This window comes from Streptomyces sp. HB132 (assembly GCF_016909575.1).
Taxonomy (GTDB): domain Bacteria; phylum Actinomycetota; class Actinomycetes; order Streptomycetales; family Streptomycetaceae; genus Streptomyces.
On record NZ_JAFBGA010000007.1, the window covers coordinates 1 to 57,671 of the forward strand.

10 protein-coding genes (1 of these 10 running past the window's edge) are annotated in these 57,671 nt (G+C 73.3%); all 10 read left to right on the forward strand.

Annotated elements, in window-relative coordinates:
* The first annotated feature begins 58 nt into the window (after window positions 1–58).
* Entirely contained in the window at window positions 59–7,432 is a 7,374-nt protein-coding gene (locus JOC24_RS17250) for an SDR family NAD(P)-dependent oxidoreductase (RefSeq protein WP_239580617.1), read from the forward strand.
* Between the two features lie 15 nt (window positions 7,433–7,447).
* Complete coding sequence (locus JOC24_RS17255) at window positions 7,448–16,462, forward strand: non-ribosomal peptide synthetase (protein WP_205021212.1); 9,015 nt, start codon at window positions 7,448–7,450, stop codon at window positions 16,460–16,462.
* A complete protein-coding gene (locus JOC24_RS17260; RefSeq protein ID WP_205021213.1) occupies window positions 16,462–18,132 on the forward strand; it encodes a cytochrome P450 in 1,671 nt (556 codons plus the stop codon). The genes JOC24_RS17255 and JOC24_RS17260 overlap by 1 nt, the downstream gene beginning before the upstream one ends.
* A 255-nt stretch (window positions 18,133–18,387) precedes the next feature.
* Window positions 18,388–19,134 carry an SDR family NAD(P)-dependent oxidoreductase gene (locus JOC24_RS17265; RefSeq protein ID WP_239580597.1) on the forward strand — a complete coding sequence of 249 codons (747 nt, stop codon included), beginning with the start codon at window positions 18,388–18,390 and terminating at the stop codon, window positions 19,132–19,134.
* A 56-nt stretch (window positions 19,135–19,190) separates the two neighbouring features.
* Window positions 19,191–20,294, forward strand: coding sequence for an SIS domain-containing protein (locus JOC24_RS17270; RefSeq protein ID WP_205021214.1), 1,104 nt, complete (start codon window positions 19,191–19,193; stop codon window positions 20,292–20,294).
* A gap of 66 nt (window positions 20,295–20,360) precedes the next feature.
* Complete coding sequence (locus JOC24_RS17275) at window positions 20,361–34,982, forward strand: SDR family NAD(P)-dependent oxidoreductase (RefSeq protein WP_307792713.1); 14,622 nt, start codon at window positions 20,361–20,363, stop codon at window positions 34,980–34,982.
* Complete coding sequence (locus tag JOC24_RS17280; RefSeq protein WP_205021215.1) at window positions 34,979–38,446, forward strand: amino acid adenylation domain-containing protein; 3,468 nt, start codon at window positions 34,979–34,981, stop codon at window positions 38,444–38,446. The genes JOC24_RS17275 and JOC24_RS17280 overlap by 4 nt, the downstream gene beginning before the upstream one ends.
* Window positions 38,447–38,511: 65 nt before the next feature.
* Window positions 38,512–39,645: an adenine nucleotide alpha hydrolase family protein gene (locus JOC24_RS17285; protein ID WP_205021216.1), complete on the forward strand. Its 1,134-nt coding sequence runs from the start codon at window positions 38,512–38,514 to the stop codon at window positions 39,643–39,645.
* A gap of 23 nt (window positions 39,646–39,668) precedes the next feature.
* A complete protein-coding gene (locus JOC24_RS17290) occupies window positions 39,669–42,314 on the forward strand; it encodes a type I polyketide synthase (protein ID WP_205021217.1) in 2,646 nt (881 codons plus the stop codon).
* Between the two features lie 65 nt (window positions 42,315–42,379).
* Window positions 42,380–57,671: the 5' portion of a non-ribosomal peptide synthetase gene (locus tag JOC24_RS17295; RefSeq protein ID WP_205021218.1), read on the forward strand. Its footprint extends 2,663 nt past the window's final position; the window shows 15,292 of its 17,955 coding nt (coding positions 1–15,292); the start codon lies at window positions 42,380–42,382; its stop codon lies off the right edge, out of view.

The window sequence follows — 57,671 nt, forward strand, 5'->3', positions numbered from 1 at the left end:
GGCGTGGCTGGAGCCTCAGTTGCCTGCCGGTGCCGTCACACCGGCCCCCGCCCTGCCCATGCCGGCCCCCGCCCTGCCCACGCCGGCTCCGGCCGTGTCGTCCGCGGTGCTGCCTTCCGCGGTGCTGCCTTCCGCTGTCGCGCCGGTGGTGGATTCCGCGGTCGTTTCGGCTGTGCTGCGGGAGCTGGTGGGTTCTCGGCTGGGTGTTTCCGCGGATGCGGTGGATGAGGGTCTGGGTTATTACGAGTTGGGTTTGGGGTCGGCTGATCTGCTGGCATTGGTGGGGGAGTTGGAGGGGCGGCTGTCGGTGGAGCTGTCGCCGACGGTGATGTTCGAGCATCGGACGATCGCGGAGCTCTCGGCGTGGCTGGAGCCTCAGTTGCCTGCCGGTGCCGTCACACCGGCCCCCGCCCTGCCCATGCCGGCCCCCGCCCTGCCCACGCCGGCTCCGGCCGAGGCCCGGGTCGAAACGGCCCCAGCTCCGCCCGTCCCGGACACTCCCGACGCCCTCTCCCGCGTGCGCACCGCCCTCACCGAAGACGTGGCGGCCCTTCTCGGTGTGGACCCCGCGGATGTGCACCCCGACGCGGAACTCAGCGAGTTCGGACTGGACCTGGGCGGGCGCGCGCGGCTCGCCGGGCGGGTGAACGAGCGGTACGCGCTGTCCCTGACCCCGGGCGTGTTCGGCGAGCACCGCACGCTGCAGGCCATGGCGTCCCACCTCGTCAACGCCCACGGCGTCCGGAACACGCCCGCCGCCCAGGGCGACTCGCCGAGCACCTCCGACCCGCAGGCCCACCCGCTGCTCCAGCGGACCGTGCCCGGCGGCCCGGCGAACGAGACGACGTACGAGACCCGCTTCGACGGCTCGGAACCCTGTCTGCGTGATCACCAGGTCCGTGGCGGCCTGGTGCTGCCGGGGGTCGCGCACCTGGAGATGGCGCGCGTGGCGGTCGCCCGGACGCTGGGCCGGCAGGACGACGCCGCGGTCAGGCTGACCGACGTGGTGTGGCTCCGGGCAGCCGTGTACGGCCCCGACGGGCTGACGCTGCGCGTGCGCGTGCGTACCGGTGGGGAGGCCTGCGCGTACGAGATCCTCGCCGTCGGCGCCGACGGTGTCACCACACTCTGCGGCCAGGGCCGGGCGAGCCTTGCCGAGGACGCCACGCGGCGCGCCCTGCCCCTCTCCGAGCTGCGGGCCGCGTGTGCCGGGTCGACATACACCGGTGAGCACGTCTACGGCCTCTACGGCGGCCTCGGCCTGGAGTACGGCCCCTCGCAGCGGGCCCTGACCGAGCTGCGCACCGGCAGGGACACGGAGGGCCGCCGCCAGGTCCTCGCCGAGCTGCGCCTGCCGGAGGCGGCCGAACCGCTGCCCGGCGGCCTGCTGCACCCGAGCATCCTCGACGGCGCCCTTCAGAGCACCATCGGCCTGTGGCTGGGCGACGGCGGATCGGCGACCCTCGCCCTGCCGTTCGCCCTCACCCGCGCCGAGGCCCTCGCCGCCTCGCCCGACCGGGCGTACGCGTGGATCCGGCATCAGCCCGGGAGCGGCACCGACCGGGCCTCGGCCCGGCTGGACGTCACCGTGACGGACAATCAGGGCCGCGTGTGCGCGGAGCTCAGCGGTCTGTCCAGCCGCGCGCTGCCCGCCGTGGAGAGACCGGCCGAACCGGACACCGTGCGCTCCGGCGACATCGCGGTCATCGGCATGAGTGGCCGCTACCCCGATGCGGACACCCTGGAGGAGTTCTGGCAGAACCTGCGCGCGGGACGCGACTGCGTGCGCGAGGTTCCCGCCGACCGCTGGGACCACGGCCGGTACGCCGAGGCCGGTGCCGGCGCCTGGGGCGGATTCCTGGACGACATCGACCGGTTCGATCCGCTATTCTTCCACATATCGCTGCTGGAGGCCGACTACCTGGACCCGCAGGAGCGGCTGTTCCTGCAGTGCGCCCACCACACCCTGGAGGACGCCGGATACACACCCGACCGGCTCTCGCGCGGCGCGAAGGTCGGCGTGTTCGTCGGCGTGATGTACCAGGAGTACCAGCTCCTGGGCGCCCAGGCGCAGGAGCGCGGCAGGCCCGACGCCCTGTGGGGCAGTGCGTCCACGGTCGCCAACCGGGTGTCGTACTTCTACGACTTCCACGGCCCGAGCATGGCCGTGGACACCATGTGCTCCTCCTCCCTGACCGCCCTCCACCTCGCCTGCGAGGCCATCCGCAGCGGTCAGTGCGACACCGCGCTCGCGGGCGGCGTCAACCTCACCCCGCACCCCAACAAGCACCTCGTACTCGGGCAGCGCAAGTTCCTCTCCAGCGACGGCCGGTGCCGGAGCTTCGGCGAGGGCGGCGACGGCTACGTGCCCGGCGAGGGCGTCGGCGCCGTCCTCCTCAAACCGCTGGAGCGCGCCGTCGCCGACGGCGACCAGATCCACGCGGTGATCAAGGGCACCGCGGTCAACCACGGCGGACGCACCTCCGGGTACTCGGTGCCCACCCCGGTCGCCCAGGGCGAGGTCATCGCCGAGGCGCTCACCGCCGCCGGCGTCGACCCGCGCGCCCTGAGCTACCTGGAGGCCCACGGCACCGGTACCTCCCTGGGCGACCCGATCGAAGTCAGCGGCCTGGAAAAGGCATTCGGCCTCGCCGGCGGGGCACCCGAGCGGCTCGCGATCGGCTCCGTGAAGTCCAACATCGGGCACCTGGAGTCCGCAGCCGGCATCGCCGCCCTCACCAAGGTGCTGCTCCAGATGCGCCACGGCGAACTCGTGCCGAGCCTGCACTCCGCGAGCCTCAACCCGCACATCGACTTCGAGCGCACCCCGCTGAGCGTCCAGCGGACCCTGGAGCCGTGGCGCCGCCCCGTCCTGGAGGGGCGCACGCTGCCACGGACAGCCGGGGTGTCCAGCTTCGGCGGCGGCGGCTCCAACGCCCACGTCGTCGTCGCCGAGTACCAGCCGCCGGCCCTCCCGGCCGAGACCCTGGCCGACGGCCGCCCCGCCTTGCTCGTGCTCTCCGCGAAGAGCGAGGCCCAGCTCGTCGAACAGGCCCGCCGTCTGCACGCCCGGCTCGGCGAGGTGGCCGACGCCGACCTGCCCGCGATCGCCTGGACCCTGCAGACCGGACGCATGGCCCTCGAGGAACGCCTCGCCTTCGCCGTCGGCAGCCTCGCGGAGGCCCGCGAGCTGCTGGCGTCCTTCGCCACCGACCCCGCCCCGGCCGGCCCCTGGCACCGGGGGACCGTCCGCTCGGACCGTCCCGCCGACACCACGGCAACGCGCGCCGCCCTGAACGCCTGGACGCGGCAGGGTTCGTACGAGGACCTGCTCGCCCGGTGGACCGACGGCGCCGAGGTGCGCTGGGAGGACACCTGGCCGGCCGACGCCCGCGTACGCCGCATCAGCCTGCCCGGCTACCCCTTCGCCCGCGAACGCTGCTGGTTCGACCTCGACACCCCGGGCGCACCACACCGGCCCGCACCACCCACCGGCTCCCCGGCCACCGGCGGCACCGACGTGGTGCTCCTGCGACCCGGGTGGACCGAGCAGCACGTCACGCCCGCGGGCGCGGGCGACTTCCCGGAACGGCACGTCGTGGTCCTCGGCCTCGCCGCCGACGGCGACACCCTGCGAGCCGCCCTGCCCACCGGGACCGAGTGCACCGTCCTCGGCCTCACCGACGGCACACTGGACCGGCAGTACACCGACGCCGTGCGGCAGGTGTTCACGCTGGCCCGGCGGCTGCTCGAGCAGGGCGTGCGCCGGCCCACCCTGCTCCAGGTGGCCGCCGTCGGCGACAGTGACCGGCTGGCCTGTTTCAAGGGCCTGGCCGCGCTGCTGCGCACGGTCCACCTGGAGAACCCCGGGCTGCACACCCAGTACCTGGAGTGCCTGGACGGCGCCTCGCCCGCCACCGTCGCGGCCCGCCTCGTGGCCGAGGCCACCACCACCCCGGAGCCCGAGGTACGCCACCAGGACGGCCGCCGCCAGGTACGCCGTCTCACCAAGGTCACCGCCTCCCGGGCTCCCGCCGCGCCCTGGCGGGAGGACGGCGTCTACCTCATCACCGGCGGCACCGGCGGACTCGGCCTGCACGTCGCGCGCGACATCGCGGCCTCGGTCGCGCACGCCGCGGTGGTCCTCACCGGACGCTCCCCGCTGACGCACGAGCGGCGCGCCGCGCTGGACGCCCTGCGGGGCGAGGGCCTGACGGTCCGGTACGAGGCCGTCGACGTGGCCGACCGGGACGCGCTCGGCGCCCTGCTGACCAGGGTGACCGCGGAGCACGGCCCGCTGACCGGCGTGCTGCACGCCGCCGGGGTCATCGAGGACAACTTCGTGGTGCGCAAGACCTCCGGGGAGCTCGACCGGGTCCTCGCTCCCAAGGTCGCCGGTCTGGTCCACCTGGACGAGCTGACCCAGGAGCAGCCACTGGAGTTGTTCCTCTGCTTCTCGTCCCTGGCCGGCGCCTTCGGCAACCCCGGCCAGAGCGACTACGCCGCCGCCAACGGGTTCATGGACGCCTACGCCGGACATCGTGACCGGCTCGTGAGCCAAGGGCGGCGCAACGGCCGCACCGTGTCCGTCAACTGGCCCCTGTGGGACCAGGGCGGCATGGGTGCCGAGGGCCCCGTCCGGGAGCAGCTGGCCGAACTGGGTCTCGCCCCCCTCGACACGGAACGTGGTCTGGCCGCCCTGCACCAGGCCCTGGACGGCGCCGCCGGCGGTGTCACGGAGGGCAGGCTGCTCGTGGTGGCGGGCGACCGTGAGGCGCTGCTGAACCGGCTGACGGAGCAAGCCGGGGACCCGGCATCGCCGGCCGCGGCGGCGCGCACCTCGGCGGCCTCGGCACCGGAAGCCCTCGCGCCCGCCACCGTCGCGGGCGGCGGATCCGTACGTCCCGTCGTGGACCGCGCCGTGGCCCACCTCAGACGCGTGCTGGCCTCCGCCCTCAAGCTCGGGCCCGAGCGCCTCGACCCCGACACCCCGCTGGAGCGGTACGGCATGGACTCGGTGCTCGCCGTGACCATGGTCGAGCCGCTCGAGGACACCTTCGGGCCACTGTCGCGCACACTGCTCTTCGAGGTGCGGACGGTGCGCGGGCTGGCCCGGTACCTCGCTGACGAGCACGCGCAGGCGCTGCGCTCGCTCGTCGGCGAGCCGGCACCCGAGGTCACTCAGCCGCAGACCGCCGCAACCGGTACGGCCCGGCCGGACACCACCGCCCCCGTTCCGGTCCCGCCCCCGACGGGCCAGGACATCGCAATCATCGGGATCGGCGGACGCTATCCGCACGCCGATGACCTGGACGCCTTCTGGGCCGCGCTGCGCGAGGGCCGGGACTGCGTCACCGAGGTACCGGCCGACCGGTGGAAGACCGGCAAGGACGCCCGATACGGCGCCTTCCTCGACGGTGTCGACCGCTTCGACCCGCTGCACTTCGGCATCTCGCCCCGCGAGGCCGCCGCGATGGACCCGCAGCAGCGGATGTTCCTCGAGACCGTGTGGCACCTGCTCGAACAGGGTGGCATCACCCAGGAGGTGATCGAGCGCCGCTACGACCGACGCGTCGGCGTGTACGTCGGAGCCGCGTACCAGATGTACCGGGCGGACGCCTCCGAACCGGTGCTCGCGGCGCTCACCTCGGCGGCCTCCTACAACCTCATCGCCAACCGCGTCTCCCACTTCTTCGGCCTCGAAGGACCGAGCCTCGCCGTGGACAGCATGTGCACCTCCTCGGCGATGGCCGTCCACCTGGCCTGCGCCGACCTGCTGCGCGGCGAGTGCGAGCTGGCCGTCGCGGGAGGGGTCAACCTGACCGTGCACGAGGACAAGTACGTCGCGCTCTCGGAGATGCAGCTGCTCGGTACCCACCCGGGCGCGCGCAGCTTCCGCGACGGTGACGGCTATCTGCCCGCCGAGGCGGTCGGCGCCGTACTGCTCAAGCCGCTGGACGCGGCGATGCGCGACGGCGACACCGTCCTCGCGGTCCTCAAGAGCACGTCCTCGCTGCACGGAGGCCACTCCAACGGCTTCATGACGCCCAGCCACCGCACCCAGGTCGCGGCCATGCGCAGGGCGCTGGAGCGGGCGGGTGCCGAACCCGGCTCCATCGGCTACGTCGAGTCCGCCGCCAACGGCACCGCGTTCTCCGACGAGGTCGAACTGAGGGCCCTGCGCGATGTGTTCGCCGATGCCACCGCCCCGGTGCGGGTCGGCGCCGTGAAGTCGAACCTCGGGCATCCCGAGGCGGCCTCCGGCATCGCCCAGCTCACCAAGGTCGTCCTGCAGCTCCAGCACGGCCAGATCGCGCCGCTCGTCGACGTGGGCGCCGCCAACCCCCGACTGGACCTGGACGGTTCGCCGCTCGAACTGTGCGACCGGCTGACCGACTGGGAACCGCCCGGCGAAACGGACACCGGCGGCGCGCCCCGGCCCCGCCGTGCCCTCATCAACTGTGTGGCGGCGGGCGGCAGCCACGTCAGCATGGTCGTGGAGGAACCGCTGACCGCGGCAGGGGTACGGACCGTCACCCCGGACACCGCGCCGCAGATCGTCGTGCTCTCCGCCCGGAGCGAGGAACGCCTGTCCGCGGCGGCACTGCGCCTGCTCGACCACCTGGCGGACCTGCCCGACGAGGACGCCACCGACTCCACCGTGAGCCTCGCGGACATCGCGTACACCACGCAACTGGGCCGCGAGCCGATGACCGAGCGGCTCGCCGTGGTCGCCGCCGACCGCGCCGAACTGGCCCAGGCACTCGCCGCACACGTGGCGGGCACGCCCTCGACCGTGCCCGTCTACCGTGGCAACACCGACGACGATCCCGGGCCCTGGGCCTCTGCCCTGTCCGGCGCCCGGGGCGAGGACTTCCTCGCCGGGCTCGCCGAGGACCGGGCCCTGGAGGAACTGGCCGCCCTGTGGGTGTGCGGGGTCCGCGTGCCCTGGAACGCGTTGCACACGGGGCGGCGCCGGATGGTGCCCCTGCCGGCCACGGCGTTCCGGGCGGGCAGCTACTGGGTCGGACGTGACTCGCAGGCGGCCGCACCGGAGCCGAGGGCACAGGACCCCGTGCCACCCGCCGGCGCCGTCACCGACGCCGAGCAGACCATGGGACGGGCCTGGGCCGACGTCCTCCAGGTCGACGCGGCCACGCTGACCGCACGGACCGACTTCTTCTCGGTCGGCGGCAACTCGCTGCTGGCCACCCGATTGATCAACCTGCTCAAGGAGCGGGCGGGGGTCGAGCTGCCGGTCGAAGCGGTCTTCGCCGCACCGCGCCTTTCCGCCATGGCCCAGGAACTGCGGGAACGGCTCCTCGTGGCCGGGGACACGAGCACGGCCGAGCTGGATCTGATCCTCGAAGGCATCGCCCTCGTCGAGCACATGAGCGACGAGGAACTGGACGCACTGGAAACCGAGAACTGAGGCAGGGGGACGACGATGGACACCACCAGTCACGACACCGGCCTCGAGCTCATCCGGAAGATCCGCTCCCTGCCGGAGAAGCGGCAGCGCGCACTGATCGCACTGCTGCGCAAGCAGGGCGTCGACCTCTCCGCGCTCGAAACCATCCCCCGGCTGCCCCGGACCGAGGGCACGCCCGTGCCGCTGTCCTTCACCCAGCAGCGGCTCTGGTTCCTCGCCCAGCTGGACGGCACCAGCGCCGCCTACAACATCCCGATGGCGATGCGCCTGCGCGGCCGCCTCGACCGCCCCGCGCTGCTGCGCGCGCTGGCGGCGATCGTCCGGCGGCACGAGGTGCTGCGCACCCGGTTCGCCGACGACAGCGGCGTACCGCGACAGGTCATCGGTGACGGCCGCGACTTCAGGGTCGCCGAGGAGGAACTGAGCGACCCGGCGCTGCTCGCCGCGATATGTCACGACGAGGCCGCGGCCCCGTTCGACCTGGAGCACGGGCCGCTGATCCGGGTGAGGCTGCTGCGCCGGTCGGACCAGGAGCACCACCTGCTCGTCACCACGCACCACAGCGTGTCCGACGGCTGGTCGGTCGGCGTGTTCTTCCGCGACCTGGTCGCCCTGTACGAGGCGTTCCGCGCGGGCCGTCCCGATCCGCTCGAGCCACTGCCCGTGCAGTACGCGGACTACGCGCACTGGCAGCGTGAGCGGCTCGCCGGCGACCTGCGGGACCGGCAGACGGCCTACTGGAAGCATCGGCTGGCCGGGGTCGACCCACGGCTGACGCTGCCCGCCGACCGGGAACGCCCGCGCGTGAAGACCTACAGGGGGGCCCGCGAGAACTTCACCTGCCCGGCGGAACTGCTCAGCCCCCTGCGCCACGTCGCCAAGGTCCATGAAGCCACGCTCTACATGACCCTGCTGGCCGCGTACACCGTCGTCCTCAACCGCTACACCCGTCAGACGGACATCGCCGTCGGCACGGTCGTCGCCAACCGCGGGCACCGCGAGGTCGAGGACCTCGTCGGCTTCTTCGCCAACACCCTCGTGATGAGGGCGGATCTCGCCGGTGACCCGGACTTTCGCGATCTGCTGGCCCAGGTGAAGAAGACCGCACTGGAGGCCTACGACCATCAGGAAGTCCCGTTCGAGGCCGTCGTGGAGGCCCTGGACGCCGAGCGCAGCCTCGCCCACTCGCCCGTCTTCCAGACGATGTTCGTCCTCCAGGAGGCGCAGACCCGGCGGGACGTCACCCTCGGCGGTCTCGAGGTCTCCCCGGTCGACTTCGATCTCAGCTTCACCAAGTTCGACCTGACGCTCGACCTGCGGGAGTCCCCCGACGGTCTGGTCGGCACCGTCGAGTACAACCCCGACCTGTACGACCGCGAGACCATCCGGCGCTTCATCGGTCACTACACCCGGCTGCTCGCCGCCGTGGCCGACGATCCGGCGCTGCCCGTGTCACGGCTGGCCATGATCGACGCCGGGGAGCGTCGCCAGGTGGTCGAGGTGTTCAACGACACCGAGCGGCCGTTCAGCGACGACCGGTGCCTGCACGAACTGTTCGAGGAGCGGGTGGCCGGCCACCCCGAGCGCACCGCCCTGGTCACCACCGACCGCTCGTGGACGTACGCCGAACTCGACGCATGGGCCGACCGGATCGCCCGCGGACTTCGCCTGCACGGCGTCGGGCCGGACACGCTGGTCGGTCTGCACGCCGAGCGTTCCGCCGAGATGGTCGCGGGCATCCTGGGCGCACTGAAGGCCGGTGGCGCCTACATGCCGATCGAGCCGTCCTACCCGGCGGCCCGCCGCACCGACCTCATCGACCGTTCCGGGGTCGCAGTGGTCCTCACCCAGCCACACCTGGACGCCGAACCACTGGACGGCGTCGAGCACCTGCTCGTCCTCCACCCGGACGGCACCCTGCGCGACCGGGCGGGCACGGACGTACTCGAGGACCTGGACGCGGACGTCGCCACGACCGCACCCGGCGCACACGCGGGTCACCTGGCGTACGTGATCCACACCTCCGGTTCCACGGGCCGCCCCAAGGGCGTGATGATCGAGCACCGGGCCGTGGTGAACCGTATCGAGTGGATGCAGAACGAATACCGGCTCACCGAGGACGACGTCGTCCTGCAGAAGACCCCCTACAGCTTCGACGTGTCCGTCTGGGAGTTCTTCTGGCCGCTGCTCGCCGGCGCCCGTCTCGCGATCGCCGCCCCCGGCGGTCACCGCGACCCGGCCTACCTGACCTCCGCCGTCCGCGCGTTCGGCGTGACCACCCTGCACTTCGTGCCGTCGATGCTGCGCAGCATCGTCGAGGGGCCGGGCTGGGCGCGGTGCACGACCGTACGGCAGGTGTTCTGCAGCGGCGAGGCGCTGCCCCCGGACCTGTGCGCGCGCCACTACGAAGTGCACACCGCGCCGCTGCACAACCTGTACGGGCCCACCGAGGCGGCCGTCGACGTCAGCCACTGGACCGTCCCCGCCGATGACACGCTCCGTGCCGTCCCCATCGGGCGGCCGATCCAGAACATCCAGTTGCACGTGCTCGACGAGGCCCACGCACCGCAGGGCGTCGGCTGCGTCGGCGAACTGTTCATCGCCGGCGCGGGGCTGGCCCGCGGCTACCTGCACCAGCCCGAGCTGACCCGCGAACGGTTCGTGCCCAACCCGTTCGACGCTTCCCCCGACGCCCGCATGTACCGCACCGGCGACCTGGTGCGCCGACTGCCCGACGGCGACCTGGAGTTCCTCGGCCGTGTCGACGACCAGGTCAAGGTGCGCGGTTTCCGCATCGAGCCGGGCGAGATCGAGCACCGGATCACGGAGCACCCCTCCGTCCGTTCCTCGGCCGTCCTGGTCCGCGAGGACCAGCCCGGCAGCCCCCGCCTGGTCGCCTACGTGGTACCCGAACCCGGACAGGCCCTCTCCGAACACCGCGGCGACCTGATCCGGCATCTCGAGGGCGCCCTGCCCGAGTACATGGTGCCGGGCGCGTACGTCGAACTCGCAGCCCTGCCGGTGACCGCGCACGGCAAGCTCGACCGCCGTGCCCTGCCCGCCCCCGGCATCGACGCCTTCGCCCGGCGCGCCTTCGTCGCACCCGTCACCGACACCGAACGGCACCTGGCCGGCATCTGCGCCGACCTGCTCGGCTTCGACGTCGACCGGATCAGCGCCGAGGACAACTTCTTCGCCCTCGGCGGCCACTCCCTGATGATCACGGTGCTGGTGGCGCGGCTGCAGGAAAGCGGCCTGCACGTCACGGTCCAGGACGTCTTCACCGCGCCCACGCTGGCCGATCTGGCGACGCGCGTCGACGCGACCGGTGCGGCGCCCGCGCACACCGTTCCGGCCAACCTGATCCCGGAGGACTGCGAGCGCCTCACCCCCGACCTGCTTCCGCTGATCGACCTCACACAGGAGCAGATCGACACCGTCGTGGCCGCCGTGCCCGGCGGGGCCGCCGGAATCCAGGACGTCTACCCCCTGCTTCCCACGCAGGAGGGCATCCTCTTCCACCACCTGATGGACCCCGACAACGACCCGTACCTCGTCTCCACCCTCTACCGGGCGGACGACGAGCAGGCGTGCGCCCGGTTCATCGACGCGCTGCAGCGCATCGTCGACCGTCACGACGTGCTGCGCACCGCCGTTCTCACCGCCGGCCTGCCCGAACCGGTCCAGGTCGTGCACCGGAGCGCGCGGCTCCCCGTGGAACGGACCAGGCTCGCCGCCGGCCGGGACCCCGAGGAGCAGGCGAGGGAACTGCTCGCCCGCCAGGAACGCATGCGCCTCGACAGCGCACCGCTGCTGCGCCTGGTCGTCGCCGAGGAGCCGCAATCGCAGCGGCGCCACCTGCTCCTGACCGCCCACCACCTCATCGAGGACGCCACCTCCCTGCGCCTGATCCTGCAGGAGCTGGCCGCGCACATGGCGGGCCGCGCCGACCTGCTGCCCGCTCCGGCGCCCTACCGCGACTTCGTCTCCCACACCCTGGCCAGGCACACCGCGGACGACACGACGGCCTACTTCCGGGCGGCCCTCGAGGACGTCACGGAACCCACGGCGCCGTTCGGCCTCATCGACGTGCACGGCAACGGAAGGCGGGTCGGCCGGCTGCGCCGAACGCTGCCCGAGCCCCTCGCACACGACCTGCGCGCCCAGGCCCGGCGGCTGCGGGTGAGCCCGGCCTGTCTCTTTCACGCGGCGTGGGCCTGCTTCGTCGCCGCCACCAGCGGGCGCGACGACGTGGTGTTCGGCGCCGTGATGTCCGGGCGCCTGCAGGGCGTGCCCGGGGTGGAGCGCATGCTCGGCAACTTCATCAACACGCTTCCCCTGCGCACCCGGCTCGCCGACCGCACCGTGCGTGAGCTGGTCGCGGACGTCGACACCGGCCTGCGCGAGCTCATCGCGCGGGAGCAGAGCCCCCTGAGCCAGGTCCAGCGGTGCAGCGGCCTGGACGGCGACGCCCCGCTGTTCAGCGCTGTGGTCAACTTCCGTCACTTCGAGGCGGAACACGACGAGTCGCTGCCGCGCATCGACGACCACGGGCTGCGCTTCCTCGCGGCCGTGGATGCCATCAACTACCCCGTGACGGTCTCGCTCGACGACTTCGGTACCGAACTGTCCCTGGACATCCAGGTCGAGGAGACGGTCACCTGCGAGGCGGTGGCCGACTGTCTCGAAACGGCGTTGACGGGCCTTCTCGACGCCCTCGCGACGGACGACGGGGCCGATACCGCCGCACTGGACGTCAACGTACTGCCGGCGAGCGACCGGCAGCGCCTGACCGAGTGGAACGACACGGCGACGCCCCTCCCGCACGAGACGCTGCCCGCCGCGTTCGAGGCGCAGGTCGCACGTACCCCGGACCGCACCGCGCTGGTCCACGAGGGCCGCACCCTCTCGTACGCGGAACTGAACGCCCGTGCCAACCGGCTCGCACACTGGCTGATCGAGCGGGGTGCCGGGCCCGGGCAGCGGGTCGCGATCCGGATGCCGCGCTCCTTCGACCTGGTGGTCGCCGTCAACGCCGTGGTGAAGACCGGAGCGGCGTACCTCCCCCTGGAGACCGACCTCCCGGACGAGCGCGTGGAGCAGGTGCTCGCCGACAGCGCGCCGCTGCTCGTCCTGGAGGAGCTGCCCGACGCCACCGGCGGCCGGGACGACAACCCCCGCGTCGAGGTGGGCAGGGACGACGCCGCGTACGTGCTCTACACCTCGGGTTCCACGGGCAGGCCGAAGGGCGTGGTGATCCTGCATCGTGCCGGCCTGAACTGGACCGCGTGGAAACAGAGCCACTACGGCATGAGCGGCGACGACCGGATGCTCCTGAAGACGTCGGTGGGCTTCGACGTCTCGGTGCCCGAACTGTTCTGGCCGCTCCAGGTGGGCGCGGCAGTGGTGATCGCCCGTCCCGAGGGGCAGAAGGATCCGGAGTACCTCGCACGGCTGATCCGCGCGGAGCGGGTCACCGACCTCCACTTCGTCCCGTCCATGCTCGCCGAGTTCCTGTCGGAACCGACGGCGGAACTGTGCACCGGTCTGCGCCGGGTCGAGACCGCGGGCGAGGCGCTTCCGGTCGAGCTCGCCGAACGGTTCGCACGCGTGCTGCCGGACGCCGAACTGCACAACCTGTACGGGCCCACCGAGGGCGGCCCCATCACCGCCTGCCGCTACCGGGCCGAGCCCGGAGCGAAGGCCGTGCCCATCGGTCCTCCGGTGTGGAACACCCGGGTGTACGTACTGGACGAGGCACTGCGACAGGTACCGCTCGGCGTGCCCGGGGAGCTGTACGCCTCCGGCGACGGCACGGCCTGCGGCTATCTCAACCGGCCGGACCTGACCGCCGAGCGGTTCGTGGCCAGTCCGTTCGAATCCGGAACACGCATGTACCGCACCGGTGACCTGGTGAGATGGCGTGCGGAGGGCACGCTCGACTACCTCGGCCGCGTCGACGACCAGGTCAAGGTGCGCGGCTTCCGCGTGGAACCCGGCGAAGTCGCGAACGCGCTGCTCAAGCATCCTTCGGTACACCGTGCCGTGGTCGTGCCGCGGGGGAGCGGAGCCGCCCGCACGCTCGCCGCCTACGTGAGCCCGACCAGCCAGTGGCTGCACACCGCTGACCAGGAGGAGAACGCCGCCCACCTCGAACGCGCGCGGCGGCACTCCGACGACCGGTCCGCGTCCGGCACCGTATCCACCGGCCGGGGACCCGTAGAGGCGGCGGCCCGGCACCTCGCGCGCATACGTCCCGAGCGGGTGCTGGAGATCGGCTGCGGCGGGGGGGAACTGCTCCTGCGCTACGCCGCGGACTGCGCTTCTGTGCACGCGCTCGACCCGTCGGCCGCGGCTCTCGAAGCGGCACGCCGCGATGTGGCACGCCGAGGATGGTCGCACGTCACCCTGACCCAGGGAGACGTGCTGTCCGTGGCGGAACTGCTGCCCGGCGGGGAGTTCGACACGATCGTCCTCAACTCGGTGGTGCGGCACTTCCCGAACGAGGAGTACCTGGAGAAGGTGCTCGCCGTCCTGGTCCCGCTCCTGGCGGACGGCGGCAGCATCCTCGTCGGCGATGTCCGGAACCTGGATCTGTTCACCGCCCAGCTCTGCGCGACCGAGTGGGATCGCGCGGAGACCGGAACCACCGTCGACGAACTGGCCGGCCACGTGCGGCGAGGCCGGCGCGAGGAGCGGGAACTGCTCGTCAGCCCGACGTACTTCGCGCGGCTGCCGGAGCGTTTCACGGAGCTGGGAGCGGTCGACCTCGTCGTCGGGCGCGAGGGAGGGCACGAGGCACTCGCCTACCGCTACGACGTGATCCTGCGGAAGGACGTCGTACCGGCCGTCTCCCTGCCGTGGCTGGAGGCCGCCTCCCCGGCGGAGCTGCGCGCCCTCCTGGACGGCGGAGTCCCCGACCGGTTCGGGGTGAGCGGCTTGACCAACCCCCGTGTCACCGACGCCGTCCGCCTCGGCGCGGAGCTCGGGCGAAGGCCGCATCCCCGAGCGGCCGAGCCGCTCGCGCCCCGAACACGGAGCGCGGACGAGGTCACGGAGCTCGAAGCCGTTCTCCGGTACGCCGAGGAGCTGGGCTTCCACGTGGCGGCCACCTGGGCACAGGACCGGCTCGACGGTCTCGACCTGGTGCTCGGACGTGGCGAACTGCCCGGCGTACGGGCACGTGAGCCCTACCGGGCACCCGCCGCGACCAATCATCCGCAACTCGGCGAGAGAGGGCAGTCGCTGGCACGCGCGCTCAAGGAGCACCTCTCCGCGCAGCTGCCGCACTACATGGTGCCCGGCGTGTTCGTGATCCTCGACGAACTCCCGGTCACACGGAACGGCAAAGTCGACAGACGGGAGCTGCCGGACCCGGACGAGACCGACGTGACCAAGGAGCGGTACGTCGCCCCGCGGACCGAGGCACAGCACGTGCTGTGCCGCATCGTCGCCGACGTCCTCGGTCTCACCCAGGTCGGGATCCAGGACAACTTCTTCGATCTCGGCGGACACTCCTTGCTCGCGACCCGCCTCACCCTGCGGATCAGGAAGGAGACCGGCGCCGAGCTGCCGCTCCAGCTGATCTTCAGCGGGGCCAGCATCGAAGAGATGTCCGCGGTCCTGGAACAGCCGGCGGAGCGGGAAGACGAAGCGTCGGCCCCGGCCGACCGGGCAGGGGGCGGGGAGCGGGGGCCGGCGCCCATCACGCTCCAACAACGCGACCTGTGGTTCCTCGACCGGCCCGCACACCTGGGGACGGCGCACGACAACGTCCAGCTGGCCTTCCGGATCAACGGCTCCCTGGATCGCGATGCCTACGCTCGTGCCGTGGGGGAGCTGGTGGAACGGCACGAGGTCCTGCGTACGAGTTATGCCCGGCAGGACGGCGCCGTGACCCAGAGCGTCCATCCCGCCGACGGCTTCGCGGTACGGCCGGCGGCCGTCGACGCGGAGGCGGTCACCGAGTGGCTGCGTGCCGAGCGGCTGCGCCCCTTCGCACCGGAGGACCCGTACGCGGTCCGCGCACACCTGCTCACCGTGTCCGACGACCAGCACATCGGGCTGCTGACCCGGCCATGGGGCGTCTTCGACGGCTGGTCCGTGAACGTCGTACTGGCCGAGCTGCTCGAGCTGTACCGTGCGCGCGTCCTGGGGAAGGCGCCGGAACTACCCGAACTTCCCCTGTCATACGCCGAGTTCGCTCGCTGGCAGGCGCACACGACCGACGCCTGGGAGCTGTCCCGCCAGGAGGACTACTGGCGGCGGCAGCTGGCCGGGCTGCCCGCCTGCCTGCCGCTGCGCACCGACTACGAGCGATGCCCGGTCAAGACGTACCAGGGATCGTCGGTGGATCTCCAGATCTCCGCCGACCTGCTGGCACGACTGCGCCGGTTGAGCCAGGAGCAGGGGGCCACGCTCTACATGACCCTGCTGTCGGCCTTCGCCGTGCTGCTGGCCGGTCACGCGGACTGCGGCGAACTGGCCGTCGGCACCGCGGTGTCGAACCGTCCGCGGAGCGAACTGGATCGCGTGGTCGGTTACTTCGTCAACCTGCTGACGCTCCGTCTCGATGCGCCGGCCGATCGTTCCTTCCCCGACGTCCTGGCGCGGACCAGACGCGTCACCACCGAGGCGCACGAACACAAGGACCTGCCCTTCCCCGACCTCGTCCGATCCCTGGTGCCCACCCCGGAGCCGGGCTGCTCCCCGTTGTTCCAGGTGATGTTCAACCTGCTGCCCGCCGCCCCCGGCGGGGCCGGCGCCGACGAGACGGACCTCGAGGTGCTGCCCATCCGTCCCGCGACGACCACCACCAGGTACGACCTCAACCTCGTCGTCGAGGAGACCGCGGCGGGGCTGCGGGGCTACCTGGAGTACAGCATCGACCTCTTCGCCCCGCGAACCGCCGGGCGCATGGCCCGCGCCTACGAGCGGTTGCTCGCCGAGATCGCGGCGTCCCCGCAGTCGGACGTGGCCCACCTGCTCGCCGCCGCGGAGGCGACGCCGGACTCACCGAGGACGCCCTGATGACCAACCCCTTCGACAGACCGGACACCGACTACCTCGCCCTCGTCGACGACCGGCGGCAGCACTCGCTGTGGCCGTCGGCCGTCGACGTCCCGGCCGGCTGGACGGTGGTCTTCGGACCCGCGGGGCGGCCGGACTGCCTGGAGTTCATCGCAACGGCCTGGACGGATCCGCTTCCGACGAGCACATGCCCGGTCGAGCACCGGCCGGCACCCGCATCACCCGACGCGTCAGGCCTGCAGGACGCGGCCCGGCAGGGAAGCAACAGAAGGAGAGACAGCACGATGACCGCGAGCACTCCGACGGTTTCGAAGCCCCCCACCATGGCCGGACACCCGCTGTTCGGATCGCTGATGGACCTCCAGAAAGACACACTGGGCACCTATCTCAAGGCACTGGGCGAGCACGGCGACGTGGTCCGGTTCACGGTGGGCCCGCCGGGAATGCGGGCGGAGTTCTACGGTGTGTTCTCGGCGGACGGCGCTCAGCAGGTGCTGGCGTCCTCGGCCCAGACGTTCAGCAAGGAGAACCGGTTCCTCGGGGAGCTGCGGCAGTCGTTCGGCAACGGACTGCTCACCAGCATGGGGGACGAGTACCTCCGCCAGCGCCGCATGCTCCAGTCCTTGTTCACGCCTCGTCAGGTGAACGAGTACGGCTCGGAGATCACCCAGGAGACGGGCAGCCTCGTCGAAAGGTGGCGGACCGCACCGGACGCGACCGTCGACGTGGCGGAGGAGATGACCGGGCACACGCTGCGGACGATCTCCCGCATCCTGTTCGGCCGGAAGAGCGACGTGGACGCGATGGTTCCCACGGTTCAGCGCAACTTCCCGCTGATCAACGCCTATGCGGTCAAGCGGGCCTTCGCCCCGGTGAACCTGTCCCGGAAGGTGCCCACACCAGGCAATCTGCGCGCCGCCAAGGCACACCGTGAGCTGTACGAGGTGTGTGACGAGATCATCTCCACCCGCCGCACGGAGGACTCGACCGCTCCGGCCGGCCGGAACGACATGCTCAGCCTGCTGGCGAGGGCACACGACGACGACGGCAACCCGATCAGTGCGGAGGAGACCCGGAACCAGGTCCTCGTCTTCCTCGTCACCGGCCATGAGTCGACCGCCACCACGCTGGGCCTCACCCTGCACCTCCTGGCCTGCCACCCCGAGGTGCAGGCGCGTGCGCACCAGGAGGTCGACCGCGTGCTGAGCGGTCGTGAGCCCGTCGCCGAGGACCTGGAGAAGCTTCCCTACCTGACACAGGTGCTCAAGGAGACGCTCCGTCTCCACCCCGCGGCGCCGGCCCAGGGTCGCATCACCACCGAGGACGTGCGGGTCGGCTCGTACACCATTCCGGCCGGCGCCGATGTGGTGGTCAGCTCGGGTGTCGTCCAGCGCCGTCCCGACATCTGGGAGGACCCCGACACGTTCGACCCGGACAGGTTCCTGCCGGAGCGCGAGGCCGAGCGCCCCCGCTACGCGTGGTTCCCGTTCGGCGGCGGGCCGAGGGCGTGCATCGGCCAGCACCTGGCGATGCTGAACGCCACCCTCACGCTGAGCGTGCTGCTCCAGAACTACTCGTTCACCGCGGTCGACACCGACATCCCACTGAACACAGGAATCACCCTGCGACCCACCGGTCAGGTCCGCTGCAGACTGACGCCGCGAACGTGACCGCACGGGCGGCCCTCATTTCCCGTGTGATGTGCCGCCCGGAATTCGTCCTTGCTGGAGCGAATGTAATGGAGCTAGGCTGGGCGGGGTCTCCGAAATGGGTGCCGCATTCACTGCAGGCAGCCTCCGTCGGTCAGTTGACGACCGGTCGGTCTTCCTGCCCCTGCCGACATCCCCGAATTGATTCTTCCTGGGTTGGTTGCAGGATCAGATGAGTTTCTTCTTCCGGCCAGTCCATCGATGCGTACAGGAGACATGAGGGTGCACAAGGAATTCGCGGTCGTGACCGGCGGCACCAAAGGCATCGGGCTCGGACTGAGTGGACGCCTGGTGTCGTTGGGGTATCAGGTCGTGGCGCTCCATCGGAGCGACAAGGAGTCCGCCGCCGCGGCCGAGCGCGAGTTCGGCGACTCCTTCCGGGCCCTGCAGGCCGACCTGGCGGACCCCGACGCGGTGGTCACCGTGGCGGAAGAGCTGCTCGCGGAGTACGGGGCGCCGAGGGTGCTGGTCAACAACGCCGGGCGGAACATCGACGGTCCCTTCCTCGACATGTCGTTCGACGACTGGGACAAGGTGATCGCGGCCAACCTGTCCGCGCCGTTCTACCTCACGCGGATGCTCGCGCCGAAGATGCTCGAGGCGGGCGGTGGATCGGTGGTGAACGTCGCGGCCACCACGGGGATCCGTCCGCGGCTCGACGGACTGAACTACTGCGCCAGCAAGGCGGGGCTCCTGCACTTCACGAAGTGCCTCGCGATGGAGCTCGCCCCGACCATTCGCGTCAACTCGCTCATTCCCGGAATGATTGACACCGAGGAGATGCGTACGCGATTCCGGACGGACGAACCGAGCTGGCGCGACAAGTTGCTCGACGAGATCCCCCAGCACCGAATCGGAAACGTCGACATGATGGCCGACGCGCTCGAGTTCCTGATCGGGGAGAAATCTTCGTACGTCACCGGTCAGAAGTTGATCGTGGACGGCGGGCAGTTCATGTGGTGATCACCGTTACATGTGCGAGAAGGCATTCCCCAACTTTCTGAGAAGAGGCTGTGCACATGCGTACTCGAATGGACCGGTACGAGGAATTTCTCTCCGAGAACTACCGGAAGGGCTTCACGAAGTCCGATGAATACTCGCTGGACGAGCTGTCCGAAGGCTTGCGCGCCCGCATAGCCGCAGGTCACTTCAAGCGCCTGGTCTTCACCGGCATGGGGTGCTCGGCGATCGTCTCCGACGTCGTCCGAGCCTTCTTCATCTCGACCGGCACCGACGTGGAGTTCCACGTCTTCAACGACTACGACCACGCCTACCTGCTGCCGTCCTCCGTCATCGACGACGACCGGACGCTGATCATCCTGAGTTCCTACAGCGGCCACTCCCTGGAGCCCGCGCGAGCCTTCCACGCGCTGACGCGCGCCCACGACCGGATGGTCCTGCTCACCTCCGGCGGGCGTCTGGCCGAGTTGGGCCGGCAGGCCGGTGTGTCGATCCTCCGCTGGGAGCTGAGCGAGCCCGACCGCGAGTACCCCCTGTTCCACGTGGGTCAGTACTTCGCGATCCTGCTGGACGTCTTCCACCGGCTGGGCCTCGTCGCGCAGGACTTCGGCGACGAGGTGCGGGCCCTCCCGGACCACCTGGCCCACGACTTCACCGACGCCCACCGTGAGCTGGCACGCACGGCGGCGCAGCGGAGCCGCGACGCCAACATCATCATGATCGCCTCGCCGGTGTGGCACGAGAGCCTGCTCAAGCTGGCCAAGATGCACCTCAACGAGATCGCCATGGTGCCGGCCACCCGCAACTACTTCCACGAGTTCTGCCACAGCGAGGTGGCGACGCTGTCGGACCCCACGCGCAAGCACAGTGTGCTCGTCTTCACCGACGCGGACGACGACGAGTACACCCAGGCGAAGCGGAAGAACCTGATGGGTCTGCTCACGGGCGACCGCCCGGAGAACCGGAACATCGAGGTCATCGAGATCCCCATGACCGAACCCACCTTCATGCGCAAGTACTTCACCGCCCTGGAGTTCGTCCAGCACCTCACGCTGGCTCTCGGCCGCGCACACGAGACGCAGTCCCGCAACCTCATCTCCGAGGCCGCCGGAAACCCCTGGTACCACGGCGACACGATCCTCGCGGAAGTGGCTGCCCGCTAGTCCGTCACGGGCCGGAGCACCGTCTCCTCCCCGAGTGAGCTCAGGCAAAGAAGGAGTGTTGGGTCAGTGAACAACCCGGTTCCGGCGGTCGCCGACACGGACGTCGCCATCATCGGCATGGCCGGGCGCTTCCCCGGCGCCGACGACCTGGACTCCTTCTGGCGCCTGCTGAGCGAGGGTCGCGAGGGCATCACCCGCTTCAGCCGCGAGGAACTGGCGGAAGCGGGGGTGCCCACCCGGCTGCTGGACGACCCGGAGTACGTCCCCGCCCACGGGACCATCCCGGACCCGGATCTGTTCGACACCGGGTACTTCGAGTTCACCCCCGCCGAGGCCGCGATCACCGACCCGCAGCACCGCATCCTGCTGACGGCCGGCCACGCCGCCCTGGAGCACGCCGGCTACGACCCCGCCCGCCACGACGGGCTGATCAGTGTCTATGCCGGCGCGGCCATCAACACCTACCTCCAGCAGCAGGTCCTGCCCCACGTCGACCAGACCACCACCTCCGGTCACTTCGCGGTGATGGTCGGCAACGACAAGGACTTCCTGGCCACCCGCCTGTCGTACAAACTCGACCTCAAAGGACCCAGCTACGCCGTCCAGACCGCCTGTTCCACCTCCCTCGTGGCCCTCCACCTGGCCTGCCAGGGCCTGATCAACGGTGAGTGCGACATGGCACTGGCCGGCGGTGTCACCGTGAAACTGCCGCAGGCCAAGGGGTACCTGTACGAAGAGGGCGCGATCCTGTCCCGGGACGGGCACGTGCGCACCTTCGACGCGGACGCCAGCGGCACCGTCCTCGGCAACGGCGTCGGTGTCGTGGTCCTCAAACTCCTGCGGGACGCCATCGCGGACCGGGACACCGTTCACGCCGTCATCAAGGGCACGGCCACCAACAACGACGGCTCCGCCAAGGTGAGCTTCGCCGCGCCCGGTGCCGCCGGTCAGACCGCCGTCATCCGCGAGGCGCACACCGTCTCCGGCGTCGACCCCCGCAGCATCGGATACGTCGAGGCGCACGGCACCGCCACCCGCCTCGGCGACCCGGTCGAGGTCTCGGCGCTCACCCGGGCGTTCCGCGACTCCGGCCCCGACACCGGGTACTGCGCCATCGGCTCGGTGAAGTCCAACATCGGCCACCTGGACGCGGCTGCCGGTGTGGCGGGCGTGATCAAGACGGTGCTGATGATGAAGCACCGGACGCTGGTGCCGACCGTCAACCACATCACCCCCAACCCGGCCATCGACTTCGCGGCCGGTCCCTTCAAGGTGAACACCGGCACCGTCCCCTGGTCGGGTGAGGGCCCGCTGCGCGCGGGCGTCAGCTCCTTCGGTATCGGCGGCACCAACGCGCACGCGGTCCTCCAGGAAGCCCCGCCCGCCCCCGACACCGGTGACGCGCACCGCGCCCGGCAGTTGCTGGTGGTGTCCGCCCGCACCGCCACCGCGCTGACCACGGCCGCCGAGAACCTGGCCGCGCACCTCGACGGCGACGACACGGCCGCGCTCGCCGACATCGCCTACACGCTGGCCGTGGGCCGCCGGGCCCACGAGTACCGGCTCGCCGTCACCGGCTCCGACCGCGCCGCCCTCGCCCGGGCGCTGCGCACGGCTCCGGTCCCCGAGCGGCCCGGGACCGGTGAGGTCTCCTTCGTCTTCGCCGAGGACGTCCCGGACGCCGCGAGCCTGGCCGGCCGGTGGGCCACCGCCGAGCCCGCCTTCGCCGGGCACCACGAGGCCGCACTCGCCGCGGGTGCCGACCGACTGGGCGAGCGGGGACAGGCGTTCGCCCTGCAGTACGCGCTCGGCAAGCTGTGGCTCGACCAGGGCCTCACCCCGGTCGCGGTGCACGGCGACGGGCTCGCCGCCCGGGCCGCCGCCTGCGTGACCGGGGCGCTGCGGCTCCGGGACGCGCTGACCGACGGCAGCCCGGAACAGCGGGCAGCCCGCGCACGCATCCCGGTGCGCGGTGCCCACGACGAGGTTCGCGGTGTCGCCCTCGGTGTGACCGACGGCCCCTGGGACGGCGTGGCCCGCGCCTGGCAGGCCGGGGCCGACGTGGACTGGGCGGCATGGTTCGAGGGCGAGGAGCGTGGCCGCGTCCCGCTGCCGACGTACCCCTTCGAGGGCCGCCGCTGCTGGCTGACCGGCCCGGACACCGGTGCGCCCGCCGACCGTGTCACCGGCCCCGGCCCGCACCCCATGCTGGACGAGAACGTCTCGACCCTGGACACCCTCGCCTACCGCAGCTCCCGCACCGGCACCGAGTTCTACCTCGCCGACCACCGTGTCGACGCCGAGCCCGTCCTGCCCGCCGCCGGGCAGCTGGAACTGGCCCGCGCAGCCGGCGAACTCTCCCTCGGCGGACCGGTCCGGCTGCGCGGAGTCTCGTTCGAGCAACTGCTCACCTACGCCGCCGGCCCGCGCACCGCCCTGGTCGAGCTGTGGCGGGAGCGCGACACCGTCGGATTCGAACTCACCGCCGACGAAAGCGTGGTGGCGGCCGGCGAGATCCACCCGGGAGAGGCCGAGCGCCCTGCGCCGGCCGATCCGACCGCCGTCGCCGCCCGCTGCGCCGAGCTGGTCACCCACACCGACTGCTACGACATCCTGCACGCTCGCGGCCTGGACTACGGCCCCCGCATGCGCGCCCTCACGGAGGTGAGGCTCGGTGACGGGGAGGCCCTCGGCACCCTCGAGCTGCCCGATGGTGCCTCGCTCGACGGCGCCGTGCTCAACCCCGCCCTCCTGGACGGCGCCCTGCACGCCCTGGTCGTGCTGCTGGCCCGCGCCTACGGCGAGACGGCGGACGGCTTCCTGCCGCTGGCCCTGGGCGAACTCGGCGTGCACGCCCCCGTCACCGGGCCCTGCCACGTCCATGTCGTGGTCGGCCGACTGGGGAAGCGGACCGCACACGCCGACCTCACCGTCATGGACACCCACGGACAGGTACTGGCCCGCCTGCACGACCTCGCCGTACGCGTCCTCGGCGGCCCCCGTGAGTCCGCCCTGCTGGCCCGCCGCTGGACCGCCGCGCCCGCCGAGGCCACCGGCACACCCCTCGGCGACACGGCAGCAGTGGTCACCGCCGACCCGGCGCGTGGCGCACAGCTCGCCGCCCACCTCACCGCCCTGGGCATCGGCACGGTCACCCGCGACCTCGACCCGGCCACCGAGCCGGCTGTCGTCCTCGTCGACGAACCGGCCCCCGAGCAGGCGCTGCACGTCGTCCGCACGCTCCTCGCAGCCCGCCCCGCCGCACCCGTGCGCGTCCTGCTGCTGCACCGCCACGACACCGACGGCCCACGCCCCGAACGCGCCGCACTCGCCGCCTTCGCCCGGACCGTCCGCGCGGAGAACCCCCTGCTCGAAGTGCAGGCCGTCGGCCTCGCCGAGGACGTGGCCGAGGCAGAGGCGCTCGCCGGTGAACTGGCCGGCCACGGCCGTGACCCCGAGGTGGCCCACACCGCGCAGGGCCGCCGGATCCCGCAGGCCGAGCCGGCCCCGGCCGCCGACCCGGCAGCCGTCCGCGACGGAGGCGTGTACGTCGTGACGGGCGGTGCCGGCGGACTGGGCCGCGCCGTCGCCGGGCGGCTGCTCGCCCGGGCCGACGCCCACGTGGTCCTGCTGGGCCGCAGCGAGCGGCCCGCCGACCTGGACGAGCGCCTGGTCTACCGCAGCGTCGACGTGTCGGACCCGGACGCCCTGGCCGCCCGACTCGACTCGGTCCGCGAGGAGTTCGGGCCGCTCAACGGTGTCGTCCACGCCGCCGGGGTGCTGCGCGACGGCTTCGCCCTGACCAAGACCGCCGAGGACTTCGCCGCCGTCCTCGCCCCCAAGGCCGCCGGACTGCGAGCCCTGGACACGGCCACCGCCGACGACCCGCTGGACTTCTTCGTCGCCTTCTCCTCCATCGCCGCCCACATCGGCAACCCCGGCCAGACCGACTACGCGTACGCCAACGCCTACCTGGAGGCCTACGCCGAACGGCACGGCCGGATGACCGCGATCGCCTGGCCGATGTGGGCCGACGGCGGGATGCGCCAGAGCACCGAGGCCGCCGCCGAGATCGCCGCCCGCACCGGCTTCGGCGTACTGCCCACACAGGCCGGCCTCGCCCTGTTCGAGCAGGCACTCGGCACCCCCGGCGCGCTCGTCGCCGCCTACGGAGACCTCCGCACCGTCACCACCGCCCTCACCGCGCCGGCCGCCCGGGCGGTCCGGTCCGTCCCGGCCCCGTCGCCCACCGCGGCCACCGAGGGCGGCGGCCCGCGCGACGAGGCCCTACGACTGCTGCGCGAGCTGATCGCCGCCGAGACCGGTCTGGAACCGACCGAGCTGGCCGAGGACGCCACGTTCGACCGGCTGGGCATCGACTCGCTGGTGATCGCCAAGCTCAACCGCGAGCTGGACCGGCACTTCGACGCCCTGTCCAAGACCCTTTTCTTCGAATACGCCGACCTGGGTGAACTCGCCGGCTACTTCGCCGAGCACCACGCGGCCGAACTGACCGGCGGCACACCGGCGGCCGCACCGGTCACGCTCACGACGGACGACCCCGCCGCGCGCCCGCCGCGCGCCCCGCGCCGTACCGCACGAGCCGACGTCGCCGGACCCGCCGAGGACGACACCGAGGCCATCGCCGTCATCGGCCTGGCCGGCCGCTACCCGGCCGCCGACGACCTCGGCGAGCTCTGGACCGTCCTGGCCGAGGGCCGCGACGCCATCACCGAGATCCCCGCGGAACGCTGGGACAGCCGCCGCTGGTACGACCCGGACCCGGCGGCCCCCGGCCTCGCCCATACCCGATGGGGCGGATTCCTCCGCGACGTCGACCGCTTCGATCCGCTCTTCTTCGGCATCTCCCCGCGCCAGGCCGAACTGATGGACCCCCAGGAGCGCCTCTTCCTGCAGAACGCCTGGCACGTCCTGGAGGACGCCGGCTACCGCCGCTCCGACGTGGCCGGCCGGCCCGTCGGGGTGTACGCCGGCGTGATGTACGGCGAGTACCAGTTCCACGGCGCTCTGGACGCGCTGCGCGGCGGGGGGCCGCTCACCGGCTCGTCCTTCGCCACCATCGCCAACCGCGTCAGTCACGCCCTGGACCTGTCCGGTCCGAGCATGGCGCTGGACACCATGTGCTCCTCCTCGCTCACCGCGATCCACCTGGCCTGCGAGAGCCTGCGCCGGGGCGAGAGCGAACTGGCCATCGCCGGGGGAGTCAACGTCTCCGTCCACCCGTACAAGTTCGCCTTCCTCAGCCAGGGCCGCTTCCTCGCCTCCGACGGCCGCTGCCGGGCCTTCGGCGCGGGCGGCGACGGCTACGTGCCCGGTGAGGGCGTCGGCGCCGTCCTGCTCAAGCCCTACCGCAGGGCGCTGGCCGACGGGGACCGCATCCACGGCCTGATCCTCGGCAGCGCCGTCAACCACGGCGCCCGGACCAACGGGTACAGCGTGCCCAGTCCGCGCGCCCAGCAGGCGGCGATCACCACCGCCATGGAGCGGGCCGGCGTGACCCCGCAGGACATCGGCTACGTCGAGGCGCACGGCACCGGCACCGCCCTGGGCGATCCGATCGAGCTGACCGGCCTCACCCACGGCTACCGGTCCGCCGGGGCCGCGCAGGGCCCCTGGGCGATCGGCTCGGTCAAGTCCAACATCGGGCACCTGGAGTCAGCGGCCGGCATCGCCGGACTCACCAAGGTGCTGCTGCAGTTCCGGCACCGCACCCTCGTGCCCTCGCTGCACTCGGCAGAGCTGAACCCCAACATCGACTTCGAGCGTTCCCCGTTCCGCGTCCAGCGCGAGCTGTCCGCATGGCCCGACGCCGACCGGCCGCGCCGGGCCGGCCTCAGCTCCTTCGGCGCGGGCGGTGCCAACGCGCACCTCGTCCTGGAGGAGTCCCCGAATCCCGACCTGGTCACCGATGTACCGGCGGGCGAGCAGTGCACCGGCGAACCCGTGCTGTTCCTGCTCTCCGCCCGCGACGAGGACCGGCTGCGCGCCTACGCCGAGTCGGCCGCCCGCTTCGTCAGGACCGAGCGCGTGCCGCTCGCCGACCTGTGCTTCACCATGCAGGTGGGCCGCGAGTCCTTCGACGCCCGGTTCGCGGTGGTCGTCACCGACGGTGGCGAACTCGCCGACACGCTCAGCCGGTTCGCCGACGGCGGCCCGGCCCCCGACCTCGCGGACACGGGCCCGCTGGCCGGGCCGGCCGGCCGCTGGCTGGGCGGCGCCGACGTGGACTGGGCGGCCTGGCACGCCGGCCGGCCGGGGCCCGCCCCGCGCCGGGTGTCCGCCCCGCGGTACCCGTTCGCCGCGGAGCGCTACTGGATCCCGCTCGACCCCGACCCGGGCCCGGCGGCCCCGCATCCGCTGGTCGACGCCAACGAGTCCACCGTCACGGAGGTCCGTTTCCGCAAGACGCTGCGCGCACACGACCCGCTGCTCCGCGACCACGTGATCGAGGGCCGGCCGCTGCTCGCGGGCGCGGCGACGCTGGAGTTCGTCCGCGCCGCCACCGCGCTCGCCGAGCCGGGCACCCGGCACTCCCTGCGCGAGGTCGTGTGGGGCCGAGCCGTCGAACTCGGCGACGGGGAGACGGAGCTGTACGTCTCCTTCCGCCCGGACGGGACAGGGCTGGCCTTCGAGGTGTACAGTGGGACCGGTGCCGGCCGCACCACCCATGCCCGCGGCAGGGCGGTTCCGGCCCCCGCCGCCCCCGAGGCCGCCGAGGACCTGGCCGCGCTGCGTGCCCGTCTCTCCGTCGTACGCGACGGCCCCACCGCGTACACCGAGTACGCGGCCGCCGGATTCGCGTACGGCCCCTCCTTCCAGGTCATCGACGAGATCCGGGTCGGCCCCGGCGAGGCGCTGGTCAGGCTGGCCGGGGCCGGTACCGCGCCGGGCACCGAACTGCCCCCGGCGCTCCTCGACGGCGCCCTGCGGGCCTGCCACTGGACCGGCCGGACCACCGCGCCGCGCCCCGGCGAACTCGCCGTCCCCTTCAGTCTCGGAGCCCTGGACTCCTTCGCCGCGCTGCCCGAGGTCTGCCACGCTCACGCCCGGCTGTCCGGCGAGTCGGCGGGGGTGCGGCGCTTCGACCTGCGCGTCTACGACGACCAGGGCCGTGTGCTCGTCTCCGTACGGGACTTCGCGGGCCGTCTGCCCGGCAGCCAGGGGGCCGCTGTGAGTCCTGCGGCCGACGCCCCGGTGGCGCCCGTGGGTCCCGCGGCCGACGCTCAGGCATCGCTCGCCGACCGTACGCCCACCGCACCGTCCGAGCCCGACCGCGCCTCCGGCGGACCCCGCCTCTACGAGCCGTACTGGCACACCGCCGCCGAACCCGAACCGGCGGACGCCGCCGGGACCCTCGTCCTGCTCGGCCGCCGTCCGGAACTGGAGTCCGCGCTGGCGGCGACCGGTGTGTGGCGGCGCGTCGTCGCCGTCGGCGACGACACCGGCAGACTCGCCTCCCTCGCTGACGAGGACGGGCTCGACATCGCCGTCGTTCTCGACGGGGCGGACGGCGGCTCGCCCGCCGACCGGCTCGACCGCGCCTGCGCCCCCGTCCTGGACGTGCTCGACGCGGCCCGCACCGGCGTGCTGCCAGGCCGGGTGCGGTGCCTGGTGCTGCACACGCAGGATGCCGGTGAGGACCGGCCCGAGTGGGCGGCTCTGGCCGGGTTCGCCCGTTCCACGGGGCCGGTCGCACCCCGCCTGGAACTGCTCACCCTCGGCGTCGACAGCGCGGCGCCGGTCACCGAGGTCGCCCGGGCCGCGGTGGTGGAACTGCGTGCCGCGCCCCGCGCCGCGGGCCTCGAGGTCCGCCGTACGGCCTCCGGTGAGCGGCAGGCCCGTGCCCTGCGCACACTCGCCGCCCCGGCCGCCCCGGCCGACGTGCCCCTGCGGGAGGGGGGCGTGTACGTCGTGACCGGCGGCGCCGGTGCCATCGGCCGTGTCCTCGCCGAGCATCTCGCCCGCGACCACGCCGCCAAGCTGGTGCTGATCGGCCGTTCCGAGCCCGACGAGCGGACTCGTGCCTGGCACCGCACGCTGACCGGCCACGGCGCCGAGGTGCTCGCACTGCGCGCCGACGTGGCCCGGGCCGACGAACTCGGCGCGGCGCTGGCCGCCGCCCGGAACCGGTTCGGCGCCCCGCACGGCGTGTTCCACCTCGCGGGCGTCGCCGACGAGGGCCACGCCGACGGCGACCGGGAGCGCTTCGCCCGGCTGCTCGGCGCCAAGACCCACGGCCTGGTCCACCTGGACCGGCTGACCCGCGAGGACCCCCTGGACCTCTTCGTGGTCTTCTCCTCCGTCTCCTCCCTCATCGGTGACTTCGGAGCGGCCGGCTACGCCACCGGCAACCGCTTCGCCGACCTCTACACGGTGCTCCGCGACCACCGGACGCGACGCGGCGAGGGGCACGGCCGCAGTCTCTCCCTGGCCTGGCCGCTCTGGGCGGTGGGCGGGGTCGACGGGCTGGTGCGCGAGGAGGAACTGGCCGCGTACACCCGCCGCAGCGGGATGCGGGCGCTGACCGCACGAGCGGGTCTCGACCTGCTCGCCCGCTCCTTCGCCCCCGGCTCCTCGTGGCTCGTGCCCGCCTGGGGCGACCCGGCGGCCCTCGACGCCGCCCTGACGGGTAAGCCCGCCCTGTCCCGGCCCGTGGCGTCCGGACCCGTCGCCGCCCCTTCCGGCCGGCTCCGGGACCGGTTGGTGGAGCACCTGCGCGAGGTCCTGGCAGGAGTGCTCAAGCTGCCCGCCGGGCGTCTCGACAGCCGCGTCCCACTGGACGACTACGGCCTGGACTCGGTGCTGGTCATGGAGTCCAACTCGCTTCTGGGCAAGGACTTCCCCGGCCTGCGCGGCACCGTGTTCTTCGAGTTCCGCACGGTCGACGAACTGGCCGGCCACATCCTCGCCGAGCAGGGCGACGCCGTCACCCGCCTGTTCCCCGAGGAGACCGGGACGCCGCGGCAGGAGGAACAGCCGTCGCGGCAGGACGCCGCTGCCGCGTCGGTGTCCGCCCCGGTCCCGCACACCCCGCCCGCCCGCCGGGACGCCGACGAGCCGATCGCCGTCATCGGGATCAGCGGCCGCTACCCCCAGGCGGACACCCTGGACGAGTTCTGGCGCAACCTCGCGGAAGGCCGGGACTGCGTCACCGAGGTTCCCGCGGACCGCTGGGACGCCGACGCCCTGTTCGACCCGGACCCTGCCGCACCGGGCCGCAGCTACGGCCGGTGGGGCGGCTTCCTGTCGGACGTGGACTCCTTCGACTCGCTGTTCTTCCAGATCGCGCCCAAGCAGGCCCGCACGATGGACCCGCAGGAGCGGCTCTTCCTGCAGACGGCCTGGTCGGCGCTGGAGGACGCCGGCTACCCGCCGTCCCGGATACCGGCGCCCCGCCACGGCGGCCAGGGGCACGACGTCGGCGTGTTCGTCGGCGTCATGTGGGACGACTACGCGATCCTCGCCGCCGCCCAATCGGCCCTCGGCAACCACCAGGTCGTACTGGCCAACCGTTCCGCCATCGCCAACCAGGTCTCCTACTTCGGCGACTTCCGCGGCCCGAGCGTCGTGGTCGACACCGCCTGCTCCGCCTCCCTCGTCGCCGTGCACCAGGCATGCGAGAGCATCCGCCGCGGCGAGTGCTCGTACGCCATCGCCGGCGGGGTCAACGTCGCCGTGCACCCCGACAAGTACGTGCACCTCAGCCGCAAGACCATGCTGTCCGACGACGGCCGCTGCCGGGCCTTCGGCGCGGGAGGCACCGGGTACGTACCCGGCGAGGGGGTCGGCGCGGTGGTGCTCAAGCGACTGTCGGACGCGGTCCGCGACGGTGACACCGTGCATGCCGTGATCCGTGCCAGCGCCGTGAACCACGGCGGCCGGACGAGCGGCTACACCGTGCCCAATCCGCAGGCGCAGCAGGCGCTGGTGGAACAGGCGCTCGACGCCGCGGGTATCGACGCGCGCACCATCGGCTGTGTCGAGGCGCACGGCACCGGTACCGCCCTGGGCGACCCGATCGAGCACACCGCGCTGGCCCAGGCGTTCGCCCGGCACACCAGCGACACGGGATTCTGCGCGCTCGGCTCGGTGAAGTCCGTGATCGGCCACCTGGAGGGAGCCGCCGGCATCGCCGGGCTCACCAAGGCCGTCCTGCAGCTGCGCCGCGGCGTCCTGTTGCCCACGCTGCACGCCGAGGAACCCAACCCGGTCATCGACTTCGAGAGCTCGCCCTTCACCGTGCAGCGCGAGACGGCACCCTGGCCGCGCGCGTACGACGGTGACGGCCGCCCACTGCCGCGCCGCGCCGCCGTCAGCTCGTTCGGGGCGGGCGGCACCAACGCACACGTCGTCGTGGAGGAGTACCTGGCCCCCCGGCAGGCCGCTGCCGGGCCCGAGCAGGCAGAGCTGATCGTGCTGTCCGCCCGCGACGAGGACCGGTTGCGCGCCCGCGCGGCCGATCTGGGCCGCGCCCTCGCCGAGCCGGGTTCCCCGGGGCTGGCCGACGTCGCCCACACCCTGCGCGTGGGTCGCGAACCCCTCGCCGCACGGCTGGCGTTCCTGGCCGCCGACCTCGCGGACGCGGCCGGCAAGCTCGCGGCCGCAGGCCGGGGCGAGAGCGGCCAGTGGCTGCACCGGGGCCGGGTCGAGCAGCACCCGCCACTGGCCGGCCTGCTGACCGAGGGCATCGGCGGGGAGGACTTCCTCGCCACACAGATCGCGTCCGGCGCCGACGACCTCCTCGGCCGGCTGTGGGTCTCGGGCGTCAGCGTCGACTGGGACCTGCTGCACCGCCTGCGCCCCGCCGAGCGCCGCCGGGTGCCCCTGCCGACGTACCCCTTCGAGCGGGTACGCCACTGGCTCGACGTCACGCCCTCTCCCGCCACCGAGCAGGGCCCGCGCCGCTGGGAGCGCCGGCTCGCCGCCGAAGAGCCGGTGCTGCGCGACCACGTCGTCGACGGGTGTCCCATCCTGCCCGGCGTGGGCCACCTGAACCTGGTCGCCGAGGCGACCGGGGGACTGGCCGGACGGGCCTGCCTGGACGTCCGCTGGATCGTCCCGCTGGCCCTGAGCGGGGCCGAGGAGACCGTGGCGGTGGTCCAGGACGGCGACCGCTACGAGATCCGCGGCGCCGACGGCGCCGTACGCTCGTGCGGCCGCCTCGCCGCCGCCCCGGCCGCACCCGCTCCCCTCGACGTCACCGAGCTGCGGGCCCGCCTGGAGGAGGGCCCGGGCGAGGAATCCTTCTACCGGGCACTGACCGGGCAGGGACTGCCGTACGGTCCGTTCTTCCGCCGTGTACGGCAGGTGTGGACCGGCCGGGACGAGGTGCTCGGCAGGATCGGCGAGTCCGCCGGCGACGACCTGGCGCACGCCCTGCACCCGGGCGTCCTGGACGCCGCCCTGCACACCGTCGCCGCCCTGCTGGTCCGCCGCCGGGGTGAGGACGCCCGGCCGATGCTGCCGTTCGCGGCCGACCGTGTCGAGGTGTTCGGCGCCGTCCCCACGACCGGCTGGTCCTACGTCCGGGAGACCGGAACCGACCGCTGCGAGGTGCTCCTCTGCGACGACACAGGCGCGGTACGGGTCCGGTTCGAGGGCCTGACCTACCGCGAGGCCAAGCCGTCCACGGTGGTCGTGCACCGGCCGGTATGGACCGCCCGGCCCGCCGAGGAGCGCGCCCCGGCCGCCCACCGGGTACTGCTGGTCGGGGAGCGGCTGGACGCCGAGCCCGCCGCCCGCATCGCCGACGCCCATCACGGCGCCGACGTACACCGGCTTCCGGTCGGTCCCGGCGGCCTCGCGGACGCCGAACTCGACCGCGTCCTGGACGGGGCCGGCGCACCTGACCTGGTCTACTTCCTCGCCACAGCCCCCGGCCGCGAGCCCGTCGGCCGCGCCGAGCTGCACGCCCTCACCGACCGGGGGCCGGTCGCCCTGTACCGCCTGGTGCGGGCGCTGGCCCGGCACGGCCTGCTGGAACGGGAGATACGCCTGAAGGTCGTCACCACGGACGTCCACCCGCTCGAGGCGGGCGACACCTCCTCGCCGTGGGCCGCCGGGACCGCCGGCCTGGCCGCCGTCGCGGCCAAGGAGTTCCCCGCGCTGCGCGTGGCGCTCGTCGACGTACGCACCGCGGAGGCCGCCCAGGCGGCCGACGCGATCGTGGCCGAGCCGTTCCCGGCCCGGCCGGTGCCGGTGTCGCTGCGCGCGGGCGTCCGCCGGGTGCGCACCCTCGAGCGGGTCGAACTGCCCGCCGCCGCACCCCGGTTCCGCCGCGGCGGTGTCTACCTGGTCGTCGGCGGACTCGGCGCCGTGGGCCGGGACACCTGCCGGTACCTGGCCCGCGCCTACGGAGCGAAGCTGGTCCTGGTCGGCCGCTCCCCGCTCGACGCGACCCGGCGGCAGACCGTCGCGGAGCTGGAGAAGGCGGGCGCCGAGGTCCGCTACCTCGCCCTCGACGCGACCGATCCGGACGCGCTGCATGACGCCGTCGAAACCGCCGTCCGGGAGTTCGGTGCCCTCCACGGGGTGATCAACGCCGCCATGGTGCTGGTCAACCAGGTGCTGAAGGAGCTGCCGGAGGACGGGCTGCGGACCGCCCTGGAGTCCAAGACCGACCCCACCTGGAGTCTGCTGCACGCGGTGCGCGGGGTGCCGCTGGACTTCGCGCTCTTCTACTCGTCCGGCGTGGCCTTCGAGGGCAACCACGGCCAGGCCGGCTACGCCGCCGGCTGCACCTTCGCCGACGCCTGTGCCCTGCACGCCGCCCGCACCCTGCCCTTCCCGGTGCGGGTCCTCAACCTCGGCTACTGGCACGCGGGCGGCGACCCGGAGCGGGAGCGGGTACTGCGCCGGTTCGGCGCCGCCGGCATTCGGGCGCTGAGTGCCGAGCAGGGCATGACCGTCGTCGAGCGGACCCTCGCGGCCGGACTGCCCCAGGTGTTCGCCCTGGACGCCGACCAGCCCATCCTGGACAACCTCGGCATCGACCCCGACCGCACCCTGAGCGTGCTGCCGGGCGGGGCGCCGGATCTGCTGCCAGAGGTCCGCTTCCCGGGGGCGCCCGGCGCCGACCTCGAACTGGCCGACCACCAGCGTGCGGTCGCCGAGGCGGAGGAGCTGGCGCTGAGCCTGCTGGCATCGGTCCTCGACCGGGCGGGCCTGTTCGGCGCGGGCGAGGCTTCCGGCGAGGAACTCGCCGCCCGCCTGGGCGTGGTGTCCGAACACGCCTCGCTGTTCCAGGCGCAGTTGGAGATGCTGGCCGAGGCGGACTGGCTGACCGTCACGGACGGCGGGCGCCTGCGCCCGACGGGCCGCGAGGCCGCGCCCGTGGACGAACTCAAAGCACGGTTCGCGGTGTTGACGGAACGGCACCCGTCCCTCGCGCCGGTCGTCACGCTCCTCGGTGACTGCCTGACCGCGCTGCCCGAGGTTCTCACCGGCCGGCGCCCCGCCATCGAGGTCCTCTTCCCCGACGGGTCCGCCGAGCGCGTGGCCGCCGTCTACCGGGGCGACCCGGTCACGGACCGCTGCAACAGGGAGGTGGCGCGGCTCGTGGCCGAACAGGTCGAGGCACGCCGGGCCGCCGACCCCGCCACGCCGGTGCGGATCCTGGAGATCGGCGCCGGTACGGGCGGCACCACGGCGACCGTGCTCGCCGCCCTCGCCCCCCACGCCGACGGGATCGAGTACGTCTTCACCGACGTCTCACCGGCCTTCGTCCGGAAGGCCAGGAACCGCTTCGGCGAGCAGTACCCCTTCACGCGCTTCGAGGTGCTGGACATCGAAGCCGACCCTGCCGGTCAGGGCCTGGCACCCGGCGCCCACGACGTGGTACTCGCCACCAACGTCCTGCACGCCACCCGGCGGCTGTCCGACACACTGACCTGGACCAAGCGGCTGCTGGGGCGAGGCGGCGCCCTGCTCCTGGTGGAGGGCACCCGGGCGCGGCACCAGCTGGCGCTCGTCTTCGGCCTGACGGCCGGCTGGTGGCTGTTCTCGGACCCGGAGCAGCGCATGCCCCGTTCCCCGCTGGCCGGCGAGCGCCAGTGGCGGGACGCGCTGGCCGCGTGCGGCTTCACGGACATCAGCGCGGCCGCCCCGACGACGGAGGCCGGACCGGCCTTCCAAAGCGTCATCGCCGCCGTGAGCGACGGCGTGGTGCCCGGCGAGGGGCGGGCCCCGGCAGCCGGGCGGAAGCGGGCCCCGGTGCCCGCGCCCGCTTCCCGCGTGGCCCCGGCCGCCCCTGTCGCCCCGCCCTCACCTGTCTCCCCGGACGACACCCTGCGCCAGGTGACGGACGTCTTCGCCCGCGTCCTGGAGATGCCACCCGGCCGGCTCGACCCCGACCTCACCTTCGAGAACTACGGTGTGGACTCGCTGGTCGTCCTGGAGGTGACCCGCGCCCTGGAGGCGGTCTACGGGCCCCAGCCGGCGAGCCTGCTGTTCGAGCGGATCACCATCCGACAGCTGGCTGTGCACTTCGGCGCCGCAGCGCACAGCCCCGAAATCCCCGATGTCCCCGCCACCACCCCCGCAGCGCCCGGACCGGCCCCGGCCGACGGTGCCGAGCGTCTGGTCGCGGGCCTGTCCGACGAAGCCGTCGACGAGCTGCTGGCCGAACTGCTCTCCCAGCGCGGAGAGTCCGAAGGAGACCGACGATGACTGCCGAGCCGTTCAGTTGCGTCGTGATCGGCGAGGAGACCCTCCTCGTCGAGTGCACGAGGCTGCTCGTGGCCCGCGGACACACGGTGGCCGCTGTGGTCTCCCCCTCCGCCGAACTGCTCGACTGGGCCGAGGGGGAGGACCTGACCGCCGTACCCTTCGGCGCGGACCTCGTCGAACGCCTGGCCCCGCTGCGCTTCGACTACCTGTTCAGCATCGCCAACCTCCGGATGCTCCCGGCGGAAGTGCTCGCCCTGCCCACCCGGCTGCCCGTCAACTTCCACGACGGTCCGCTGCCCAGGCACGCGGGTCTGTTCGTCACCAGCTGGGCCATCCTCGACGGCGACAAGCAGCACGGTGTCACCTGGCACGTGATGAACGTGGAGGCCGACACCGGCGACGTGCTCAAGCAGCGCACGGTGCCCGTCGACCCGGCGGCCACGGTGCACGACCTCGATGTCGCCTGCTTCGAGGCGGGCGTCGAGTCCTTCGCCGAACTCGTCGACGAACTGGCCGCCGGCACGGCCACCCGCACACCGCAGGACCTGGGCCTGCGCACGTACCACGGCCGCTACGACGGCCTGCCCAGGGGTGGTGTGTTCGACTGGCACCTGCCCGCCGCCGAACTGGACGCACTGGTGCGTGCCACCGCGTTCGGGCGCCGCCGCAACGACTTCGGCACGGCGCTGCTCGCCTGCGGCGACGACCTGCTGGCCGTCCGCGGCGTGGAGGTCACCGAGCGTGCCTCCACCGCCGAGCCCGGCACCGTCGTCGACGCCGCCCCCGACGCCCTCACCGTGGCCACCGGTGACCGGGACGTCCGCCTGACCGACGTCGCCGCCCTGTCCGGGGAGCGCCTCGACCTCCTGGCCCTGGCCCGGGAAATCGGCGCACGCTTCCCGCACCTGCCCGACGCTGCCGTCACCGAGCTCGCGGAGGCCGCCCGCGCCGCCCACCGCCAGGAGCGCCGCTGGCTGCGCACCCTGCGGTCGCTGCGGCCGGTGCTCCCGCCGAGGTTCGGTCCGCTGAACCCGGTGGCCCGCCCGGCGGGCCCGGTCACGCTGCCCGAGGCCCTGCGCGAGCGGGGAACGGATCCCGAGCGCCAGGCTCTCGCGGCCGCCCTGGCCTTCCTCGCCCGACTCACCCGGGGCGACGAGCGACACGTCGCCGTGTCCGCCCCGAGGGCGGACTCCCCGGCTGCCTCCCGCATCCTGGCGCCCGATGTGCCCCTGCACGTCCCGGAGGGGCTGCTCGACCTGACCCTGTCCGGCCTGACCGAGCTGATCGGCACCGCACTCGACGAACTTCCGGATCGCACGCCGTACCGGCGTGACGTGCCCCTGCGGCACCCGGGCCTGACCGGCGCCGCCCGCACCGGGCTGCCCGTCGCCGTCGTACTGCCCGGCGGCGCGGCCGAACAGGGCGACCGGCCGCTGACCGTCCGCATCGAAGCCGACGGAACCGTCGGCTTCCACGTGGGCGCCGGACTCACCGCGGACCACGAGCGCTGGCTCGCCGGGCACTTCGCCGCCTTCCTCGACACCCTCGCCGCCGACCCACACCGCCCGCTCGGCACCGCCGACCTGCTCGCACCCGAGGAGCGGGAGCTGCTGCTCGGCCGGTGGAACGACACCGACGAGGAGTACCCGCGCGAGGAGACCGTGACCCGGCTGGTCACCGACATCGCCTGCGCCGCACCGGACGCCGTCGCCGTCCGCTTCCAGGACCGCGCCCTCAGCCACGGCGAACTCGACGAGGCCGCCGACCGGCTGGCCCGGCACCTCGCCGGTCTCGGCGCGGGCCCCGGCACACTCGTCGGCGTCTACCTGGAGCGCTCGCCCGAACTGCTGATCAGCCTCCTCGCCGTCCTGCGCACCGGCGCCGCCTACGTGCCGATCGACCCGATCTACCCGCCCGCCCGGATCGGCCACATGCTCCAGGACTCCGGCACCCGGCTGGTCGTCACCGACGAGACGCTGGGCGGCACCCTGGCGGAGTTCCCGGTCACCCCGGTTCCGGCTGCCATCGCGCTCGCCGCCGGGCCGCCGGCTGCCCCGCTCGACCGGTCCGACCCGGACACGCCCGCCTACGTGATCTACACCTCCGGCTCCACCGGCCTGCCCAAGGGCGTCCAGGTCGGTCACCGGGCGCTGGTCAACTTCCTGTGGACGATGGCCCGCAGGCCGGGTTTCGGCTCCCAGGACTCGCTGCTCGCGCTGACCACCGTGTGCTTCGACATCGCGGTCCTGGAGCTGTACCTGCCGCTGGTGCGGGGCGGCACCGTGGAGATCCTCTCCGCCGCGGAGGCCGCCGACGGTGTAGCCCTGCGCGAGCGCGTGGAACGTTCGGCGCCCACGGTCCTGCAAGCCACCCCGACCACCTGGCAGATGCTGCTCGCCGCCGGCTGGACCGGCGATCCGGCGCTGCGCGCGCTGTGCGGCGGCGAACCGCTGCCCCCCGAGCTGGCCGGCCGACTCGCGCCCCGCGTCGGCGCGTTGTACAACATGTACGGCCCGACCGAGACCACCATCTGGTCCACCGTGGACCGGGTGCTGCCCGGCGGGGCGGCCACCATCGGCCGGCCCATCGGCAACACCCGCTGCCACGTCCTCGACGAGCGCGGGACACCGGTGCCGCCCGGCATCCCCGGCGAGCTGTACCTGTCGGGCGACGGCGTCGCCGACGGCTACCTCGGCCGGCCCGAGCTGACCGCCGAACGTTTCGTCGCCGCTCCCGGCGGCGGCACCGGCCGCGCCTACCGCACCGGCGACCTGGTACGGCACCTGCCCGACGGCCGCCTGGAGTACCTGGAGCGGATCGACGGCCAGTTCAAACTCAACGGCTACCGCATCGAGCTCGGCGAGGTGGAGACCGCCCTGCGCCGGCTGCCCGGCGTCACCGCCGCCGTCGCCGTCGTCCGCGAGGACCGGCCCGGCGAACGCCGCCTGGCCGGCTACCTGGTCGGTCCGGCGGGCTCGCCGGACACCGCCGCGCTGCGCTCCACCCTGGGCGAGCGCCTGCCCGCCTACATGGTCCCCTCGGCCCTCGTCGTCCTGTCCCGGCTGCCGCTCACCCCGAACGGCAAGGTCGACCGCAAGGCCCTGCCGAAGCCGGACGTCGTCCGTGTCGCCGGCGGCTCGGCGGCCGTCCGCACCGACCTGGAGCGGCGCATCGCCGAGGTCTGGTGCCAGGCGCTCGGCCTGGAGTGGGTCGGCGCCGAGGACAACTTCTTCGACGTCGGCGGCGATTCGCTGCGCCTGACGTCCGTGGTGGCGACCCTGCGCGAGCGCCTCGGCCTCCCGGTCACCCGCCTCGACATGTTCGGCCATCCGACCGTACGGGCGATGGCCGCCCATGCCGCCGACACCGGCCGCCCCGCCGAGCCCTCCGCCCCCCGGCCCCGGCGCTCCCGGGACACGGCGGCGCTGGCCCGCCGCCGTGACCGCAGGGGGCGGCGCTCATGACCGGCCCACACGACTCCGCCGCACCCACCGCACAGCCCGATCCGTCCGTCTCGCCAGGGGGTTCCGTGTCCACTTGTCAGGTCTGTTCACTCAAGGCCGTCCATCCGGGAGTGGTGCTCGACGACCAAGGGGTGTGCAACCTGTGCAACCTGGACTTCGCCGAGGACCTGCTCGTCAACTACCGCTACACCAGTGAGGTGTTCACCGAGTTCCAGCAGGCGCCGCCCGGCACCGGCGAGTACGACTGCCTGTTCATGTACAGCGGCGGCAAGGACAGCACCTACATGCTGGACAAGTTCGTCAACGAGTACGGCAAGCGGGTGCTGGCCTTCACCTTCGACGTGCCCTTCGAGAGCGTGCACGCCGCCCAGAACATCGCGCTGGCCCGGGAGAAGATCCCCGCGACGTTCGTCCTGGACGCCGACGACGACAACATCAAGCTGATGATGCGCGAGGTGTTCAACCGCCCCGCGCCGAAGAAGCCCGGCAAGTACCTCGACGAGAAGCTGCCCTGCGTCTCCTGCCGCACCTTCTTCGTCCTGCGCGCGATCCTCATGGCCTACCGGCGGAAGATTCCCTACATCGCGCTGTGCGCCGACCCGCAGCAGATCCTCACCATGGAGTCCGACGTCCGGAAGATCGTGCGCGACTTCTACAAGACGTTCGGCGAGCGGCTCGTCGACACCCTCTTCGGCGGGCAGTTGGAGGAGCTCCTCTTCGACGACGACGAGAACCTGCCGAAGATCGTCTTTCCGTTCATCGCCATGCGGCACGAGTACGACCCCGACCGCATCGTCGAGGAACTGCGCGCCAAGGGCCTGTACGAGTCCTCGCCGATGGAGACCCACTGCACGCTGTTCCCGCTGCTGAACTACTACTCGTTCTCTAATTTCGACTGCATGTTCTACAAGCTCAACGCGGCCAGCCACGTGCGGTCCGTCAAGCGCAACGCCTCCTACGACCGCAACACCTTCAGCATCAAGTTCCCGCGCTCGCTCGACCTCGCCGACGTGGAGGGCCGGCTCGGCAGGGTCGTCAAGGAGATCGCGGCGGGGGAGGGTGACCGGGACGAGCACGAGCGCAGCCTCATCGACCTCTTCCAGCGCATGGACGCCTCCGAGGACGCCGCCCGCTTCGTCGCCCGCAGTTTTCTCGACATGCGATCCGTCGCCGACGACCTCGGCATACGGCTGAGCTGAAACCCGAGCAGGAGAACAAGCACATGACGATTTCCGACTCCGACGTCGCCATCATCGGCATGGCCTGCCGTTTCCCGGGCGCCGACTCCGTCGACCGCTTCTGGGACGTCCTCAGCGAAGGACGCGAGACGCTGACCCGGTACACCGACGAGGAACTTCTCGCCGCAGGTGTGCCCGCCGCCCAACTGGCGGACCCGCGCTATGTGAAGGCCGCCCAGACCATTCCCGGCACCGACCTCTTCGACTCCGGGCTGTTCCAGTTCACCCAGGACGAGGCCGAGATCCTCGACCCGCAGCACCGGATCTTCCTGGAGTGCGCCCTGGAGGCCCTGGAGCGGGCCGGCTACGACCCCGAGCGCACCGACGCGCCCATCGGCGTCTACGCCGGAGCCGGCATGAACACCTACCTGCTGCACAACCTGGGCGAGCGCTACCGCGCCGCGTCCACGGTGGACCACTACCGGCTGATGCTCGCCAACGACAAGGACTTCCTCGCCACCCGGGTGTCGTACAAGCTCAACCTGACCGGGCCCAGCATCAGCGTCAACACCGCCTGCTCCACCTCGCTGGTCGCCGTGCACACCGCCTGCCTCGCCCTGCTCGGCGGCGAGTGCGACATGGCCCTGGTCGGCGCGGTCCACCTCAACCCGCCGGACCGCGGCTACCAGTACCAGGAAGGCATGATCTTCTCACCCGACGGCCACTGCCGCGCCTTCGACGCCGAGGCCCGCGGCACCGTGATCGGCAGCGGCGCCGGAGCCGTCGTCCTCAAGCGGCTGAAGGAGGCCCTCGCCGACGGCGACTGGATCCACGCCGTCATCAAGGGCTCCGCCATCAACAACGACGGCTCCGCCAAGACCGGTTACACCGCGCCCAGCATCTCCGGGCAGGCCGCCGTCGTGGCCGACGCCCAGGACGTCGCCGACGTCGACCCGGAGACCATCGGCTACGTCGAGGCGCACGGCACCGGCACTCCGCTCGGCGACCCCATCGAGGTCGCCGCGCTCACCGAGGCCTTCCGCGACGGCACGGACCGTACCGGACACTGCGCGCTCGGCTCGGTGAAGACCAACATCGGGCACCTGGACACGGCCGCCGGCATGGCGGGTCTGATCAAGACCGCCCTGATGCTGGAGCACCGCACCCTCGTGCCCAGCCTGCACTTCACCGAGCCCAACCCGGACATCGACTTCGCCGCCGGCCCGTTCTTCGTCAACACCGAGAAGACCGGGTGGACGAGCGAGACGGGCCCGCTGCGCGCCGGCGTCAGCTCCTTCGGCATCGGCGGTACGAACGCCCATGTGATCCTCCAGGAGGGCCCGGCCCGTGGCCAGGCCCCGCACGAGAACCGGCCGGAGCTGCTGGTCCTCTCCGCCCGCTCCGAGGAGGCCCTCGAACAGGCCGCCACCGCTCTCGCCCGTCATCTGCGGGCCAACCCCGGCCTCGACCCGGCCGCCGTCGCCCAGACCCTCGGCCTCGGCCGCCGAGCCCACACCCACCGGCTGGCCGTGGTCGCCGGCAGCACCCGCTCCGCCGCCATGGCGCTCGCCCTCGGCGACGAGGAGCGCACCCGTCGTGGCGTGACCGGACGCGAGCCGAGCGCCCCCGTCCTCGTCCTGACCGGGACCGGCGCCGACCCCGCCGACGCGGCCGAGCTGTACGCGTCGGTGCCCGCCTACCGGGACGCCGCCGACGCCTGCGCCGCCGCCGTCGAGCGACCCGGCGAGGCCGAGGCACTCCTCGCCGAGACCGGTGCGGTCGCCGCCTGCTGCCACGAGTACGCACTCGCCGCCGCCCTCACCGCCTGGGGCCTCGCACCGGCCGGCCTCGCCGCCACCGGCACGGGACTCGCCACGGCCGCCGCCCTCGCCGAGGCCCTCCCGCTCGCCGACGCCCTCGCCCTGGCCCGCGGCAGCGGTCCCCACCGCGTGTCCCCGCCCCGGCTGCCCGTCGTGTCACCGCGCACCGGCCGCTGGATGACCGAGGACGAGGGGCGTGACCCCGCCGCGTGGACCGCCCGCGCCGACGCCACCGCTTCCCTGGACGTGCTGCTCGACGGCACCGGCCGGCACACCGTCCACCTCACCGCACCGGACGGCGAACCCGGCGGCCTCACCCACCTGCTCACCGTCGCCGCCGAGCAGTGGGCGCTCGGCGCCGACCTCGACTTCGCCGCCGTGCACACCGGCCGGGACATCCGCCGGGTGCCCCTGCCCACCCACCGCTTCGAGCGTCGGCGGCACTGGGTGGAGCCCGGCGACCACAGCGCCCGGACCGAGGCGCCACCGGCCGGGGACCGGCTGATCGCCCGCTTCGATCCGGCCGACCCGCAGCACAACGTCGAACTGATCCGGGACTACACCGCGGAGGCGATCGGCAAGGTCCTCGGCGGCCGGCACCTGGCCGTCCTGGACACCAACCTCTTCGACCTCGGCCTGGACTCCCTCGTGCTCATCGAGGTCGTCGCCAAGCTGGGCGAGGAACTGGGTTTCGAGGTCCCGGCCGCCTCCTTCGTCGAGTTCCCCACCATCCGGTCCTTCGTGGACAACCTCGCCGAGCTGATGGGCCTCGCCCCCGGCACGGCCCCCGGCGGCGCAGGCACCGCCCCGGCCCCGCGCACCTCCCGGCGAGCCCAGCGTGCGGCCGCCCGCCACACCGGCCAGGCCTGATCCCCTCCCGGGCAGCGACACCCCGGCCCGTGCGGCCGTCGGAAGACCAGTGAGAGAGAGCAACTGTGGACGACAAGCGAAAGCTGCTGCTGAGCCTGCTGGCCCGGGCCTCCGCCCCGGCCCCGGCGAGCGACGGCGTGGCGATCGTGGGCGTCGCCGGCCGCTACCCGCTGGCCGGGACTCCCGCCGAGCTGTGGGACAACCTGGCCGCGGGACGGCACTGCATCCGCGAGGTGCCCGCCGACCGCTGGGACGCCGACGCCCACCACGACCCGGCGGGGGTACGCGGCAGTTACAGCAAGTGGGCCGGATTCATCGACGACGTCGACAAGTTCGACCCGCTCTTCTTCCAGATATCGCCGGCCGACGCCGAGGCGATGGACCCGCAGGAGCGGCTGTTCCTGCAGACCGCCGCAGCCGTCCTGGACGACGCCGGCCACCCCGCCGCCGAGCTGGCGGCCCGGGGGCCGGTCGGCGTCTTCGCCGGTGTCATGAACAACAACTACGAGTGGATGGGCGGCGAGGCCAACGCCCTCGGCGTCCGCACCGACGCGCACTCCAACCACTGGTCGATCGCCAACCGGGTCTCCTACGTCTTCGACTTCACCGGCCCCAGTCTCGCCGTCGACACCGCCTGCTCGGCCTCGCTCACCGCGATCCACCTGGCCTGCGAGAGCATCAGGTCGGGGGAGTGCCACACCGCGATCGCCGGCGGTGTCAACCTGATCCTGCACCCCATGCACCTGCGCACGCTGGCCGACCGCGGGATGATCTCGCACGGTGACCGGCTCAAAAGCTTCGGTGCGGACGCCGACGGGTTCGTCGACGGTGAGGGCGTGGGCGCCGTACTGCTGCGGCCCCTGAAGGACGCGATCGCCGACGGCGACCGCGTCCTCGGCGTGATCCGCGGTTCCGCCATCAACGCGGGTGGCAAGACCGGTGGTTACACCGTGCCGAGCGCGGCCGCGCAGGCCGAGGTGATCCGCGCCGCCCTGCACCGCGCCCAGGCCGACCCGGCAACCGTCGGATACGTGGAAGCACACGGCACCGGCACCCCGCTCGGCGACCCCGTCGAGATCGCCGGGCTCGTGGAAGCATTCGGCGGGCGGGTCGACGCGGCGCAGCGGGCCGAGGGACCGACGGTCGCCGTAGGCTCGGTGAAGTCCAACATCGGCCACCTGGAGTCGGCGGCCGGCGTCGCGGGCCTGACCAAGGTGCTGTTCCAGCTGCGCCACCGCACGCTGGTGCCCTCGCTGAACTCCGCCCGGCGCAACCCCGGCATCGACTTCACCACCACGCCCTTCGAGGTGCAGCAGACCCTCCGGCCCTGGGTGCCGACGGCAGGCGACGGCGATCTGCCGCTGCGCGCCGTCGTCAGTTCCTTCGGCGGCGGCGGCGCCAACGCCTGCCTGGTCGTGGAGGAGTACCGCACACCACCGGCCGAGCCCGTCGCCCCGGACACCGACCAGCTCCTCGTCCTGTCCGCCAAGAGCCAGGACCGGCTGCGCGCGTACGCCGCCGACCTCGCCGCGTTCCTGCGCGGCGCCGGGGGCGCGGAACCCGCGGGCGCGGACCGGGACGCCCTGGGTGACGCCCAGCGGCTGTGCCTGCGCGTGGCCGCCGAAACCGTCGGCGTGGCCGTCGAGTACCTGGACCTCGGCACCGACCTCGCCGACTGCGGCTTCGGCGTCCCCGAACGCGCCCGCCTCGAGGCGTCGCTGACGGCGGAGCGGGGCGGTACCCTGCCCGCGGCGGTGACCACGGCACGGACGCTGGGCGCGATGGCGCGGACGATCGCCGGGGACACGGGCAACCACGGGTCGGCCCGCGACGCCTCGGGAGCCCCGGACGCGCCGGGCGCGTCCGGCACCCGGGCCGACGCCGGTGTCCGGCGAACCACCCGCCCGGCCCAAGGCCCCACCCGCCTCGCCGACATCGCCCGCACGCTTCAGTCCGGTCGCACCCACCACGAGTTCCGGCTGGCCCTGGCAGTCGGCTCGGTCGCCGAGGCGGCCGAGCTGCTGGAGGCGTACGCCGAGGGCGCGGCCGACGCCCGGATCGGCACCGGGCGGGCCGCCCGGGCACGGGTCGTCCTCGTCGGCGCCGAGGGCGACGCCCTGGAGCGGGCACTGACCCGCCGGGACCTGGCGGCGGTGGCCGAACACTGGCTGACCGGCGCAGACGTCGACTGGTACCGCGTCACCCCTGCCGCGGCCCGCCGGACCGAGCTGCCGACCTACCCCTTCGCCCGCAAGCGCTACTGGATTCCCGAGCCCCCGGCCCGTGTCGCCCCCACGCGGACGACCGGGTCCGAGGAAACTGCCGCGGAGCAACTCCCGGACTTCTACCGTCCTTTGTGGGTGCGTGAGGACGCCCAGGCCCTCGGACCGGCCCCGCGGGTGGATCGCGTCGTCGCCCTGGTGACCGAGGCCTCCGCCTGGCTCGCCGAGACAATCGCGGCCCGCCTCCCCGAGAGCCGTGTGGAGTCGGTCCGCATCGACGTACTTCCCCCGTCCGCCTGGCTGGGGCAGGCCGAGGGCGCCGACCTGGTGCTCCACCTCGGCGGCGTCTGCGCCGGAATCGAGGAGGGGCTGGGCGCCGACCGGGCCGCCGAGCAGCTGCGCACCGGCTCCCTCTCCCTTTTCCGTCTGGTCCGCTCGACCAGCGCCGCGCGCGTCCTCGTGGTGACCAGCGACGTCCATCCGGTCGCGGGCGGCACCGCCGCCAACCCCTTTGCCGCCGGTATGCACGGCCTGCTCCAGGTGGTGGCCAAGGAGCGCCCCGAGCTCCAGGTCGGCGCCCTCGACTTCGCCTCCGCCGATCTCGCGGACGAGGACGCGACCGCCACTCTGACCGAAGCGATCCTGGCTGCGCCCGCCGACGCCGCCGGCCGCACCGTCGTCCTGCGCGGCGGGGTCCGCTACGTCCGCCGCCTCGGCCGCGTCACCCTCCCCGAGTCCGGCCCCGTCTTCAGGGACGGCGGCGTCTACCTGCTCGTCGGCGGCACCGGCGGCATCGCCCAGGAACTCAGCCGCCACCTCGCCGAGCGCCACCGGGCCCGGCTGGTGTGGTTCAGCCGCAATGACCTCGGCACCGAACAGCGTGCCGCCGCCGAGCGGATCCGTGCCCTCGGCGGCGACGTCGCCCACGTCCGCGGCGACGCCTGCGCCACCGCCGACCTGGCCCTCGCCGTCGCCGAGGCGCACCGCCGCTTCGGCGCCCTGCACGGGGTCGTGCACGCCGCGATGGTGTTCGACAACCATGCCCTCGCCGATCTCGACGAGGAGACCTTCACCGCCGCGACCAAGGTCAAGACCGAGGGCGCCGCCGCGCTCGCCGCCGCGGTCGAGGGCCAGGACCTCGACTTCCTGGTCTACTTCTCCTCCGCCGGCTCCTTCGGCAGCTTCGCCGGCAACGGCGCGTACATCTGCGCCTCCGCCACGGAGGACGCCTACGCGCTGTTCCTGCGCGAGCGACTGCCGTTCGCGGTGACCGTCGTCAACCAGGGCTACTGGGGCATGGTCGGCTCCGGCGCGGAGCCCGGACTCGCCGACATCTTCACCGGGCTCGGCATCCAGGGCTTCAGCCCCGCCGCGGGCATCGCCGCCGTCGGCCGCATCCTCGCCAGCGGGCTGCCGCAGGTCATGCCGATCCGCGCCGGGCGCCGGGCCCTGGAGGCCATGGGCCACGACCCGGCCCTGGACGGCGAAGTCCTCGGCGGCGGCCACCCGGCCGCCCTGGCCTCCGCGGCCGGACGGCTCGGCACCGGTACCGCCGCCCCGGCCGCCGCCCACCGCGTCCTCACCGGATACGAGGAGCTGGAGGCCGTCTCCGCGCCCATGCTGCTCGGCGTCTACCAGCGGATGGGAGCCTTCCGGCGCTCAGGTGAAAGGCACGGTGCCGAGGAACTGCGCGGCCGCCTCGGAATCCTCGACCGCTTCCGGCGGCTGCACGACGCACTGCTCAACATCCTGGCCGGCGCCGGATTCCTGACCCGCGACGGGGGCCAGGTCAGCACCACCCCCGCGGTCGACACCGTAAACGCCGACGAGCACGAGGGCCGCTGGGAGGCGGAGTTCGACCGGATCGCTGAGGCCTACCCGGACATCGAGCCGACCGTCACGCTCAACCGACTGTTCCTCCAGGCATACCCGCGCATCCTGCGCGGCGAGGTGGGCGCCACCGAGATCATGTTCCCCGGCTCCTCGATGAAGCTGGTGCAGAACTTCTACAAGGGCAACCCGCTCACCGACTCCTTCAACCTCGTGGTCCGCGACACGGTCCGCCACTTCCTCGACCTGCGCCTGCCCCAGCTGCCGCGGGGCCGCACGGTCGAGGTCGTGGAACTGGGCGCCGGCACCGGCGCGACCAGCGAACGGGTGCTGCCCGCCCTGGCCGCACACCCGGGACGCGTCGGATACACCTTCACCGACATCTCACCGCGTTTCCTGGAACACGGCCGGGAACGGTTCGCCGAACGCTACGACTTCGCCCGCTTCCAGGTGCTGAACCTCGAACGCGGCCTGAAGGAACAGGGGTTCGAGCCGGCCTGCGCCGACCTCGTCGTCGCCACCAACGTCGTCCACGCCACCAGCGACCTGCGGGCCACCCTGCGCAGGGCCAAGGCGCTGCTGCGTCCCGGCGGCTGGCTGGTCCTCAACGAACTGACCGCCGTACGGCCGCTGCTGACCATCGGCGGAGGTGTCCTGGAGGGCTGGTGGGCCTTCGAGGACGCTCACCTGCGTATGCCGGACTCCCCGCTCGCCTCCCCGGAGGGCTGGACCCGGCTCCTGCACGAGGAGGGATACACCCCGGTCCACGCGCTGGGCGCCGGCGACCCGGCGCTCGGTCAGACCGTCCTGGTCGCGGAGAGCGACGGGGTCCTGCTGAGCGCGCCCGCGCCCACGGCAGGCCCGGCCACCGCCTCGCCGGCCACCTCCACCCACGCCCTCACCGAGCGCCTGCGCGACCTCGTCGAGCGGGTGCTCAAGCTGGACGAGCGCATCGACCCCGGCCGTCCGCTGGCCGACTACGGCTTCGACTCGCTCAGCGGCATGAAGATCGTCGCCGCCGTGGACGAGGAGTTCGGTGTCGCCGTACCGCTCGGCGACTTCTTCGAGCGGCCGACCCTGCGCGAGCTGACCGCCCACCTGGCCGCCAACTCGCTCGCCGGCGTGGCCGCCGGACCCGCGCTCCCCGAAGCGCCCGGGACGGCGGCCCCGGAGCCCGCCGCACCCGCCCCGGCCACCGCCGCGCCCTCCGCTGTCTCCCCGGCCACCGAGGCCGCGGCCCGCGTCCTGCGCCCGCGCACCGACGGCGAGGAGAGCCGCCACCCCCTGTCCGCGGGCCAGCGCTCCCTCTGGGTGATCGAACAGATCGCACCCGGTACCTACGCCTACAACCTGCCCCTCGCCCTCTGGCTCGACCGCGGCCTCGACGTGCTCGCCCTGCGGGCCGTCCTCCAGGACCTGGTCGACCGGCACGCCGAGCTGCGGGCCACCGTCCACACCGGCGAGGAGGGGCCGTACGCCCGGATCGCGTCCGAGCCCGAACTCCCCTTCCAGCAGGTCTTCCTGACCGCGAGGAGCGACGCCGAGCTGCGTGAGCGGATGCGCGCCGACCTGCGCCGCCCCTTCGAGCTCGGCGCCGGTCCTCTCGTCCGCGCCACCCTCTACACCCTGGGTGACGGCCGCAACGCGCTGCTGCTGACCTTCCACCACCTGGTCTTCGACGGCGTCTCCATCGCCGTGCTCCTGCGCGAGCTGGAACGCGGCTACCACGCCCTCCTCGCCGGCAGTGCCCTCCCCGCGGAGCGCCCCGCCCGCAGCTACGCCGACTTCACCGAACGCCAGCGCGAGATGCTCACCGGTGCCGAGGGCCGAAGGCTGCGCGCGTACTGGACCGAACGGCTGCGCGGGCGCGGGACCACCGTGCCGCTGCCGCTGGACCGGCCCCGCCCGGCCGTGCCGGGCTTCCACGGGGAGAGCCTGGACGGACACATTCCCGCCGCGGTCGCGGACCGGGCCCGCGCGCTCGCCGGCACCGAGCAGACGTCGCTGTTCGGGGTCGTCCTCGCCGCCTGGTTCACGGTGCTGCACCGCTACAGCGACCAGGCCGACATCGCCGTGGGCACGCCGACGGCCGGACGCGGCACGAGCGGCTTCGACGACACGCTCGGCTACTTCATGAACATGGTGGTCCTGGCCGAACGAGTCGACGGCGCCGAGGCGTTCCGCGGCCTCGTCCGCCGCGTCCACCGCACCGTGCTGGATGCCCTGGAACACAGCGCGTACCCGCTGATCACCCTGGCCGACGACCTCCGTCGCGCGGATCCGGGCGCCGGCGCCCCCTTCAACGTCGCGTTCTACTTCCAGAACTGGGCCCGCACCGCCCGCCGCGACGAGCCCGGCGACACCGTGGTGCTCGGCCCGGTCGAAGGCGTGCACCAGGAGGGCGAGTTCGACCTGACCTTGGAGGTCGTCGAGCAGGAACAGGGCTGCCGCTACACGCTCAAGTACGACCCCGACCTCTTCGACGAGGAGACCGTCGCCCGACTCGGCACCCACTTCACGACCCTCCTCGCCGCCGCCGTCGAAGGACCCGGCACCCCGGTGGCCGACCTGGAGCTGCTCACCGAGGACGAGCGGGCCCGGATCACCGCGCCCGCCCCCGCCGACTACCCGGCCGACACCCTGGTCTGGGAACTGGTGCGACGGCAGGCCGACCACCGGCCCGACGCGGTCGCGGTCCGCCATGCCGGCACCGAACTGACCTACCGCACACTCGTGGAGCGCGCGGAAGCCCTCGCCGCCCGGCTCACCGCCGCCGGGGCGGGCCGCGGCCGTACCGTCGGGGTGCTGCTCCCGCGCGACCAGGACCTTCCGGTGGCGCTCCTCGCCGTCCAGGCCTCCGGCGCCGCCTACGTACCGCTCGACCCCGCCTACCCGCAGGACCGGCTCGCCTACATGGCCGAGGACGCCGGGCTGCACCTGCTGCTCACCCACTCCACCTCCGCCGCCGGCCTCACGTCCGTGCCCCGGCTGGTCCTCGACACGTCCGAGCAGCCGCCGGCCCTGCCGTCGCCCGGCCCGGCCGGCCCGTCCGACGCCGCGTACGTCATCTACACCTCCGGCTCCACCGGACGCCCCAAGGGCGTCCGGGTGCCGCACCGCGCGCTGACCAACTTCCTGTGGTCGATGGCCCGCGAGCCCGGCTTCGGACCGGGCGACACCCTGCTGGCCCTCACCACCGTCTGCTTCGACATCTCCGGTCTGGAGCAGTACCTGCCGCTGGTCACCGGGGGCACGGTGGAACTCCTCGCCTCCGAGGAAGCCCGCGACGGGCTCCGGCTGCGCGAGGCCCTCGAACGGGCCCGCCCCACCGTCATGCAGGCCACCCCGGCCACCTGGAGCATGCTGCTGGCCGCCGGCTGGCGGGGCGACCCCGCGCTCAAGGTGCTGTGCGGCGGCGAGGCGCTGCCCGCCGACCTGGCCGAGGCGCTCCTCGCGGGCAACGGGCAGGTGTGGAACCTCTACGGTCCCACCGAGACCACCATCTGGTCGGCGGTGAGCCGCCTCGCCCCCGGCGACCGGGTCACCCTGGGTGCCCCGGTCGCCAACACCGCGCTCCACGTCCTCGACAGCGCGCGCAGACCTGTCCCCACCGCCGTCGCCGGGGAGTTGTACATCGGCGGTGACGGCGTGGCCGACGGCTACCTCGGCCGCCCCGAACTGACCGCCGAGCGCTTCCTCCCCGACCCGTTCTCGGCGCGCGCCGACGCCCGCATGTACCGCACCGGCGACCTCGTACGGCGGCTCGCCGACGGCACGATCGAATACCTCGGCCGGCTCGACTCCCAGGTGAAGGTGCGTGGCCACCGGATCGAACTGGAGGAGGTCGAGGCGACCCTGCGCGGGCTCGACGGCGTCCGGGAGGCCGTCGTCGTGGCCCGTGGGCAGGCAGCGGGCTCACACACGCTGCTCGCCTGCTACGTCCTCGAGGACGGCGCCACCGAGCCGGGCCGCGAGCGGCTGGCGGCCTGGCTGCCGGAGCACATGATGCCCGACGCCCTGGTCCGGGTGACCGGCTTCCCGCGCACCCTGAACGGGAAGACCGACCGCACCACACTGGCCGCGCTGCCCCTGGCAGACCTGCGCGCCCGCTTCGGCGCCGGGTCCGCACCCGGCCCCGGCGCTCCGGCAGGAGCCGCCGACGGCCGGACGGAGGGCCTCGTCGCCGAACTGGCGGACATGGTCGCCGCCCTGACCGGCCTGCGCCCCGAGGACATCGGCGCGCACACGCCGCTCGGCGAGACCGGCATGAACTCCGTGAGCTTCACCGCTCTCAGCGCCACGCTGCGCAAGGCGTTCGGCATCACCGAGTACCCGACCCTCTTCTACCGCCGGGGCACCCTGCACGCGCTCGCCGAGCACCTGTGGGAGCATCACGAGACCGCGCTGACGGCCCACTTCGGCAAGGTCCCGCAGGCGCTCGCCACCGAGCGGGAGGCTTCGGCCGGGACCGAGGACGCGGAGATCCCCGCCGTAGCCGGGACGTTTGGGGCTCCTGCCGGGGCCGGGGCCCCGGTCGCCCCCGCCGGCCGTGAGGTCGCCGTCATCGGTATGGCCGGGCGACTGCCCGGGTCCATGGACCTCAGGGAGTTCTGGGACCATCTCGCCGCCGGCGACGACCTGGTCGGTGAGATACCCGCCGACCGCTGGAACTGGCGCGACCACCCCCGCTCCCGCTCCCGCTGGGGCGGCTTCGCCCCGGACGTGGACCGCTTCGACGCAGCGTTCTTCGGCATCTCACCCCGAGAGGCCGAACTGATGGACCCGCAGCAGCGGTTGCTGCTCGAAACGGTCTGGCAGGCCGTCGAGGACGCCGGCTACCGCCCCTCGGAGCTGGCCGGGAAGCGGGTCGGTGTTTTCATCGCCGTCACCAACTCCGACTACCACGAGGTGCAGCGGGCCGCAGGCCGCGCCACCGAGGGCCACACCCTCACCGGCGCCGCCCTCTCGATCGTCCCGAACCGGGTGTCGTACCTGCTCGACCTGCGGGGGCCCAGCATCGCGGTCGACACCGCCTGCTCCGGCTCCCTCACCGCTGTCCACCAGGCCTGCGCCGCGCTGCGCGACGGCACCTGCGACCTGGCCATCGCGGGCGGAGTCAGCCTCATCCTGGACCCGGGCGTGTACGAGGCGCTCAGCCAGGGGGAGATGCTCAGCCCCGACGGCCGCTGCAAGGCCTTCGACAGCCGCGCCGACGGCTACGTGCGGGGCGAGGGCGCGGGCGTCGTCCTGCTCAAGCCGCACGAGCGGGCCGAGCACGACGGCGACGCCGTGCACGCCGTCATCAAGGCCGTCGCGCTCAACCACGGCGGCCGGACCACCTCGCTCACCGCACCCAACCCCGAGGCCCAGGCCGACCTGCTGGTCGAGGCATATCGGGCCGCAGGTGTCCACCCGGGCACCGTCGGCTACATCGAGGCGCACGGCACCGGCACCGCCCTGGGCGACCCGATCGAGACGACCGGCCTGAGCACCGCCTTCCGGCGGCTGCGGGCGGGGCAGGAAGCACCCGGCGGGTCCGCTCCCTGCGCCATCGGCTCGGTCAAGACGAACATCGGCCACCTGGAGGCCGCAGCCGGCATCGCCGGACTCTTCAAGGTGATCCTGTCGATGCGGCACGCCACCATCCCGGCCAGCCTGCACTTCCGCGAGCCGAACCCCTACCTGGAACTCGACGGCGGCCCCTTCGAGGTCGCCGCCACCGCCCGGTCCTGGCCGCGTCCCCGGGACGCACACGGAGCCGAGCTGCCCCGCCGTGGCGGCGTCAGCTCCTTCGGCTTCGGCGGGGCGGGCGCGCACATCGTGATGGAGGAACCCCCGATGCCGGACATCCGCGACGAGCCCTCGGCCCAGCAGGTCTTCGTGCTCTCGGCCCGCGACGGCGACGCGCTCCGGCGCTCGGCCGCCCGGCTCGCCGACCACATCGGGCGCCAGGACGTCCCGGCCCAGGACCTCGCCCACACCCTGCAGACGGGTCGGGAGCCGATGCCGCACCGGCTCGCCTGCGTCGCGGACGGCACCGCCGCCCTGCGCGCCGAACTCACCGCGTACCTGGCCGGGCGCCCCTCCGCCGTACGCACCGCCCAGGTGACGGCCCCTCGCCCGAGCGCCCCCGTCTCCCCGGACCCGCGCGACCTCCAGGCCGTCGCGGCCGCCTGGCTGCACGGCACCGACATCGACTGGGGGGCCGTGCACGAGGGCGCGGCCCGGCGTCGCGTCCACCTGCCGGCCTACCCCTTCGCCGGCCCCCGGCACTGGGTCGCCCCCGGAGAGCGCCTTGCCGAGCCCGGCCCCCGTCTGCACCCCACCCTCCTGGACTCCAACGTCTCCACCTTCGGCGAGCAGCGGTTCGCGAAGACGCTGACGGGCGAGGAGTTCTTCCTGCGCGACCACGTCGTCGGCGGCGACCTGGTGCTGCCCGGCGTGGCCTATCTGGAGATGGGCCGCCTCTCCGGCGAACTCGCCGCCGGGGGAGCCGAGGTGCGCGGCGTCGACGACCTGGTGTGGGCGGCGCCGGTCCGGCTCGCGTCCGGCCGTACCGGGCACCCGCTGGTGGTCCGTGTCACCGGCGACCGCTCCCGCGCGAGCTTCGAGGTGCGCGGCACCGCCGAGGACGCGCCGGTGCACGCCGCAGGCACCCTGCGCTTCGACGATCCCGGTTCCCGGCCCGCCCCCATCGTCTTGGCAGACGTACGCGCCCGCTGCACCCGCGTCCAGCCGGGGGCCGACTGCTACGAAGGTTTCGTCCGGCTGGGCTTCGCCTACGGCCCTGCCTTCCGGGTCATCGAGGAGATCGCCGAGGGCCCGGGGGAGGCGCTGGCGACGTTGCGCCTGCCGGAGGCTCAACGCGCGGACGCCGGTGCGTACTCCTTCCACCCCTCGCTGCTGGACGCCGCCCTGCAGACCGCCGGCCGGCTGGTCCAGGGCGCCGGGGACCCGGCGGGCCCGGCACCGTACCTGCCGTTCTCCCTGGGCTCGATCCGGCTGTACGCTCCGCTGCCCGAGCGGGGGCACGCGTACGCCACCCCGGCCCGGCGTCCCGCCCCGGGCGGCTCCCTCGCCTTCGACATCGCCCTGCTCGACGAGAACGGGCAGGTGGCCGCCGCGCTGGAGTCCTTCACACTGAGGGCGCTGCGCCCGACGGACGCCCCAGGAGCGACGGCCACCCCGCCCGCGCCCGTCCCCGCCGTCGACGTCGTCCACGCCTTCGAGCCCGTCTGGGAGGCCGCGCCCGCTCCGCACGGCCGACTCCCCGCGGCCGCACGGGTCCTGCTGTTCTCCGCCGCGTCCGCCGACGCCACCGACGTGGCCCTCGCCCTCACGGCGACGGGGGCCGAAGTCCGCAGCGTCCCGCTCGGCGACGGCTTCGATGCCGAGGCCGCCGTCCGCGCCGCCGGAGACGGCCCCGTCCACGTCGTCCACCTGGCAGGGTACGACCGCACCGCGCGGGGCTCCGTGGAGCACGGCTTCCACGCTGCCCTGGCCTTCCTGCGGACCTGGCAGCGGGAGCGCCGCGACGCGCTGCGCTACCTGTACGTCCACCCCGAGCCGGCCCCGTCGCCCGCCCAGCCGGCGATGGCGGCCTTCGCCCGCACCGTGCGACTCGAGCAACCGTCGGTCGTCCTCGGTGTCCTGGCCCTCGCTCCGGGCCGCCCGCTCGCCGAGGCCGTCGTCGCCGAACTCGGCACGGACGGCGGCCCCGAGGTACGCACGGACGCGGAGGGCCGGGCCCGCCGCGCCTGGCGGCAGGTGAACCTCCCGGCCGCGCCGGCCGCCGCGTTCACCGGTCCCGGAGCGCACATCGTCACCGGCGGCACCGGTGCCCTGGGCCTGCTCGTCGCCGAGCACATCGCCGACGCACGGCGGGCCGCCGGTGTCACCGGCGGCGGCATCGTGCTCGCCGCGCGCACCGCCCCCGGCCCCGGGATCCGGTCCCGCGCCGACGCCCTCGGCGCCCTGGTGGTCGTCGCCGACGTCACCGACCCGGCCGCCGTATGCGACCTGGTGGCAGAGGCACGCCGGGCGCACGGCTCGGTCAGCGGCGTCGTGCACGCGGCCGGCGCTCTCAGGGACGGACTCATACGCACCAAGCGGCGTGTGGACGCCGACGCCGTCCTCGCCGCCAAGGTGCACGGCAGCGTGCTGCTCGACGAGGCGACCGCGGACGAACCGCTGGACTACTTCGTCGCGTTCTCCTCGGCGGCCGCGGCCTTCGGCAACACCGGCCAGAGCGACTACGCCTTCGCCAACGCCTTCCTCGACCACTTCGCCGACGAGCGCGAGCGGCGCCGCCGGGAAGGCACCCGGCACGGCCGCACCCTCGCCGCCGCCTGGCCGGTCTGGGCCGACGGCGCGATGCGCGTCGACGCCGACGCCGCGGCATACATGGACCGCGCGCTCGGCATGCGCCCCCTGCGCACCGCCCCCGCCCTGCAGGCCCTGGAACGTGCCCTCGCCCACACCGCGCCGCGCCTGCTCCTGGCCGCCGGCGACCCCGACCGCATTCTCCGTGCGCTCGAAGGCGCCGAGCCGCACAAGGACGAGTCCGGCACCGCCGTGCCCGGAGCGCACGAGCGCGCCGAGGAACTCGTCCTGCGGCTGCTCGCCGAGGAGTTGAAGCTGCCCGAGGCGGAGATCGCCGTCGCCGAGCCCTTCGACCGGTACGGCGTGGACTCGCTCATCACCATGAGCCTCATCCGCCGCCTGGAGGAACACCTCGGCCCGCTGTCGAAGACCCTGCTCTTCGAGCACGTGACCGTGGGCGACCTCGCCGCGCACCTGGCCGGGGCCCACCCCGGCGCGTTCCCGGCCGCCCCCGAGGCGACCGTGCTTCCGGCGAAGCCCGCCGAGCCGGCCGCACCCGCCCCGCAGGACGACGCCATCGCCATCATCGGCGTCGCGGGACGCTACCCCCAGGCCGACGACGTCACCGAGTTCTGGCGCAACCTGCGCGCAGGCCGCGACAGCGTGGAGGAGGTTCCCGCCGACCGTTGGGACCACGGCCTGTTCTACGACCCGGACAAGTCCGCCACAGGCAAGACCTACGGCAAGTGGGGCGGCTTCGTACCCGGCGCAGACCGCTTCGACCCCCTGTTCTTCCGGATGTCACAGATCGAGGCGGAGCACACCGACCCGCAGGAGCGGGTGTTCCTCGAGACCGTCTGGCACCTGCTGGAGGACGCCGGATACACCCGTGAACAGTTGCGCGGCGCCCGCACCGGCGTGTTCGTCGGCATGATGTACGGGCACTACCAGCTGTACGGCGTCCAGGAGGCGCTGCGGGGCGAGGGCTTCGCGACCTCCTCGTCGTACGCCTCGGTGGCCAACCGGGTGTCGTACTTCTTCGACTTCACCGGTCCCAGCATGGGCCTGGACACCATGTGCTCCTCGTCCCTGGTCACCATCCACCAGGCCTGCCTCGCCATTCGCAACGGCGACTGCGACGTCGCCGTGGCCGGCGGGGTCAACATCTCCAGCCACCCGGTGAAGCTCCTTCAGCTCGCCCAGCGCGGCTTCCTCGCCGAGGACGGGCGCTGCCGAAGCTTCGGCGAGGGCGGTACCGGATACGTGCCCGCCGAGGGCTCGGGCGCCGTTCTGCTCAAGCGCCTGGACGCGGCCCGCGCCGACGGCGACCGCATCCTCGCCGTGGTCAAGGCCTCCGCCGTCAACCACGGCGGCGCGGGCGCCGGTTACAGCGTCCCCAACCCCAAGGCCCAGGGCGACCTCGTGCGTACGGCGCTGGAGCGGGCCGGACTCGCGCCCGCCGACCTCGACTACCTGGAGGCACACGGCACCGGCACGGCACTCGGCGACCCGGTGGAGATCACCGGCATGCTGAGGGCCTTCGGCGAGGAGCCGCCCGAGCGGCTGCCCATCGGCTCGGTCAAGTCGAACATCGGGCACGCCGAGTCGGCCGCCGGTATCGCCGCGATCACCAAGGTGCTGCTCCAGATGCGGCACGGTGAGCTGGTGCCGTCCCTGCACGCGGACCGTCTCAACCCGAACATCGACTTCACGGCGATCCCGTTCGAGGTCCAGCGTGAGCAGGCGCCCTGGCCCCGCCGCGTCCTCGCGAACGGCGAGGTACGCCCGAGGACCGCGGGCGTGAGCTCCTTCGGCGCGGGCGGTACGAACGCCCACATCATCCTGCAGGAGTACGTCGGCGACGGTGACGGAGCCGCCCCGGCCGGACCCCAACTGGCGGTGCTCTCCGCGCGGGACGCGGGCCGACTGGCCGCGCAGGCCCGACGGCTCGCCGGCCACCTGCGCGCCGAGGACACCACCGTGACCCCCGCGCAGGTCGCCTGGACCTTGCAGACGGGCCGGGAGGCGATGGCCCACCGGCTCGCGGTGCTCTTCCGCGACCTGCCCGAACTCTGCGCCCGACTCGACCAGTTCGCCGCAGGCGGCACCCCGGCCGACAGCTGGACGGGCGTGGTCGACCCGCGCCGGCCCGCCGCGGGCGAGCGGCTCCCCGCCGACCCCGCCGCGTACGCCACCGCCTGGACCGGCGGACAGCAGGTCGACTGGTCGGCCCTGCACCCCGGCGGCAGGCCCGCCCGGATGGCGCTGCCCGGCTACCCCTTCGACGGCGACCGGGTCTGGCTGGCCGCGGCCGACGCCGAACTGGCGGCACTCGGCGCCGGGCGTGACCTGCTCGGTGGCGGCCCGAGCGCACACGCCGTCGCGCACGACACGTCCGATGCGGACCCAGGCACCCCGGCCGCCCGACGCCAACCCGAAGGACTGCTGCTGACCCGGAAGTGGCACCCCGCCCCGCCCGTGCCCCGTTCGGCGCCGCCCGCCCTGACCGCCGTACTCGCCGCACCCGGTACGGAGGCACTGGCCGCCCGGCTCGCCGCGGTACTGCCGGCCGCCGAGGTGCTCACCACCGACCTGATCGACGCCGAACTCACCGAAGCCGGCACCCGCTGGGACCGCTTCGACGCCGTCGTCGACCTGGCCGGCTGCACCGGACCCGTCCTGCCCCCCACGCACGCCGCGCTGCCCTCCTGGCTGCGCTGGCTCCAGCACCTGGTCGACCTCGGCCGCCGCGACCTGCGCGCCCTGCTCGTCTCGCGCGGTGCCCCCGCCCTCGGCGGAGCGGCCCGGGTGGGCCTGTACCGGATGCTGCAGAGCGAGTACCGCCACGTCCGCTCACGCCACGTGGAGATCGACCGCGCCGTGACCGACGAGCAGGTGTGCCACTGGGTCGCCGAGGAGCTGTCCGCCGACGGCGAGCCCGCCGAGGTCGCCTACCGCGGGGGAGTGCGCCACCTGGCGACGC

Coding starts and splice junctions, on each gene's coding strand:
- JOC24_RS17250 (WP_239580617.1), top strand. CDS start 59: ATGCCGGCCCCCGCCCTGCCCACGCCGGCTCCGGCCGTGTCGTCCGCG.
- JOC24_RS17255 (WP_205021212.1), top strand. CDS start 7,448: ATGGACACCACCAGTCACGACACCGGCCTCGAGCTCATCCGGAAGATC.
- JOC24_RS17260 (WP_205021213.1), top strand. CDS start 16,462: ATGACCAACCCCTTCGACAGACCGGACACCGACTACCTCGCCCTCGTC.
- JOC24_RS17265 (WP_239580597.1), top strand. CDS start 18,388: ATGAGGGTGCACAAGGAATTCGCGGTCGTGACCGGCGGCACCAAAGGC.
- JOC24_RS17270 (WP_205021214.1), top strand. CDS start 19,191: ATGCGTACTCGAATGGACCGGTACGAGGAATTTCTCTCCGAGAACTAC.
- JOC24_RS17280 (WP_205021215.1), top strand. CDS start 34,979: ATGACTGCCGAGCCGTTCAGTTGCGTCGTGATCGGCGAGGAGACCCTC.
- JOC24_RS17290 (WP_205021217.1), top strand. CDS start 39,669: ATGACGATTTCCGACTCCGACGTCGCCATCATCGGCATGGCCTGCCGT.